The organism is Variovorax sp. Soil_C_19, from assembly GCF_057657255.1.
This window is the reverse complement of record NZ_JBDGIV010000002.1, coordinates 551,668-606,508: the sequence shown is the minus strand read 5'-3', so window position 1 is coordinate 606,508 and position 54,841 is coordinate 551,668. Positions and strand designations below refer to the sequence as shown.

Below are 54,841 nucleotides of genomic sequence, written 5' to 3'. Positions count from 1 at the left end.
CGGAGGGAAGGCATGCCAAAGCGGCCAACTCCGCGTTGCACGCCTTGTGTGTGCCGACGCACACACTGCGTCGTGCGCCTTGATTTGTCCGCTTTGGCATGCCTTCGCGACCCCGTAAATAGGGTGAACAGGCCCTAGCCGAGCGCCGAGAGAAAGCGCCGCACCACCGGCGCCACCTGTTCGAGATGCGTCTCGAGCAGCCAGTGGCCGCCGTCGGTCATCACGAGTTCGGCCTTCGGCAGGTCGCGCAGGTAGGCGCGCCCCGAGGCCTCGGGCATGTAGCCGTCGTTCGGCCCCCAGACGATCAGCGTCGGCGGCTGGTGCTCGCGCAGGTAGGTCTGGTAGCGCGGGAACCATTCGAGGTTTTCTTTCAGGCCTTCCATGAGCCGGCGCGCGAGCTCGCGGCGCTCGGGCGTGTCCATCAGCGGCCAGTGCAGCTTCCACAGGTCGGGCGGGATCTGCGCCGCCTGCGCCTCGGGCACCTCGCCGACGAACTCGGCGCGGAAACCTTCCTCGCTCACGGCCTCCTCGAGCACCGCGCGGTGCTCGGGCGAGGGGTCGCGCCAGAACGCCTGGATGGCCTTGTACTTGGGGCCGAGCGTGTCTTCGTAGATGTCGCCGTTCTGGATGAGCAGCCCCCTGATGCGCGCGGGGTCGCGGATCGCAAGGCGCAGGCCGATCTGGGAGCCGTAGTCGTGCAGCCAAATCGCATGGTGGTCGATGCCGAGCCGGTCACGGAAGGCGTCGAGAAAGGCCGCATACGCATCGAAGTCGTAGCCGAAGCTGCGGGCGTCGGGCGTGTCGCTGAGCCCGAAGCCGGGAAAGTCTGGCGCCACCAGCCGCCAGCGGTCGGCCAGCGCCGGCATGAGGCGGCGGAACTGGAACGACGAGCACGGGTAGCCGTGCGGCAGCAGCAGCACCGGCGCGTCGCGCGGGCCGGCCTCGCGGTAGAAGATCCGCATGCCGTTCACCTCGGTGAAGCGGTGTGCGACCGGATGCGTGTCGGCGTGTTCGGTCATGCAGCCATGCTGCATACCGGTGCGGGCGCGGTTGTAGGCGGTGTTTGACGCGCCGCGTCGGTCAGGCCAGAAGGTCGGCGAGCGTCCGCGCGATCACCTTGGTGGCGCGGCGCAGGTCCTCGAGCACCACGCGCTCGTCGCTGCGCTTGGCGTGCGATTCGAGCACCGTGCGCGGACCGGCGCCGTAGATCACGCCCGGGATGCCGGCCTCGCCGTAGAGGCGCACGTCGGTGTAGAGCGGCGTGCCCATGGCCCTGACCGGCTCGCCGAACAGTTCGCCGCCGTGCTTCTGGATCGCGTCGACCAGCGGCTTGTTGCCCGCGAGCGGCTTCATCGAATTGGCGAGCAGCAGGCGCTTGATCTCGACCGTGATGCCTTCGCTCTCGGCCGCGGCATCGGCGATGACCTTGCGGATCGCGGCCTCGACCTCGACCGGGTTCTCTTCGGGGATCATGCGGCGGTCGAGCTTGAAGACCACCTTGCCGGGCACGACGTTGGTGTTGGTGCCGCCTTCGATGCGCCCGACATTGAGGTACGGGTGCGTGATGCCCTCGACCTTCGACGTGACCTGGCGGTAGAGCGCGTTCTGCGCGTAGAGCGCGTTGAGGATCTTCACGGCGCCCTGCAGCGCGTCGACGCCGGTGGCCGGAATGGCCGCATGGGCCATCTTGCCGTGCACCGTCACTTCCATCTGCAGGCAGCCGTTGTGGGCCGTGACCACTTCGTAGCTGAAGCCGGCCGCGATCATCAGGTCGGGCTTGGTGAGGCCGTTCTTGAGCAGCCAGCCCGGGCCGAGGATGCCGCCGAATTCCTCGTCGTAGGTGAAGTGCAGCTCGACGCCGCCCTTCGATGGCTTTGCCACCGCCTCGAGCGCGCGCAGCGCGAAGGTGAAGCTTGCGAAGTCGCTCTTGCTGACCGCAGCGGCACGGCCGTAGAGCGCGCCGCCTTCGATTTCGCCGCCGTACGGGTCGTGCGTCCAGCCTTCGCCGGGCGGCACCACGTCGCCGTGCGCATTGAGCGCCACGGTGCGGCCACCGTCGCCGTAGCGCCGGCGCACGATCAGATTGGTGATCGATTCGAGGCCGTAGTCCTTCACTTCTTGCGCCGGCACGGCATGCTTCTCGGCCGCGAGGCCGAAGCCCTCGAGCAGCTCGGCGGTGCGCTCGGCATGCGGCGCGTTGTTGCCGGGTGGCGTGTCGGTCGGTACCTGCACCAGTTGCTGCAGGAACGTCACTTCCTCGTCGAAGTGGGCGTCGATCCAGGCGTCGAGCTTGGCGTAGTCGGTCATGTCGGTTCTTCTTCGGTGAATCAGTGAGGCTGTTCGGCGGCGAGGTTGTCCAGCAGGTTCTGGAACGCCCGCACCGCGAGTTCGATGTCGTCGTTGGTGCTCGATTCGAGCGGGTTGTGGCTGATGCCCGAATTGATGCCGCGCACGAACAGCATGGCCTGCGGCATCACCTCGTGCAGCTTCATCGCATCGTGTCCGGCGCCGCTGGGCATGCGGTAGAGCGGCACGCCGAGCGCAGCCACGGCCTCTTCCCAGCGCCGCTGCCATTCGGGCGCGCTCGGCGCGGCGGCGGCACGCATCGCCTCCTCGAGCGTGTAGCGCACGCCGCGGCGTTCGGCCACCTGCTGCAGCGCGTCGAGCACGTCGCGCACCACGGCGTCGCGCTGCGGGTCGTTGGGCGCGCGGATGTCGAGGCTGAACCTGCAGCGCCCGGGCACCACGTTGATCGAGCCACCGGGCACCTCGAGCATGCCGACGGTGGCGACCGAGTCGCCATCCTTCGCGGCGCGCTCCTCGGCGCGCAGGATCAGCTCGGCCACCGCGGCCGCGGCATCGTGGCGCCGGTCCATCGGCGTGGTGCCGGCGTGGCTGGCGGTGCCGATCACCTCGCCGACGTAGCGCACGCCACCGTTGATCGAGGTGACGATGCCCAGCGGGATGTCGAGCTCGTTGAGCACCGGTCCCTGCTCGATGTGCACCTCGACGAAGCCGAGGTACTTCGAGGCATCGCGCCGGATCTTCGGGATGTCTTCCTCGCGCAAGCCCGCATGCAGGCGCGCGTCGCGCATCGTGATGCCGTCGGCGTCCTTCTGGTCGAGCCAGGCCGCATCGAAGTGGCCGATGAGCGCGCCCGAGCCGAGGAAGGTGGCCTTGTAGCGCTGGCCTTCCTCTTCGGCGAAGCCCACCACTTCGAAAGCGAACGGCAGGCGGCGGTTCTGGCGCTTGAGCTCGCGCACGCAGGCCATCGGCACGAAGATGCCGAGCCGGCCGTCGTACTTGCCGCCGTTGCGCACCGTGTCGTAGTGCGAGCCGGTCAGGAGCGCCTTGGCGCCCGGGGTGGCGCCTTCGTAGCGGCCGACCACGTTGCCGACCGCGTCGATCTCGACCGAGTCGAAGCCGCAGTCGCGCATCTCGCGCGCGATCTGCGCGGCGCAGGCGCGGTGCGCGTCGGTCAGGTAGGTGACGGTGAGCTGGCCCTTCTCGGCATAGCCCGGATCGCTGTGCACCGCGAGCGCTTCGTGCCAGTCCCACACCATGTTGCCGAGCAGGGGCTCGGCGCCGAACTTGTCGTTGAGCCGGATCTCGGCGATGCGGTGAATGTTGCGCAGCGCCTCGGCGAGTTCGAAGCCCGGATGGTTGTGCAGCCGGCGTTCGAAGGTCTCGATGATCTCGCGCTTGCCGAGGCCGGTGCCACGCGGGCCACGCACCGCCAGGATGAACGGAAAGCCGAACTTGGTGTTGTAGTCGGCATTGAGTCGCTGGATGTTCGCGAACTCTTCGGGCGTGCAATCGGTGAGCCCGGCCTTGCCTTGTTCGTTCGTCGATTCAGCGGTGAGCGTCTTGCTCACCATCGCCTTTCCGGCCAGCTCGGGGTGGGCGCGCACGAGGCCCAGCTTCTCGTCGCGCGTGGCACCGTTCACTGCCTGCGCGAGCGCATGCTTCAGGTGCGCGAGCGAGCGGAACGGCCGCGCGGCCATGGCCTGGCGCGCGATCCACGGCGAATGCTCGTAGGTGCCGTCCAGCAGCGCGACGGCTTCGTCGGCCGTGGCCGCGTTGAGTTGGTCGATGGTGAGGCTCATCATGATGCGGCTCCGGATTCGAAGGGGTGCGCCTCTTTCCAGTGGCGCGCGATGTCGATGCGGCGGCAGACCCAGACGCGGTCGTGCTGCGCGATGTGGTCGAGAAAACGCTGCAGCGCCACGATGCGGCCCGGCCGGCCGAGAAGGCGGCAGTGCATGCCGATGCTCATCATCTTCGGCGCCTCGTCGCCTTCGGCATAGAGCGCGTCGAAGCTGTCCTTCAGGTATTGGAAGAACGGGTCGGCATGCGAATAGCCCTGCGGCAGCGCGAAGCGCATGTCGTTGCAGTCGAGCGTGTAGGGCACGATGAGTTGCGGCACCACGCTGCCGTCGGTCTTCTGCACCTTCATCCAGAACGGCAGGTCGTCGCCGTAGTAGTCGCTGTCGTACTCGAAGCCGCCGTAGTCGGCCACCAGGCGGCGCGTGCGCGGGCTGTCGCGGCCGGTGTACCAACCCAGGGCCCGCTCGCCCGTGAGCTTCTCGATCGCTTCCATGCCCAGGCGCATGTGTTCGCGCTCGGTGGCCTCGTCGATGTTCTGGTAATGGATCCAGCGCCAGCCATGGCAGGCGATCTCGTGGCCCAGTTCCTTGAAGGCCGCGGTCAGCTCGGGGAAACGCTCGAGCGCCATGCCCACGCCGAACACCGTGAGCGGCAGGCCGCGCTTCTCGAACTCGCGCAGGATGCGCCACACGCCCACGCGCGAGCCGTACTCGTAGATGCCTTCCATGCTGATGTGGCGGTCCGGGAAGCTCGCCGGATTGAACATCTCGGAGAGGAACTGCTCGGAGCCCGCATCGCCGTGCAGCGTGGCGTTCTCGCCGCCTTCCTCGTAGTTGAGGACGAACTGCACCGCGACGCGCGCCTGGCCCGGCCATTGGGCGTGCGGCGGGTTGCGGCCATAGCCGACGAGGTCGCGCGGATAGGGCAGGGTGGTGTCGTAGACGGTCATGTGAGGGCGAGGGAAATGTCGTTGGTGGGAACCTTGCGGTCGAAGGTGAGGTTGGCCTCGACGTGCTCCAGGTGCTCGGTCATGAGGCGCACCGCGCGCTCCTCGTCGCGCGCGGCCAGTGCCTTCACGATGTCGGCATGCTCGTCGTTCGAATGCGCGGCCGCGCTGGTGCTCTGGTACATCAGCGTGATGAGCGCGCAGCGCGAGATGAGTTCGCCGAGGATCTGCGCCAGCACCTGGTTGCCCATGAGCTCGGCCATGCGCACGTGGAAGTCGCCGAGCAGCTCGTTGCGGCCCGAGACGTCCTCGCCCGAGACGGCCGATTTCTCGAGCGCCACGTGTTCCTTGAGCGCCTTGATCTTGGCCGGCGTGACGGTGCGCACGAACTCGCGCGTCATCTCGGCCTCGAGCATGCGCCGCACCTTGAAGACCTGCCGCGCCTCGTCGACCGCGGGCGCGGCCACGAAGGCGCCGCGCGCGGGCTCGAGGCGGATCAGCTTGTTCTGCGACAGCTGGAACAGCGCCTGGCGCACCAGCGTGCGCGACACGCCGAAATGGTCGGCCAGCTTCTGCTCGGCCAGCTTGGTGCCGGGCTGCAGCCGGTGCTCGACGATCGCCTTGGTCAGCGCGTTGACGATCGAGCGGGTGGTGGAGGACTCCATGTTTTCATGATAGACCCAAAGACATTAACTGTATACACTTTTGTCCACCGGAATTTCCCGCAGCCTTTCTTTCCAAGGAGCCCCTCATGGGCCTGAGCACCCACGTACTGGACACGATGCACGGCGGCCCCGCGGCCGGCATGGCGGTGGCGCTGTACACCACCGACGGCGACACCGCCACGCTGGTGAAGCGCTTCACGCTGAATGCGGACGGCCGCAGCGACGGGCCGCTCTACGACAACCAGTCGCTCAAGGCCGGCACCTACCGGCTGGTGTTCGACGTGGCCGGGTATTTCAAGGCCCGCGGCGTGCAGCTGCCCGAGCCGAACTTCTTGAACAAGGTGTCGCTGGACTTCGGCGTGGCGCATGCCGACCAGCACTACCACGTGCCGCTGCTGGTGAGCCCGTGGAGCTATTCCACTTACCGCGGCTCGTGAGTGCTTGTCTTTCTCCTTCCCCCGCTGGGGGAAGGCCGGGATGGGGGCGACCCCCGCGCCCGATGGATGCGCCGCGTGCCCCCACCCCAACCCTCCCTCGGAAGGGTAGGGAGCAAGGCCCGCAGCTACTGCGCGAGCTGGCCTTCGGTCAAAGTGTCGAGTTGGAAGCGCCCGCTCTTGTCCCACAGCCAGGTGTCGGTCCAGGTCACCGCGCCCAGTCGCGTGGCGGCCGGGAAGGGCGCGGCCTGGAGCACGGCGCGCTCGATCTCGGTGATGACCTCGGGTGCATGCTTCGGCGCGCGCAGCCAGTGCATCGAAACCACCTTGCCGCCGGCATCGAGGTTCACCTGCAGCGTGCCGACCGCATACAGCAGCGGCGGCAACTGGCCGCCGTAGACGCGCGAACGGTTGATCTCGTAGATGTGGCGCGCGGCGTCGCGGCGGTAGTCGCGCGCGCTCGATGCGCCCGATGCGCGTGGCGCGGGGCCGCCAGCGCTGCGCTCGGCGGTGGCGCTGCTCAACTGGCCAGGCACCGATCCGGTGGTGCCGCATCCGGCCAGCCAAAGGGCGCAAAGGGACGAGGCGAGCAGGGCAAGGCGGCGCGGCGTAAGCTGAAGATTCATCGCCGGGGTTATACCGTGACTCCCGCGGTGCCTCGCAACCGAAGGTATTTGCCATGAGCGGTACGCTCGATCCCCTGCTGGCCCGTCTTGAGCGCGAGGACGCGGTGCTCGTGCGGGTCGAATCGACGCAAGGCTCGGCGCCGCGCGAGGCCGGCACCTGGATGGCGGTCTGGGCCGACGCGATCGCGGGCACCATCGGCGGCGGGCAGCTCGAGTTCCAGGCGATCCAGGCCGCGCGCGACATGCTGGCCGGCGGGCCTTCGATCGACGGCATCCGGCGCTATCCGCTCGGCCCGAGCCTGGGGCAGTGCTGCGGCGGCGTGATGTTCCTGTCGTACCGCCGCATCACGGCGGCCGACGCGCCGGCCCTGCAGCGCGAACTCGTGGCGCAGATGCATCCGGTGGCGCTGTTCGGCGGCGGCCACGTGGGCGCCGCGCTCGCGCGGCTGCTCGCAGGCCTGCCGTTCCGGGTGCGCTGGATCGACAGCCGCGACGGCGTGTTTCCCGAGGCGCTGCCCGCGCAGGTCGAGACCGAGCATTCCGACCCGGTGCAGGATGCGGTGGCCGGGCTCGCGCCGGACAGCCGCGTGCTGATCATGAGTTTCAGCCATGCCGAGGACCTCGACATCGTGATCGCCTGCCTCAAGCGCCTGCGCGAGCGCGGCGACCTGCCCTATGTCGGGCTGATCGGCAGCAAGACGAAATGGGCCACGTTTCGCCACCGGCTCGAGGCGCGCGGCTTCGGACCCGACGAACTCGCGCGCATCACCTGCCCGATCGGCGTGCCCGGCATCACCGGCAAGGAGCCCGAGGTGATCGCGGTGGCGGTGGCGGCACAGTTGTTGCAATCGCTCGGATGAACAGGGTTTTCCCGGCAGCGGGGCCCTCAAAAAATCGACCCGCCATCCGTCAAAACTGTATACACTTTCGGTCCACAAGTCCCCGCCGCAGCGGAGCGAGGCCCATCCGGAGCCTGCGTTCGCGGCACTTTCTCTGCTTACAGCGCCCGCAGTGGTGAGCAGGCTGAAGAAGAAACCCGTGCCCGGCGTGCCCCCGCGCCGAACGGGCTGAGAGAGCACCCATGGAAAGCTACTACCTCGACTGGGCCAACCTGCTGCTGCGCTGGGTCCACGTCATCACGGCCATCGCCTGGATCGGCGCGTCGTTCTACTTCGTGATGCTGGACAACAGCCTCGAGAAGCCGCAGGACGCCGAATCGCTCGACAAGGGCGTGGGCGGCGAGCAATGGGCCGTGCACGGCGGCGGCTTCTACAACATGCAGAAGTACGCGCTGGCGCCGAAGAAGCTGCCGGACCACCTGCACTGGTCGTACTGGGAGAGCTACAGCACGTGGATCACGGGCTTCGCGCTCTTCACCATGTCGTACCTCTGGAACGCCAGCACCTACCTGATCGACAAGTCGAAGATGGACTGGCAGCCCGGCGCGGCCATCGGCGTGGCGCTGGCCTTCTTCGTCGTGTTCTGGATGGTCTACGACGGCATCTGCCAGGTCTTCGGCCGCCGCAAGAACGGCGACACCATCGTGGGCGTGCTGATCGCGCTGTTCATCGTGTTCGCGACCTGGCTCGCCTGCCAGTGGTTCGCGGGCCGCGCGGCCTTCCTGCTGGTGGGCGCGATGATGGCCACCACGATGAGCGGCAACGTGTTCTTCTGGATCATCCCGGGCCAGCGCAAGAACGTGCAGGCGCTGCGCGAAGGCCGGCCGGTCGACCCGGTGCACGGCCAGCGCGGCAAGCAGCGCAGCGTGCACAACACCTACTTCACGCTGCCGGTGCTGTTCGCGATGCTGAGCAACCACTACAGCTTCACCTACACGCACGAGCACAACTGGATCGTGCTGCTGCTCATCATGCTGGGCGGCGCGGCGATCCGGCAGTTCTTCGTGGTGCGCCACCGCTTCAAGCTCGGCAATGCGCGCAACCCGCTGCCCTATGCGCTGATCGGCATCGTGGTGCTCGGCCTCACGATCGTGTGGATGAAGCCCAAGCCCGCGGCGGCTCCTGCCGCGGGCGCGGCCGCTGCGCCGGCCGTGGCGTTCCAGGACGTGCAGAAGGTGCTCGAGCAGCGCTGCTACATGTGCCACGGCGCCGGCGTGCAGATGAAGAACGTGCGCGTCGACACGCCCGACCAGGTGGCCGCGCATGCGCAGGCGATCTACCAGCAGGTGACGGTCACGAAGATCATGCCGATGAACAACGCCACCGGCATGACCGACGAGGAGCGCGCGCTGATCGGCCGCTGGTTCCAGGCCGGCGCCAAAACCAAGTAAGCAGAAAAACGGCGACCGCGGTCAAGAGCCCGGTTCGTGGTTCGCCGCACAATCGCAGGCAGGAGACACAAGCCAAGCATGACCGCATCGACCCTGCCTGCCGCCCCCGATCCGCGCCAAGAACCGCGCGCCTTTCTTGAACATCTTTATCGCGTGGCCGTCGACCGCGCGCTGCCGCTGTCCACGCTCGGCGCGCACCTGCCGAAGCCGCCCAAGGGCCGAACGCTGGTGCTCGGCGCGGGCAAGGCCGGCGCCTCGATGGTGCAGGCGCTCGAGGCGCTGTGGCCGGCCGATGCGCCGCTCGCGGGCCTGGTCGTCACGCGCTATGGCCACATTCCGCCGCGCCCCGAAGGCGTGCCCGAGCGCATCGAGATCGTCGAGGCCGCGCACCCCGTGCCCGATGCGGCCGGGCAGCAGGCCGCGGCGCGCATCCTCGCGCTCGCCGAAGGGCTCACGGCCGACGACCTGGTGTTGTGCCTGATCTCGGGTGGCGGTTCGTCGCTGCTGGTGCTGCCGGCCGAGGGCCTCACGCTCGAGGACAAGCAGCGCATCAACAAGCAGCTGCTCGACAGCGGCGCGCACATCGGCGAGATGAACTGCGTGCGCAAGCACCTGTCGCGCATCAAGGGCGGGCGGCTGGCCGCGGCCTGCGCGCCGGCGCGCGTCGTCACGCTCACGATCAGCGACGTGCCCGGCGACGATCCGGCCGTGATCGCGAGCGGCCCCACCGTGCCCGACGCCACCACCTGCGCCGAGGCGCTGGCGATCCTCGACCGCTACCGCATCGAGGTGCCGCCGCCCGTGCGCGCACAGCTCGAAAGCGGCGAACTCGAGACGCCGAAGCCGGGCGACACGGTGTTCGCGGGCCACGAGGTCCACATGATCGCCACGCCGCAACAGTCGCTCGAAGCGGCCGCCGCGGCCGCGCGCGCGGCCGGCATCGAGGCCCACATCCTCAGCGACGAAATCGAGGGCGAATCGCGCGAGGTCGGCAAGGTGCATGCGGCACTGGCGCGCGCCGTGGCGCACCGCGGCCAGCCGTTCGCCCGGCCCTGCGTGCTGCTCTCGGGCGGCGAGACCACGGTCACGGTGCGTGCGCGCCAGCCCGGCCAGGCCAAGGGCCGCGGTGGGCGCGCGGGCGAACTCTGCATGGGGCTGGCCGGCGCGCTCATGGGCCAGCAACAGGTCTGGGCGCTGGCGGCCGACACCGACGGCATCGACGGCGTGGAGGACAACGCCGGCGCCTTCGTCACGCCCGACACGCTGGCGCGCGCAGCGGCGGCCGGCCGCAAGCTGTCGGACCACCTCGACCGCAACGACGCCTACGGCTTCTTCGACGCCATCGGCGACCTGTTCGTCACCGGGCCGACGAACACCAACGTGAACGACTTCCGGGCGCTGCTCATTCTTTAAGCAGTGCGACCGCGCGGCCGGCGAGGTCGGCGAACTCGGGTTAATCTACGCCCTGGCGGTGCATTGCCACCGCCGCCGCTGGCGCACCACGATGGTGCCGCATCGCGTATCCAGATTCATCCCCCGTTTTCAATCATCCCGTCCCGAAGGAATAGCTCGTCATGACCTCCACCTACACCGACACCCGCCTGCTGATCGACAACGAATGGGTCGATGCCACCGGCGGCAAGACGCTGGACGTCGTGAACCCTGCCACCGGCAAGGCCATCGGCAAGGTGGCGCATGCCAGCATCGCCGACCTCGACCGCGCACTGGCTGCTGCACAGCGCGGCTTCGAAGCCTGGCGCAGCACGCCGGCCCACGAGCGCGCCGCCGTCATGCGCCGCGCCGCCGGCCTGATTCGCGAGCGCGCCGGCGACATCGCCAAGCTGTTGACGCAGGAGCAGGGCAAGCCGCTCGCCGAAGCCAAGGGCGAGACCCTGGCCGCGGCCGACATCATCGAATGGTTCGCCGACGAAGGCCGCCGCGTCTACGGCCGCATCGTGCCCTCGCGCAACCTGGCCGCGCAGCAGCTCGTGATCAAGGAGCCGCTGGGCCCGGTCGCCGCGTTCACGCCGTGGAACTTCCCGATCAACCAGGTGGTGCGCAAGCTCGGCGCCGCGCTGGCCACCGGCTGCTCGTTCCTCGTGAAGGCACCCGAGGAAACCCCGGCCTCGCCCGCCGAACTGCTGCGCGCCTTCGTCGACGCCGGCATTCCGCCCGGCACCGTGGGCCTGGTGTTCGGCAACCCGGCCGAGATCTCGAACTACCTGATCGCGCACCCGATCATCCGCAAGGTCACCTTCACCGGCTCCACCCCGGTCGGCAAGCAGCTCGCCGCGCTGGCGGGCTCGCACATGAAGCGCGTGACGATGGAGCTGGGCGGCCATGCCCCCGTGATCGTGGCCGAGGACGCCGACGTGGCCCTGGCCGTCAAGGCCGCCGGTGCCGCCAAGTTCCGCAACGCGGGCCAGGTCTGCATCTCGCCTACGCGCTTCCTGGTGCACAACAGCGTGCGCGAGGAATTCGCCAAGGCCATGGTCAAGCATGCCGAGGGCCTGAAGCTCGGCGACGGCCTCGCCGAGGGCACCACGCTCGGCCCGCTCGCCAACGCACGCCGCCTCACTGCCATGGCCCACGTGCTCGAAGATGCGCGCAAGAAGGGCGCCACCGTGGCGACCGGCGGCGAACGCGTCGGCGACTCGGGCAACTTCTTCGCCCCCACGGTGCTGACCGACGTGCCGCTCGATGCCGACGTGTTCAATAACGAACCCTTCGGCCCGATCGCGGCGATCCGCGGCTTCGACACGCTCGACGAAGCCATCGCCGAAGCCAACCGCCTGCCGTTCGGCCTGGCCGGCTACGCCTTCACCAAGTCGATCAAGAACGCGCACCTGCTGAGCCAGAAGCTCGAGCTCGGCATGCTCTGGATCAACCAGCCGGCCACCCCGTCGCCCGAAATGCCGTTCGGCGGCGTGAAGGATTCGGGCTATGGCTCGGAAGGCGGCCCCGAGGCACTCGAGGCCTATCTCAACACCAAGGCGGTGTCGATCCTCGGCGTCTGAGACGCCGGCGCGGCATCCGTGCCGCGCTGAAAAAAAAGCGGCACCGCTGTAACGCGGTGCCGCTTTTTTTATGGCATCTGGCACTCAGCGCTCGGAAGGCCCAGGCGAAGCATCGACCAGGCGCAGGTAGCTGCGGATGCGCCGCGTGGTCCACAGCGCGGCGGCCTGGTCCAGCGCGCCGCCCGCGGAGGGCGCCTCGCTGCCGGGAGGGGGCGCGGCACGACCTGGCGCACGCAGCTCTGCCGCCTGCACGTGCGGCCGCACCTGCTGCACGGCTTGTTGTTGCTGCTGCTCTTGTTGCTGCTGCAACGGACGACGGTAAAACTGACGCATGACAAGGCTCCTTCGCGAAGAGGGAAACCTCGTGGCATGACCACGCAAGCTGACTTGAAACGTCAGCGACGAGAACGGGCGAAATCGGGGGGGAGCCGCTTGCCATGAAAGGCAAGGGGCGCGCTGCGGGCACACAGGCTGCAGCGCGGGAGAAGCCTGCGCTAGAGAGCCGGGTGTGTCACGCCTGCCGAGGCACGCGTCTTGTCACTGATCCAACTGGCACTGTCCACGCACGAGGCTCCGAAGTGAAGATTTCACAATTGTTGCATTGCATCATGGGTGCGTCAACCCGAAGACCGGACATGAACGAAGGTCAGTCGCGCGTGCACTCGAACCGCACGCCCTGCTCGGCCTGCGCCCTGCCGAGCCATTTCGGCGTGGCGTTTCGCGCGCGGCAGTAGTCGTCGGCCTGCACATACGTCATGGCGCGCAAGACCCCGTCGCCAAGCGGCACCACTTCGTTGGGGGCCGCGCAACCGGCGGCGGCGAGCAATGCGAGCGGAAGGAGAAGAATGCGCCAGGTCATCCGGCCATTCTAAGCAGCCGGGGTGCCGGGCGCCTCGCACAGCGCCCGGATCTGCGGCGGGATCGGCACCGCGCGAATGCCGCCACCCTCGCGCTTCGCCGCAAAGATGCGCACTTCCTCGCACTCGAGGATCAGGTCGTCGCCGCGCGTCACGCGGTAGGCCTGCACGAAGCTCTTCTCGCGCCATTCGGTCACGCGCACCGCCACCTGCAGCGTGTCGCCGTAGCTCGCGGCCTTGACGAAGCGCGTGTGCGTGTCGACCAGCGGCGTGCCGATCACGCCGAGCGTCTTGGCGGTGTCTTCCCAGCGCGGCACGCCGCATTCGGCAAAGAAATGGCGCGACGCCGCATCGATCCAGCGGAAGAAGTTGGGAAACCAGACGATGCCGGCGGGGTCGCAGTCGCCGAATTCGACGCGCACGGTGTAGACGATGGAGGGTGCGTTGCTGCTTGTTGTCATGCGGTCATTTTCGTTGGGAGCAAACGGGGCGCTGGCTCGGGCCTGTCGACGTGCCGCAGGCCGAGTTCGGCCACGCAGGCGGTGCCCACGAGGGTCATGGTCCGCTCGGTTTCCGCCGCGAGCAGCTGCAGCACGGCGCGCGCACCGTCTTCGCCGCCGCTCGCAAGGCCGAACAGCGGCGCCCGGCCCACCAGCGCCGCGCGCGCACCGAGCGCGAGCGCCTTCACCACGTCGCTGCCGCGCCGGATGCCGCCGTCCACCAGCACCGGGATGCGTCCGCCCACGGCGTCGAGGATGGCGGGCAGCGCGCCGATGCTGGCCGGGGCCGCATCGAGCTGGCGCCCGCCGTGGTTCGACACCACGATGCCGTCCGCGCCGTGTTGCAGCGCCCGCCGCGCATCCGCGACACCCAGCAGGCCCTTGACCAGCAGCGGCCCGTCCCAGAGGCTGCGCAGCCAGCCGAGGCTTTCCCAGGTGAGGCCGCGGTCCATCGTGCGCGAGAGCAGCGCGGCCTGGGCCTGGGCGTCGACCGGCGTGTCGCCGTCGGGCAGCAGGTTGACGAACTGCGGCGTGCCGCCGCGCGCCTGCCGCAGCAGCCACGCGGGGTGCAGCGCCATGTCGGCGAGCGTGCGCGGCGTCAGGCGCATCGGCACGCGGAAGCCGTGGCGCAGGTCGCGCTCGCGCAGCCCGCCCACCGGCACGTCGACAGTGAGCACCAGTGCCTCGAAACCGGCCGCGCGGGCACGCCGAACCACGCGCTCGGCGATCGCGCGCTCGCCCATCACGTAGAGCTGCATCCAGAGCATGGCGTCGGGTGCGGCCGCGCGCACGTCCTCGATGCGGGTGTTCGACGCGGTCGAGAGGATGAAGGGCACGCCCGCGGCCTGCGCGGCGCGCGCCATCAGCGCATCCGCGCGCGGGCGCACCAGCCCCGCAAGGCCGATCGGCGCAACCGCGAAGGGCGCCTGCCATCGGCGCTCGAAGAGTTCGATGCCGATGTCCATCGCGCGGGTGTCGCGCAGGCATTCGGGCACCAGCGGCAGCGCCGCGAGCGCGTCGAGGTTGCGCTGCATGCAGCGTTCGTCTTCCGCGCCGCCGTCGACATAGTCGAACACCAGGCGCGGCAGCACCCGGCGCGCGCGGCGCCGGTGGTCGTCCACATTGAGCAGCGACATCAGTCGGAGACGATCTTCCGCTCGCGGATCACTGCGCCGAAGCGCTCGGAATCGGCCGCGGCGCGTTGCTGGAACGCGGCCGGCGAACCGGGCAGCGCCTCGCCGCCGAGCGCCGCGATGCGCTCCTGCACGGCCGGCATCGCCAGCGTGCGGTTGATCTGCGTGTTGAGCAGCGCCACCACCTCGGGCGGCGTGCCGGCCGGCGCGTAGAAACCGAACACGGTGTCCGCGTCGAAGCCGCGCAGGCCGGCCTCGTCGAGCGTGGGCACCTGCGGGAAGAGCGCCGAGCGCTTGGGGCTGCCCACGGCGAGCAGCCGGAGCTTGCCCGCGCGCACCTGCCCGAGCGCGATGCCGGGGTCGAAGACATAGTCGATCTGCCCGGCCAGCAGGTCCTGCAGCGCCGGTGCGGCGCCGCGGTAGGGCACGTGCAGCGCGAATACGCCCGCCTGGCTCTTGAACATCTCGCCCGCGAGGTGCGGCGAGCTGCCGTTGCCGGGCGACCCGTACGACAGCTTGCCGGGGTTGGCTTTCAGGTGCGCGATGAACTGCGCCACGTCCGTCGGCGGCAACGAGGGCCGCGCGACCAGGAACACCAGCACGCGCGCGGCCGCGGCCACCGGCGTCAGGTCCTTCGCCGGGTCGAAGCTCATGCGCTGGTAGATGTGCGGGTTCACCGACACCATGCCGCCCGAGCTCATGAGCAGCGTGTAGCCGTCGGCCGGCGCGCGCGCGACCACCTCGCCGCCGAGGTTGCCGTTGGCGCCCGCGCGGTTCTCGATCACCACGGGCTGCTTCAACAGCTCCTGCAGCGGCTGCGAGACGGCTCGCGCGATCTGGTCGGCCGCACCGCCGGCCGGGAAGTTGACGATCACCTTGATCGGCTTGGCCGGCCAGTCGGCGGCATGGGCCGGCGCCAACAGCGCGGCGGCGGCGAGCCACGGCAGGCCAAGGCGCCGCAGCAGGGGAGTGGGGTTGATGAACATCGTGTGTCTCCTTTTTTTTGGAATCAAACCTTGAGCGTCGGCGGGCGCTTCATCCAGCGGATGGGCTGCGCCTGCACCGGCCGCGGCGCCGCGCCATGGCGCACCAGCGCCGCGTCGAGCGCCTTGCCGCCCTCGTCCGCGAGCGCCGCTTCACGGGCCGCGGCAATGGCCTCGGCGCGGGCCGCAGCGGGCAGGCCCGGGCGGCCCGCGAGTTCGTCGATCACGTGCAGCAGGTTGTGCTTGCCGCGTTCGTTGGTGCTGCCGTAGCCCTTGATGAGCCGGCCGCACAGTGCCAGCTCGCGCCCGAGCGTCCAGCCCTCGCGCGTGCCGCGTTCCACGGCCGCGAGCCAGCGCTCGATCAGCGCCTGCTCCTCGGCGAAGCGGCTGCCGCGGCGGCGCAGCCACTTGAGCGAGGACAAGAGGCGCAGCGACGACATGCCGAGCACCGAGTGGCTGCCGACCTTGAGCGGCATCGACCACGGTTCGCGCCCTCGCGCCTGCCGCTTCCGGTCCCACGCCGCCACGCGGCGCGCGAGCGCGGGCGGCAGCAGCGCCGCGAACTCGGCCGAGCCGGGCTTGAAGTGGTCGTAGACCTTCAGGATGTCGTCGCTGCCCGCACGCACCTCGGCGCGCACGCGCTCGGCGCGGCTCGCGCGGCCCTTGAGCGCCGCGACCCGAACGATGTCGTCGAAGGCCATCCACAGCGCGAGCCAGCGCGCGACCTCGCGCGTGATCGCGAAGCCCTGCGCGCCCGACGGATCGGCCGCGCGTTCGGCATCGAGCAGCTTCGCGAGCCGGTCGGCGTAGAGCGCTGCGTAGGCGGCGTCCTGGTAGTCGCACACGCGCGCATGGCCGAGCGCGAGCATGTCGTGCACCGCGGGCGGAAAGCGCTGCGCGAGGTCGGCCGGCAGCGCGCGTGCCGGCGGTGGCGCCTCGCTGCCCTCGGCGGCGAGCACGCTGCTCACGAACGCAGCCTGCGCACGCGGCGCATGCACGGCGCCGAAGGCGGCAGCGAATCCGCGCAGGCTGGCGGCGGCCATCCTGCCGAGCTTCTCGGGTGCGCTGCCCCCGCGCACCACGTGCTCGTAGGCCTCGCGCGGAAACGGGAACAGTCCGCTGCCCGCGACGGCGCCGAGCATCACCGCGCTGACCACGGTGCCGGCTTCGCGCGCGATGGCGTTCATGTCGAACACATGGTGCTCGCGGCTGAAGGCCTTGACCACGTCGACCAGGCGCTCGGCGTCGGCGCGGCCGTCGCCGGGCACCATGCGCTCGGCCGTGGTGAGGATGCGCGCCGACGAGCTGATGACCAGCGTGCGCAGCGGCGCGCTCATGCCGTTGCCGATCTGGCGCGCGGTCTCGAGCAGTTCCGAGGAGACGATCGCATCGAGCGCGCCCGGCACCGGGCTCAGGCTGAACACCGGGCGCCGCCCGCCGAGCTGCGCGAGCGGCACGGGAAAGACCTCGATGTAGTAGGTGGTGGCACCGGTGCGCTGCGCGACGCCGGGAATCGAGGTGCTCTGCGCCGCGTAGCCCGCGTGGCGCGCGGTCTCGACCAGCCATTCGGTCAGCACGCCGCCGCCTTCGCCGCCGAGGGCGCAGACGAGCAGGGTGATGGGTTGTGCGTTGTTCATCGTCATGTCCTTCAGGCCGGTTGCAGCGCGCGCACCAAGGCACCGCGCACGCCGTGCAGCAGCCGCTCGTGCCACTTCGGGTTTTGCACCACCTCGGCGCGGTAGAAGCTCGGGCACAGCGTGGCTGCATGGGCGTTCTCGCCGCACAGGCCGCAGCCCACGCAGCCGTCGATCACCGTGGCCACCGGGTCGACCTTGAGCGGATCGGGGTTGTCCTTCAGCGTGAGCGTTGGGCAGCCCGACAGGCGGATGCAGGCGTGGTCGCCGTTGCACACGTCCTCGTCCACGCCGTACTTCACGCGCACCACCCGCTCGCCTTTCTTGAGCAAGCTCGCGATCCAGGGCTTGATGCGCCGCTGGCGCTCGAGCTGGCACTCGCCCTCGGCGATCACCACCTTCAGGCCGTTGAAGTCGCTCGTGAGCGCATCGGTCAGCGTCTTGCGCATGCGCTCCACGTCGTAGGTGGTGACGGTGCGCAGCCACTGCACGCCCAGGCCCTTGAGCGTGGACTCGATGGTCTGATTCTTGTCGACCAGGCTCTGCTGCTTGTCGACCGCGCGTTCCTTCATCTCGTCGTCGGGCGTGGAGATGATGTCCTGCGTGCCGGTGGCCGAGGTGTAGCCGTTCTTGAAGATGACGAGCACCGCGTCGTCGCCGTTGAACAGTGCGCTCTGCACGCCCGTGAGCAGGCCGTTGTGCCAGAAGCCGCCGTCGCCCATGATCGACAGCGTGCGCCGGTTCATCATCGGCGCCACGCCGGCGCGGCTCGCGAGGCTCATGCCGTAGCCGAGGATCGAATGCCCCATCGAGAACGGCTCGAAGGTGCCGAACGCATGGCAGCCGATGTCGGCCGCGATGTGCACCGGCCCCGTCTCCTGCTGCGCGAGCTTGAGGGCCGAGAACACCGGCCGCTCGGGGCAGCCCACGCAGAAGCTCGGCGGCCGCGCGGGCAGCGCCACCTCGAGCTGGCGCGCCACGGCCTCGCGGCGCTCGCGGTTGCCGGCCAGCCAGGCCTCGGCCGACGAAGCGACGTCGCTGGTGCCGAGGTACCGGGCCGCAAAGGTGCCAATGCCGCCCGACAGCACCTCGACGCCGTACTCGCCCGCCGCGGGCAGCATGTCCTTGCCGTGCAGCGGCGTCTGGATGTCCCGCCGGCGCAGCAGCGTCGCGATGTCCTGCTCGATGTACTCGGGCTGGCCTTCCTCGACCACCAGCACCGCGCGCTTGCCGACGCAGAAGTCGGCCACCTGCTCGGGCACCAGCGGATAGGTCACGTTGAGCACCAGGATCGGGATGTCCGTCTCGCCGAAGGCATCGGCCAGCCCCTGCTGCTGAAGGCTGCGCACCAGCGCGTTGTAGAGCCCGCCCTGCACCACGATGCCGAGGTCGGCATGGCGCCGGCCCGGCATCAGCTCGTTCAGGCCGCGCTCGACGATCTGCCGGCGCGCGGCCGGGATGCGTTCGTCGCCCTTGAGCTTCTCGTGGCGGAAGGTCACGGGCGGGTGCGCGAGGCGCATGTAGTCGAAGCCCGCGGGCTCGCTCATCAATGCGCGCGTCGAAATGGCGGGCGCAACGTTGTCCTTGCAGTCGAAGCTGCCGCGCACATGGCAGGTGCGGATGCGCAACTCCATGAGGCAGGGCATGTTCGAGGCCTCGGATAGAAGGAAGCCCTCTTCGACCATCCGCACCATCACGCCGAGGTCGGGCCGCGGGTCGAGCAGGCACATGCTCGACTTGAGCGCATAGGCGTGCGTGCGCTCCTGGATCACGCTGGCGCCTTCGCCGTAGTCCTCGCCCACCACGACCAGCACGCCGCCCGTGACGCCCGGCGACGAGAGGTTGGACAGCGCATCGGCCGCCACGTTGGTGCCGACGATCGACTTCCACGTCACCGCGCCGCGCAGCGGATAGTGGATCGACGCGCCGAGCATCGCGGCGGCCGAGGCCTCGTTTGAGCAGGCCTCGACGTGGACGCCGAGCTCTTCCATGTAGTCCTTGCCCTGCACCATCACGTCAAGCAGGTGCGACACGGGCGCGCCCTGGTAGCCGCCGACATAGGAAACGCCCGACTGCAGCAGGCCCTTGGTGATCGCGAGGATGCCCTCGCCGTGGAAGGTGTCGCCGGCGCCCAGGCGCAGCAGCTGCACTTCCTTGCTGAATGAAACTTCCAAGTGAATGACTCCGTGGGGTTGTCTGGCTTGTTCTGATCTCCGCCGGTGGCTTCGCGCGGCAGGCGCCAGTGTGCAAAGACACTGGCATCTCTTCAATAAAATGAGACAGCTAAGTAATATGCATGCCATGCATATTGAATCGATGGACCTGAACCTGCTGCGGCTGTTCGACGCGGTGTACCGCGCGCGCAGCGTGAGCCGCGCAGCCGAAGCGCTGGGCCTCACGCAGCCGGCCGCGAGCCACGGCCTCGGGCGCCTGCGCCTGCTGCTGAAGGACGCGCTCTTCACGCGGGCGCCGGGCGGCGTGGCGCCGACGCCGCGCGCCGACCGGCTGGCGGCGGCAGTGCAGGCCGCGCTCGGCACCCTCGAGGAAGCGCTCAGCGAACCCGACCGCTTCGAGCCGGCGGCCTCGCGAAAGTTGTTTCGCATCCACATGAGCGACATCGGCGAAGGCCGTTTCCTGCCCGCGCTGATGGCACGCCTGGGCGAACTGGCGCCCGGCGTGCGGCTGGAGACGCTGCCGCTTGCACTGGGCGAGATCGCGCCCGCGCTCGACAGCGGCCGCATCGACTTCGCCTTCGGTTTTCTGCCCAAGGTGCGCGACACCCAGCGCAGGCACCTGCTCAAGGACCGCTACATCGTGCTGCTTCGCAAGGGCCATCCGTTCGCGCGCGGGCGGCGCAGCAGCCAGGCGCTGATCGAGGCGCTGCAGACGCTCGAGTACGTGGCGGTGCGCACGCATGCCGAGACGCTGCGCATCCTGCAGCTGCTCAACCTCGAAGAGCGCGTGCGGCTCACCACCGAGCACTTCATGGTGCTGCCGGCGATCGTGCGCGCCACCGATCTGGCCGTGGTGATGCCGCGCAACATCGCGCGCGGCTTTGCGGAGGAGGGCGGCTACGCCATCGTCGAGCCGGCCTTTCCGCTGCGCGACTTCACGGTCTCGCTGCACTGGAGCCGGCGCTTCGAGGCCGATCCGGCGAACCGGTGGCTGCGCGAGGTCATCACGGGGCTGTTCACCGAAGGCAGCTGAGGCGCCGCGGTCAGCCGGGCGGTTTCGCGCCGCCGCGCTCGATGTTCGATTCGGTGATGCCGAGCAGCTCCTCCATCGCCCGCCGCGCCTGGGCAGGCTTGCGCGCCCAGATGGCCTCGAGCACTGCGCGGTGCAGCGGCAGGCTCTTGCGCGGCGCGCCGGGCTGGCGCGTCGAGAGCTCGAACGAGATGCGCAGCGCCGCTTCGATGGTGGCGCCGAACGCGACGAGGAACGGGTTGCCCGTGGCGTTCAAGATCGCGCGGTGGAATTCGAGGTCGGGGCCGGCGTAGGCGACGGCATCCATGCCGGCCGCGTCCATGCCGCGGTAGGCGCGCTCGATCGCGGCGATCGCGGCATCGGGCGCCGAGGCTGCCGCGAGCTCGCAGGCCGCGGGCTCGACGATGCGGCGCAGCTGCATCAGGTGCTGCGCCATCTGCACGCGGTCCTGGCCCGACCAGGTCCAGCGCAGCACGTCCTCGTCGAGCATGTTCCATTGGGTGCGGGGCAGCACGCGCGTGCCGGCCTTCTGGCGCGAAGCGACGAGCCCCTTGGCCTTGAGCCGCGTCAGCGCCTCGCGCACCGACGTGCGCGCCACGCCGAGCGCGTCGGCCAGTTCCAGCTCGGTCGGCAGCGGCGAGCCGTCGTCCCATTCGCCCGCGATCACGCGGCGCGCGAGCGCCTCGGTCACCGCCAACGGGCCGCGCTTGGTCGAGGCGGGCGGGGTTATTTCAGGGTTTTTCAAGTCGGACATATTTATTGTTGCATTGAGCCTATCTGAGTGAACAGCGCGAAAAAGCAAGGGTTTTCCAGAAGATATTTGGATTTATATGTCTGTCATATTCGCCAGAACACCCGAACCAGGAGACACCTCGATGAAATCCGTACTGCGACGCGCCGCACTCACCTTCGCAACGGCCGCATTGGCCGCCGTTCCCGCACTGGCGCAGGCCCAGCCCGCGGCAGCCACCTATCCGCAAAAGCCTGTCGTGCTCGTGGTGCCGCAGCCGCCGGGCGGCGCGGCCGACCAGTTCGCGCGCCCCTTCGCTCAGCTGCTGTCCCAGCGGCTGGGTCAGCCGGTGGTGGTCGACAACCGGCCCGGCGCCAACGGCAACATCGCGGCCGCGTACGTTGCGCGCAACCAGCCGGCCGACGGCTACACGGTCTTCTTCGGCTCGGTCAGCACGCTGGCCGTGAACCCGCACCTCTACAAGTCCACCGGCTTCGATCCGCTGAAGGACTTCCAGCCGATCACGCTGACCAACCAGACGCCCAACGTGCTGGTGGTGGGCGCGGGCACCCCGTACAAGACCGTGGCCGACGTGGTCGCTGCCGCGAAGAAGGAACCCGGCGCGCTGAGCTTCGGCTCGGCGGGCAACGGCAACACGATGCACCTCACGGGCCTGCAGTTCGAAGCCGCCACCGGCACCCAGCTGATCCACGTGCCGTACAAGGGCGGCCCGGCCGCGCTCAACGACGTGATGGGCGGGCAGATCCCGATGATGTTCCACAACCTCTCGGCCGTGCTGGCGCAGGAGAAGGGCGGCCGCGTGCGCGTGCTGGCCGTGGCCGACACGCAGCGCTCGAAGCTGCTGCCGAACGTGCCGACCATGGCCGAGGCCGGCGCGCCCGGCGTGGTGCAGCTCGCCTGGAGCGGCATGCTCGTGCGTGCGGGCACGCCCGCGCCGGTGGTCGAGCGACTGCACAAGGAGATGCTCGATATCCTCAAGGACCCGGCATTCCGCAAGCCGCTTGAGGCGCAGGGCTTCGATATGCTGTCGTCGACGCCGCAGGGCTTCACGGACCGGCTGAAGGCCGACTACGCCAGGATGGGCGAAGTCATCAAGGCCGGCAAGGTGCAGATCGATTGAATGTCTCCCTCCCCACCATCAACATGCCCGCACGCAACACCTTCAAGCACGCCCTCGCGGCGAAGATCCCGCAGATCGGCATCTGGTCGACGCTGCCTGACCCGTACATCTCCGAGCTGCTCGCGGGCGCCGGCTTCGACTGGATGCTGCTCGACGCCGAGCACACGCCCGGCGACCCGACCACGATGCTGCGCCAGCTGCAGGCGGTGCAGGCCGAGCGCGACCGGCCCACCAGCGCCGTGGTGCGCCCGCCGTGGAACGACCCGGTGCTGATCAAGCAATACCTCGACATCGGCGCGCAGACGCTGCTGCTGCCTTTCGTGCAGACGCGCGAGGAGGCCGAGGCGGCCGTGGCCGCCACGCGTTATCCGCCGCACGGCATCCGCGGCATGGGCGGCACGGTGCGCGCCTCGCGCTTCGGCCGCGACACCAAGTACGTGGCCGAGGCCTCGAACGAGATCTGCGTGCTGGTGCAGGTGGAAACCGCCGAGGCGCTCGAGCAGCTCGAAGCGATCGCCAACGTCGACGGCATCGACGGCGTCTTCATCGGCCCCGGCGACCTGTCGGCCAGCATGGGCGTGGCGGGCCAGGTCAACCATCCCACGGTGCGCGCCGCGATCGACAAGGCCGTCGCGCGCATCCTGGCTTGCGGCAAGGCGCCCGGCATCCTCATGAACGACGAGCCGCGCGCGCAGGAACTGCTCGACCTCGGCGCGCTGTTCGTGGCCGTGGCCAACGACCAGCTGCTGCTGCGCAAGACCACCGACGAGGTGGCCGCGCGCTTCCGCCAGCGTGGTGCGCCGCCTGCACCTTCCGCGCCGCCCGCCCCCGCGACCTACTGAAAAGAAACCCACCCGCATGTCCACCGAGAGCGCCCGCCCCCCGAAGAAGCACAACAAGACCATCGACGAACTGCGCAGCCAGCGTTGGTTCGCGAGCGACGACATCCGCGGCTTCGCGCACCGTCAGCGCATGCAGCAACAGGGCCTCGCGCGCGAGGCGTTCATGGGCCGCCCCGTGATCGGCATCATCAACACCTGGAGCGATCTCTCGCCCTGCCATGCGCATTTTCGCGAGCGCGCCGAGGCCGTGAAGCGCGGCGTGCTGCAGGCCGGGGGCTATCCGCTCGAACTGCCGGCGCTGAGCCTCGGCGAGGTGATGGTCAAGCCCACCACCATGATCTACCGCAACCTGCTGGCGATCGAATGCGAGGAGCTGCTGCGCAGCCTGCCGATCGACGGCGCCGTGCTCATGGGCGGCTGCGACAAGACCACGCCCGCGCTCATCATGGGCGCGCTGTCGATGGACATCCCGGCCATCTACATGCCCGCCGGCCCGATGCTCAACGACCGCTACAAGGGCCAGGCCGTGGGCGCGGGCACGCACACCAAGAAGTTCTGGGCCGAGCGCACCATCGGCAACGTGGGCGAGGCCGAGTGGATCCAGCTCGAATCGCACATGACGCGCACGCCCGGCACCTGCAACACCATGGGCACGGCCAGCACCATGACGGCCATCGCCGAGGCCATGGGCTTTTCGCTGCCGGGCGCGATGAGCATTCCGGCGGTCGATTCGGCGCACAGCCGCATGGCGTGGCGCACGGGCGAGCGCATCGTCTCCATGGTGTGGGAAGACTGGAAGCCCTCGCGCTTCGTCACCAAGGCATCGTTCCTGAACGCCGTGGCCGCCTACATGGCGCTCGGCGGCTCGACCAACGCCGCGGTGCACCTGCCGGCCATGGCGGGGCGCGCGGGGCTCGTGCTCACCATCGACGAGCTCGACGCGATCGCGCGGCGCGTGCCGGTCATCGCCAACCTGTATCCCTCGGGCGAGAAGCTGATGGAAGACTTCCATTACGCGGGCGGCCTGCCGGCGGTGCTGAACAAGATCGCAGCGCACCTCGACCTGTCGGCGCGCACCGTCACCGGCCGCACGCTCGGCGAGGACATCGCAGGCCGCGTGGGCGAGGACGACGGCACCATCCTCGACCCGGCCACGCCCCTCAAGCAGGGCACGCCCGAATGCCCGGAAGCGGGTATTGCACTGGCCGTGCTGCGCGGCAACCTGTGCCCCGACGGCGCGGTCATCAAGCCCTCGGCCGCCACACCTGAACTGCTGCGCCACACCGGGCGCGCGCTGGTGTTCGACTCGAATGCAGAGATGCTCGCGGCCATGGCCGACGAGAACCTCGACTGCGACGCCTCGACCGTGCTGGTGCTGCGCAACGGCGGCCCGGTGGGCGGCCCCGGCATGCCCGAGTGGGGCAACCTGCCGATCCCGAAGAAGCTGCTGCGCGAGGGCGTGCGCGACATGCTGCGCATTTCCGATTCGCGCATGAGCGGCACGCACTACGGCACCTGCGTGCTGCACGTGTCGCCCGAATCGGCCGTCGGCGGGCCGCTGGCGCTGCTGAAGACCGGCGACACGGTGCAGCTCGACATCGGTGCGCGCAGCCTCGACATGCTCGTGAGCGACGAAGAACTGGCCGCACGCCGCGCCGCCTGGCAGCCACCGGCGCCGGCCTATGCGCGCGGCTACACGAAGATCTTCCAGCACGAGGTGACGCAGGCGCACCTCGGTTGTGATTTCGCGAGCCTGGCAGGCAACGCTGCGACGCCAGAGCCGCAAATTTACTGACGCCCCCCGAAGCGCCTTCGGCGCCTCCCCCCACTGGGGGGCGCACCCAGCGGCCCGGCCAAGCCGGTTCCGCGGGTGCCCACGGCTGAGCCTGTGGTTACCTGAAGGGCTTCAGGCGTAGGAAGAGCAGAGTTCGCCTTCGGCCTTCATCGCGTCGAAGGCGCTGTAGTCGGCCTGCCAGGCATTGCCTTCGCGCAGCGTGAGCGCTTCGAGGTCGGCCAGCGTGGCCGCGCCGTCCTTCTTCAGTTGTTCGGCGCACTTGTCCAGATTCGGAAAGTTCTGCAGCGCCTGCCACCACACCGCACGCCCGGCCAGGAAGCCGTGCGCGCCAGCGGCGTAGGCGTATTCCATCACGCGCAAAAACTGCTGCGAGGTCACGCCGGCCGAGAGCATCACCCACGGAATGTTCGCTCCCTTGCAGATCGCGCCCATCTGGTCGAACCAGCCTTGCGCAGCGGTGTGCGCGGCGCCGCCGTCGCGTGCGGGCAGCGTGGCGCCGGGCAGCGGGCTTTCGAGCTTGAACAGATCGACGCCGTACTCGGGCTTGGCGAACTCGCGCACGCTCTCGATGACGAGCTCGGGCATCTTCTCGGGCGACTCGATGTAGTCCACCGTGTGGCGCTCGCTCTTGGGGAACGGATAGACCAGAAGCTCGAGCACGAGCGGGATGTCCCACTGGCGGCACTCTTCACCGATCTTGCGCACGTAGTCCTTCTGGTGCGCGAGCACGTCGGGCTCGGCATCGGGGCGGTACCAGGCCAGCACCTTCACGCCGTCGCCGCCGGCGCGCTTGATCTTCTCGACGCTCCAGTCGTCGATGGAGTGCGACAGGCGGCCGCCGGGCGTGTCGCGGAAGCGATGGTCCTCGAGCGTCACCACGAGGCCCGTGTGCGCGGGCAGCTTCTGCAGCGCGGCGGGAAAGGCGTAGTTGGGGTCGAACAGCATCGCGCTGGCATGCGTGCCGAGCGTGTCGACGAGCGTGCGCTTGACGGCGACCATGTCGGCAAAGCTGACGTCGGCGGGCGCAATGCCGCGCTTTGCGCCGATCAGCTGCGCGATGGGCGGGCGCTGGTCGAGCGCGACCATGGTGAAGTGGCCCTGGGGCGTGGCCATGCGGCGCAGGCCCCAGTTCTTGCCGAGGTGGAGGGGGGGCTTCGTTGTCATGAGAGGGTTCACTCCTGAATGGAATCGACGAGGGACATCGCGGTGGCGAAATCGGGCACCCCGGCGCGTCCGCCGGGTCGTGTGCACTTGAGGGCCGCCACCGCGGCGGAAAACTGGAAGGCGCGGCGCACGGGCCAGCCAGCGCCGATGGCGAACGCGAACGCGCCATGGAACACGTCGCCGGCACCGGTGGTGTCGACGGCCTGCACTTCGAAAGCCGGCAGGGCATGCAGGCCACCGGCATCGGCCCAGCGCAACCCGTGCTCGCCGAGCGTGACGGCCGCGAGGCGGCAGCCGCGCGAGAGCGCGAAGTTCAGCTGGTCGTCGATGGTGCGCGCACCCGCGGCATAGCCGGCGAGGCCGGGCTCGGAAAAAACGGCATGGTCGGTGTGCGGCAGCAGCATGTCGAACACGGCGGCTTCGGCCACGTCACCGTCGAGCACGGTGGGCAGCGCGTGCTGGCGCGCGGCGCCGAAGAGCGCCAGCGCGCCTTCGGGCCAGCGCGGGTCGGCGAGCACGGCGTCCGTGTCGGCCAGCGCGTCGAGCGGCAGCCAGGTCGGATCGGCCGGCAGGTCGGCGCCGCGAAAATTGACGATCATGCGTTCGCCGCGCGCATCGACGACGATGCCCGAGACCGACGAGCGGCCGCCCGCGAACAGACGGAAGCGCGAGACGTCGACGCCCAAAGCGGTGAGCTGCGCCTTCATTTCATGGCCTGCGCTGTCTTCGCCCGCGCGGCCCCAGAACTGCACGGACGCGCCGAGCTTGGCCGCGGCAGCGGCCGCATTGGCCGCCATGCCGCCGCCGCCTTCGCGCAGGTCGTTGGCGCGCGTCTTGCCGCCGCCGTGGGGCAGCGTGTCGACCTGCCAGGTGACGTCGAGTGCGGAGAGGCCCAGGCAGACGATGCGAGGGGTTGGGTGTTGGCTTGTGTTCATTGCGAAGTCGAGTTTTTGCCTGGGGCGCGTGCACAGGCCACCGGGTACTCCCCTCCGCGAATGTCCCCCGGCCTGCGGCCTCCTCCTTTATTTCGCTGCGGGGAGCACCCGATACCCTGCGCACGCCAAGCGCAGCGCTTGTGCGGGCGGTGCGAGCGCTCTGCGTCCCGAGCACGCCGATGGGGTGCCTTGCGCAGCGAAATAAAGGGGGAGGGCGAAGCCCGGAGGACATTCGCGGAGCAAGGTACCCCGTCGGCGTAATCGCACCCCGAAGAGTGCCCAAAACAAAGACGTCCCATCTCAACCACGCAGCACGGCCCCATCGTTCTTGTCGAACAGATGGCACTTGTCCATGTCGAAGTCCAGTGTGACCGTGTCCTTCGGCCGCACCTGCAGCTCGGGCGCCACGCGCGCCACATGCCGCGTGCCGGCGCGGTCGAAGTACACCAGCGTGTCCGAGCCCAGCGGCTCCACCACGCTCACCTGCACGCGCAGGCCCGGTGCGTCGGGCGGTAGCACCCGCATGTGCTCGGGGCGCACGCCCAGCACCGCCGCGCCGGCCACGCCGCCGCAGCGTGGCGGCATGGCGAACAGCGTGCCGTCGTCCATGCGCACGTTGGTGCCTTCCGCGGTCACGTCGAAGAAGTTCATCGTCGGCGAGCCGATGAAGCCCGCCACGAACTGGTTCGCGGGCGACTTGTAGACCTCTTCGGGCGTGCCGAACTGCTGCACCACGCCGGCCTTCAGCACCACGATCCGGTCGGCCATGGTCATGGCCTCGACCTGGTCGTGCGTGACGAAGATCATCGTCGTCTTGAGCTGCTGCGACAGCGCCTTGATCTCGGTGCGCACCTCGCCGCGCAGCTTGGCGTCGAGGTTCGACAACGGCTCGTCGAACAGGAACACCTTCGGGTTGCGCACCATCGCGCGGCCCATGGCCACGCGCTGGCGCTGGCCGCCCGACAGCGCCTTGGGCTTGCGGTCGAGGTAGGGCTCGATGCGCAGCATGCCGGCGGCGCGGTCGACGCGGCGCGCGATCTCGTCCTTGGGCGTGTTGCGCATCTCCAGGCCGAAGCCCATGTTGTCGCGCACCGTCATGTGCGGATAGAGCGCGTAGTCCTGAAACACCATCGCGATGTCGCGCTGCGCCGGCGGCATGTCGTTCACGCGCGTGTCGCCGATGAAGAGATCGCCGCCGTCGATGGGCTCCAGGCCCGCGATGATGCGCAGCAGCGTCGACTTGCCGCAGCCCGAGGGGCCGACGAAGACCACGAACTCCTCGTCGCGGATCTCGAGGTCGAGCGAGGGGATCACGGCCACGTCGCCGAAGCGCTTGACCAGGCCGTTGATTCGAATGGAAGCCATGCGTCTTGATCCTTCAGGCGAACGCCAGCAATGGCTTGACCAGCTCGCCGGCCACGAAGCGGCCGAACATCTCGGGCAGCTGGTCGATGCCGAACTGCGCATCGACCAGCTTGCGGTAGCGTGCCTTCTCGGCGCGCAGCAGCTCGACGTTGAGCGCGAAGTCGCTCTTCGGAAAGTAGAAGGTGCGCACCATGTAGAAGTCCTTGCGACGGATCGCCTTGTTCTCCTGCACCGGCCAGGGCTTGTCGCTCTCGCCGATGAGGATGAGCACGCCGCGCGGCAGCACGATCTCCATGCCCAGGCTGCGCGCGGCATGCGCCCCGCTGCATTCGACGATGAGCTTGAAGCGCTTGCTCGCATCGCCCACGGGGTGCCGCTTGGCGCCGAAGGATTCGGCCAGCTGCAGCCGCTCTTCCTTCAGGTCGGACACGTACACGTCGGTGTAGCCGATGTTCTGCAGCGCGATCAGCGCGCCGATGCCGACCGGGCCCGCGCCCGTCACCAGCACCGCGCCGGTGGTCTCGGGCGGCACCAGCGGCTTGACGAAGCGGATGCCGTGCGCGGCCGTGCCGATGGTGTCGAGCAGCAGCGGGGCGAGTTCGTCCTCGATGTCGTCTGGCACCGGCAGCAGGCACTGCTCGGGCACCGTGAGGTACTCGGCGTAGCCGCCGGGGCGGTTCCAGCCGACCAGCACCGATTCGTTCAGGCACATCTGCGTGTCGCCCGCGCGGCAGGCGTCGCAGTGGCCGCAGTGCACCGGGATGTAGACCAGGCAGCGCCGGCCGTCGAGCGCATGGCCCGGCTGCTGCACCACGCCGAAGATCTCGTGGCCGGGCGTGAAGCTCGCGCCGTTGAACCACAGCTTGGTGTCGGAGCCGCAGAGCGCGGTGCGGCGCACGCGCAGCAGCACCTCGCCGGGGCCCGCGACGGGCATCGGAGCCTCGCCGATGGTGATGTTCTTGTCGCCGTGAAAAGTGGCAGCTTGCATGGGATGTCTCCTAGCCTTTGACCGCACCCATCGCCAGCCCCGACACGAGCCGGCGCTGGACGATGAATGCAAGGATGAGCGGCGGCAGCGCGATCAACGTGGCGGCCGCCATCAGCGCGCCCCAGTTCGAGGCGCCTTCGCCGATGAAATTGAACGACGCCGCGATCAGCGTCTTGGTGTCGCCGTTCGACAGGACGAGCGCGAACAGGAAGTAGTTCCATGAGAAAACGAACGACAGGATCGACGCCACCACCACGCCCGGCATCACGAGCGGCAGCGCGATGCGCCACAGGATGCGCGGCACGCTGCAGCCGTCGACCTGCGCGCTTTCGAGCACGCTGCGCGGAATGTTGTCGAAGAAGGGCAGCAGCACCCAGATCACGATCGGCATGGTGATGGCCGCGTGCGTGAGGATCAGCGCCCAGTAGCTGCCGATCATTCCGGCCTCGCGGAACATCACGTACCACGGCAGCAGGAACAGCGTGCCCGGTGCCATGCGCGCGAGCAGCGTCACGGTGGCGGGCCAGGTGATGCGCGTCCACGAGACCGCGAATGCGGCCGGAATGCCCAGCAGCAGGCCGATGGCGGTCGAGCCCACGGTGATGACCGTGCTGTTCCAGGTGTACTGCAGGAACGGCGTGGTGCCGAAGAGCGTGCGGTAGTTCTCCAGCGTGGGCGAGAAGAACAGCTTGGGCGGGTAGGCCGTGACCTCGGCCGAGGGCTTGAAGGACGCGAGCGCCATCCAGGCAATGGGCAGCAAAATCAAGAGCGCCACGAAGGCGATCTGCAGCAGGTTCAGGCGTTGCACGAGCTTGTCGTTCATGGCTTGCATGCCTCCTTCACCACGCCACACGCTTGCGCGCCTGGGTGAGCACCATCACCGCGCCGAGCACGATGGCCGAGAGCGTGATCATCAGCGCGCTCGCATAGCCGATCTCGAACAGCTCGAAGCCCTTGCGGAAGCCGTAGATGTTGAGCGTGTTCGAGGCATTGCCCGGACCGCCCTGCGTGGTGATGTAGATGATGTCGAAGAAGCGCAGCAGGTCGACGCTGCGCAGGATGGCCGCCGTGACCAGCGTGGGCGCGAGCAGCGGCAGCGTGATGCGCCAGAAGGTCTTCCAGCGCGAGGCGCCGTCGATCTGCGCGGCCTCGTAGACGTTGGGCGGCAGCGACTGCAGGCCGCCCAGCACGATCAGCGCCACGTACGGCGTCCACTGCCAGGTGTCGATCATCGCCACCGTCGGGATCACCCACATCGGCGACGCAAGCCAATCTGAGCGCGGCAGCCCCGCGGAGGTCAGCAGGTAGTTGGCCGCACCGATGGACGGGTCGAGCACCACCAGCCACATCATGCCGACCACCACCGGCGGCAGCACGAAGGGCGAGATCATCAGCGTGCGCACGATGCCCGACAGCTTCTTGGAGCCGTGCAGCAGCAGCGCCACCCAGGTGCCCAGCACCAGCTGCAGCACCAGCGAGAGCACGTAGAGCACCAGCGTGATCTTCAGGCCGTTCCAGAACTCGCCGTCGCCGACCATCTCGACGTAATTCATGCCCCAGTTGAGCTTGGGTTTGCCGCCGAAGCTGAACTCGTGCAGGCTGAACCACACGGTGTAGGCGAACGGAAAGGCGATCATCGCGGTCGTGAAGATCACGGCCGGGAGCGAGAGAAACGCGAGCTGGCCGCGTGTGCCGATCGATTGGCTCATGGGTTCACCCTGCGAGAAAGCCGCCATCGACGGCCAGAACGGTGCCAGTGACGTAGTGCGCGGCGGGCGAGGCGAGGAACACCGCGCTGCCCGCGATGTCGCCGGGCTGCGCCCACTGGCCGAGCGGAATGCGCGAGCGGATGCGCTCGTAGTGCGCCGTGTCCTGCCGGCCGGCCGCGTTGATGGCGGTTTCCACATAGCCCGGCGCGATGGCGTTCACGCGCACCTTCTTCTCGGCCCAGGCCAGCGCGAGCGACTTGGTCAGCATGACCACGCCGCCCTTGCTGGCGCAGTAGGCCGGAATGAAGGGCAGCGCGACGAAGGCGTTCATCGAGGCCACGTTGACGATGCTGCCCCGGCTTTTTTCCAGCAGCGGCAGGCTCGCGTTGCACAGGCGGAAGGTGCCGGTGAGATTGACGTCGAGCACGCGCTGGAAGGTTTCTGTCTCGAACTCCTTGAAGCGCGAGAGGATGCCGGCGCAGTTGACCAGCGTGTCGAGCCCCTCGAGGCAGCCGACGAAGCCGGCGACCTGCGCATCGTCGGTCACGTCGAGCGTGCGCAGCGCGAGCCGGGGCGACGACGCGCGCAACGGCGCGAGCGAACTGGCCGCGAGCGCGGCCTCGTCGACGCCGGTTGCAATGACCTCGCAGCCCATCTCGAGGAACGACCGCGAGATCGCGGCGCCGATGTCGCCGGCGCCGCCGACCACCAGCACGCGGTGGCCAGCGGGAAAGTCGAACACCGCCATCAGTCTTTGGCGATGAGGGCGTCGAGCTTCTTGTCCGCGTCGGCGCAGGCCTCGGCGGGCGACTTCTGGCCCAGCAGCAGCTCGGTCACGGCCTGGCCGATGTGGTCGCGCGATGCGGGGTTGGCCACGATCGGATAGCCCACTTCGGAGGTGCCGGTGCGCGCCAGTTCGTTGACCGCCGCGACCCATTCGGCACGCACCGGCTGCTCGTCCATCCAGGCCTTGTAGCCGGGCGACTTGGCGACGGCCGAGCGCGGCGGCGCCACGCCGTCGAGCGCGAGCTTGGCTTGCACGGCCGGGCTGGTGGCCCACTGCACGAAGTACCAGGCGGCTTCCTTGTTCTTGCTGTGAGCCGAGACCGACATGGTCCAGCCGATCACCGTGGGGTGCGAGCCGCCGGGGCCGGCGGGCAGCACGGCCACGGCGGTGTCCTTCAGGCGCGCGCCGCCGTCCATCACGTTGCGCAGCTCGTTCGACGACTCGAACGCCATCGCCGCCTTGCCTTCGCGGTAGAGCGAGGAGATCTGATAGAAGCTGTAGTTCACCACGCCGGGCGGGCCGTAGTCCTTGAGCAGCTTGGCGTAGAGGCCCATCGAGGCCTGGCCTTCCTTGCTGCACAGCTGCGACTTGCCGTCCTTCATGTACTGCCCGCCCATGTTGTGCAGGAACACGCTGTAGGTGAAGGGCAGGGCGGGCTTCAGGCCGCGCGAGACGAAGGGCGTGACGCCCGGCTCGCAGGCCTTGAGCTTGGCGGCCACGGCCTCCAGCTCGGGCAGGTTCTTGGGCAGCGATACGCCGCACTTCTGGAACAGGTCCTTGCGGTAGTACAGCACCGGGCCCTCGACGTTCATCGGGATACCGGTGAGCTGCTTCTCGTAGGTGGCGTCCTTGAGCATGCCGGCGCTCAGGTCGGCGAAGTCGTAGTCGGTCGCGCTGGCGGTCTTCACCAGGCCCGACAGGTCGGCGTACCAGCCGGCCTTGGCGAACTGCATGCCCTCGCGCGAGGGCAGCGACATGAACACGTCGATCTCGTCGCTGCGCGAATTCATCACCGTGACCAGGCGCTGGCGCATCTGCTGTTCCTGGTAGGAGTCGACCTTGAGCTTCATGCCGGTCTGCTGCTCGAAGTCGTCCTTGTGCTTGAGCAGCGCATTCGCGACCGGGTTGTTGTTGGCCAGGAAGGTCACGGTCTTGCCCTGGTGCTTCTTCCAGTCGAAGGCCTGGGCAGCTGCCGTGCCGGCGCAGGCGGCGGCGACGACGAGCACCGCGATGGCGCGAACGTGCGGGCGAAGGGCGGGGCGGCGGAAGGGGGTGTGCATGTCTTGTGTCTCCTTTGACGTGTTGAAGGCGGGGTCACCGAGGTCGGCGATTCGCTTGTAACCGTTTACAGGATTTTCGGAATCGTGCGCCGCGGTGTCAACCCGAAAAGAACGCTTCAGCAGGGAAAAGGCTAGGGGATTTCCCCGAAAAATTGCTGTGATCGGCAACGTATCGTTTCCTGTAAACTGTTTCATCATGAAGCCGAAATCCGTGGGAATCCGTGACGTCGCCAAGCATGTGGGCGTGTCCACGGCCTCGATTTCGCGCACGATCAACAACCCCGAATCGGTGCGCCCCGACCTGCGCAAGCGCATCGATGCGGCGATCGCCGAGCTCGGCTACATCCCCGACGCCGCGGCGCGCGCGCTCTCCTCGCGCCGCACGCGCACGATCGGCGCGATCATCCCGACGGTGGACAACGCCATGTTCGCGCGCGGCATCGAGGCGCTGCAGAGCTACCTGTCGCTGCAGGGCTACCTGCTGCTGCTGTCCACCAGCGGCTACGACCCCGAGACCGAGGCGCGGCAGGCGCAGAACATGGCGAGCCGCGGCATCGACGGGCTGATCCTGCGCGGCGACACCCACACCGACGCACTGCGCCGGCTCTTGGCCTCGCAGCGCATCCCGTTCGTGAACGTGGGCGTGTACCACCCCGACAAGCCCTATGCCTCGGTGGGCGGCAACAACGAGGCCGCGGCCTACCGCGCCTGCCGCTACCTGATCGAGCTGGGCCACACGCGCATCGGCATGGTGGCGGCCATCTCGTCGAACAACGACCGCGCCACGGCGCGCGTCTCGGGTGTGCGGCGCGCGCTGGCCGAGAGCGGCCTCGCGCTCAGGCCCGAGTGGTACATCGAGGTGCCCTACCACCTCGACGATGCGCGGCAGGGCGCGCGGGTGCTGCTGTCGCCGCCGTGCGAACAGTGGCCCACGGCCGTGGTCTGCGGCAACGACGTGATCGCCTACGGCGTGCTGCTCGAGGCCGAACGCCGCGGCCTGCACGTGCCCGGCGACCTGTCGGTGATGGGCTTCGACGACCTCGAATGGAGCCGCCACCTGCGCCCCAGCCTCACCACCATGCATGTGCCGACCGACGAGGTCTGGACGCGGGCCGGCGAATACCTCGTGAAGTCGCTCGCGGGCAAGGCCGCCGCGCTGCACCACGAGGTCGACGTGTCGCTGGTGGTGCGCGAATCGACCGGGCGGCCGCGCGCATAGAAGCTCGTCGGGCACGCCGCCTCCCCGATGGCGCGAGAATTGCTCAGCCCGCCCAAGGGTTTCCCCGTACGCGCCATACCGGCGCCCGCATACGCGTTATGGGCGCCCCCGTATGCAACCTCGCGGACAAGCCGCTAACGTCCATGACTGGCCCGCCACGGGCCGCCCACGAGCCAAAAAGCATGAGCACCGACAGCAGCCACAGCAGCCAGATTCGTCCGATCCGCTTCTTCCACCGCGGCAAGATCGTGGAGGTGAGCGGCGTCCACCCGACCCGTTCGGTGCTCGACTGGCTGCGCGAGGACGCGCACTGCACCGGCACCAAGGAAGGCTGCAACGAAGGCGACTGCGGCGCCTGCACGGTGGTGGTCGGCGAACTGGCCGAGGGCGACGACGCCCAGGCGCCCGGCACCATCGACGGGCTCCGGCTGCAGACGGTCAATGCCTGCATCCAGTTCTTGCCGACGCTGCATGGCAAGGCGCTGTTCACCGTCGAGGACCTGAAGTCGCAGTGCGCGACCGCGGCGCCACCCAAGGGTGTCAAGCACCCCGTCCACACGCTGCACCCGGTGCAGCAGGCGCTGGTCGACTGCCACGGCTCGCAGTGCGGCTTCTGCACGCCGGGCTTCGTGATGTCGCTGTGGTCGAGCTACGAGCACCATCAGGCCCGCGGCACGCAGCCCACGCGCCAGCAACTGGCCGACGAACTGTCGGGCAACCTGTGCCGCTGCACCGGCTACCGGCCGATCCTCGACGCGGGCCAGCGCATGTTCGACCTGCCCGGCGTGCGGCTCGACACCAAGCCGGTGGTGGCCGCGCTCGCTTCGCTGCAGGACGGCGACGGGCTCGAATATGCCGCGCCGCTCGGTGCGCGCACCGACCGCTTCCATGCGCCGAAGACGCTGGCGCAACTGGCCACGCTGCGTGAGCGCAAGCCCGGTGCACAGCTGCTCGCGGGCTCGACCGATGTCGGCCTCTGGGTCAACAAGCAGTTCCGCGACCTGGGCGACATCATCTACGTGGGCGACGTGGCCGAACTCAAGACGATCGAAGTGCGCGAGGACGCGCTCTACATCGGCGCCGGCGCTTCGCTCGAAGCCGCCTTCGCGGCGCTGGTGCAGCGCGTGCCGAGCCTGGAGGACGTGTGGCTGCGCTTTGCCTCGCCGCCGATCCGCCATGCCGGCACCATGGGCGGCAACGTGGCCAACGGCTCGCCGATCGGCGATTCGCCGCCGGTGCTGATGGCGCTCGATGCCGAGATCGAACTGCGCCGCGGCGAGGCGGTGCGCCGCATGCCGCTCGCGGACTTCTACGTCGACTACATGAAGAACCAGCTGCAGCCCGGCGAGTTCGTGCAGGGGCTGGCCGTTCCGCTCGCGGCCATGCGCCGCCAGGTGCGCGCCTACAAGATCAGCAAGCGCTTCGACTGCGACATCTCGGCGCTGTGCGCGGGCTTCGCGCTCGAGCTCGAGGCCGATGGCGAGACCGTGAAGGCCGTGCGCCTCGCCTTCGGCGGCATGGCCGCGACCGTCAGGCGTGCCGCGAAAGCCGAGGCCGCGCTCGTCGGCCGGCCCTGGCGCCAGGCCAGCGTCGAGGCCGCCAAGCGCGCACTCGCCGAAGACTTCAATCCGCTCTCCGACATGCGCGCGTCGGCCGACTACCGCATGCAGGTGGCGCAGAACCTGATCCAGCGCCTGTGGCTCGAAACGCGTGCCGACGATCCGCTCGCGACCGAAGAAACCAGCGTCTGGAGCGTGATGCCGCATGCGGCTGCCGCCGCGGAAGGATCCTGACCATGAACAAACCGATCGACCCCCGGCTGCTGCAACCCGCAGAGGCCTTCGCGAACTACCTGAAGAACACGGCCGCGCGCATCGACCAGGGCGCCGAGAAGCAGGCGCACGCGCAGGGCGCGCGCGTCGGCATCAGCCGTCCGCACGAGTCGGCGCACCTGCATGTGGCCGGCGAAGCGACCTACATCGACGACATTCCCGAGCTCGTGGGCACGCTGCATTGCGCGCTGGGCCTGTCGCCGGCGGCCAGCGGCCGCATCACGGCGCTGTCGCTCGATGCGATCCGCGCGATGCCCGGCGTGGTGGCCGTGCTCTCGGCCGACGACATCCCGGGCAGCAACGACTGCGGCTCGATCGTGCATGACGACCCGATCCTGCTGCCGGTGAACGCGGGCGGCGAGATCCGCTACCTCGGCCAACCCGTGTTCGCGGTGATCGCCGAGACGCGCGATGCCGCGCGCCGCGCCGCGGCCAGGGCGAAGGATGCGATCACGCTCGAGGCCGAGCCGCCGGTCCTCACGCCGCAAGAAGCGCATGCGCGCGGCCAGTACGTGGTGCCGCCGATGCACATCGTGCGCAGCAGCGGCGCGGCCAACGAGGGCGACGAGGCCGCGGTGCGCGCGGCCATTGCCGGTGCACCGCACCGCCACAAGGCCAGCTTCGACGTCGGCGGCCAGGAGCAGTTCTACCTCGAAGGCCAGATCAGCTACGCCATTCCCAAGGAAGGCGGCGCGCTGCACATTCACTGCTCGACCCAGCACCCGAGCGAGATGCAGCACCTGGTGGCGCATGCGCTGCACCTGCAGTCGAACGAGGTGCATGTCGAATGCCGGCGCATGGGCGGCGGCTTCGGCGGCAAGGAATCGCAGTCGGCGCTCTTTGCCTGCGTGGCCGCCATCGCGGCGCGGCAGCTGCAGCGCCCCGTGAAGCTGCGGCTCGACCGCGACGACGATTTCATGATCACCGGCCGACGCCACTGCTTCTGGTACGAGTACGACGTAGGCTACGACGACGAGGGCCGCATTCTCGGCGCGGAGATCACAATGGTCTCGCGCGCCGGCCATTCGGCCGACCTCTCGGGCCCGGTGATGACGCGCGCGCTGTGCCACTTCGACAACGCCTACTGGCTGCCGAACGTGGCGATGCACGGCTACTCGGGCAAGACCAACACGCAGAGCAACACCGCGTTCCGCGGCTTCGGCGGGCCGCAGGGCGCGATCGCGGTCGAGAACATCCTCGACTCGGTGGCGCGTGCGCTGGGCCGCGATCCGCTCGACGTGCGGCGCGTCAACTTCTACGGCAAGACGGAGAACAACGTCACGCCCTACCGCCAGACCGTGACCGACAACATCGTGCACGAGCTCGTCGCCGAACTCGAAGCCACCAGCGACTACCGCGCGCGGCGCGAGGAGATCGCCGCCTTCAACGCGAAGAGCCCGGTGCTCAAGCGCGGCCTGGCGCTGGCGCCGCTGAAGTTCGGCATCTCCTTCAACGTGAAGCACTTCAACCAGGCCGGCGCGCTGGTGCATGTGTACACCGACGGCTCCATCCTCGTGAACCACGGCGGCACGGAGATGGGACAGGGCCTCAACACCAAGGTGGCGCAGGTGGTGGCGCACGAGCTGGGCGTGAGCTTCGAGCGCGTGCGCGTGACGGCCACCGACACCACCAAGGTGGCCAACACCTCGGCCACGGCCGCCTCGACGGGCGCCGACCTCAACGGCAAGGCCGCGCAGGACGCCGCGCGCCAGATCCGCGAGCGCCTGGCGGCGTGCGCGGCCGAGCGCCACGGCGGCGACGCGGCCGCGGTGCGCTTCGCGAACGACCAGGTCGAAGTCAACGGCCGCACGCTGGCCTTCAGCACCGTGGTGGGCGAGGCCTATCTCGACCGCAAGCAGCTCTGGTCGGACGGCTTCTACGCCACGCCGGGCCTGAGCTGGGACAAGGACAGGATGCAGGGCCGCCCGTTCTACTACTTCGCCTATGGCGCGGCGGTGAGCGAGGTGGTGGTGGACACGCTCACCGGCGAATGGAAGCTCCTGCGCGCCGACATCCTGCACGACGCGGGCAAGTCACTCAACCCGGCCGTGGACATCGGCCAGGTCGAAGGTGCTTTCATCCAGGGCATGGGCTGGCTCACCACCGAGGAACTCGTGTGGCATCCGCAGAGCGGCAAGCTCACGACGCATGCGCCGAGCACCTACAAGATCCCCACCGCCAACGACTGCCCGCCGGTGTTCAACGTGCGCCTGTTCGACGGCCAGAACGCGGAAGATTCCATCCACCGCAGCAAGGCCGTGGGCGAGCCGCCGCTGTTGCTGCCGTTCTCGGTGTTCTTCGCGATCCGCGACGCGGTGTCAGCCGCGGGCGGGCACCGCGTCGATCCGCCGCTCAAGGCGCCCGCGACGAGCGAGGCGATCCTGCGCGCGGTCACGGCAGTGACCGCCGCGACCGCCGCGCAGGCGGGATGACCGCCGGCGCCTCGATCCCCGGCGTATAACCGCTCGCACCGTCCACTACCGTTCGAGCGGCCCATGCGCGACCAGGCTCTTTTCGACAAGATCGATCTTCACCTCATCCGGGTGCTCCACACCGTGCTGACCGACCGCAGCGTCTCGCGCGCCGCCATCCGCCTGGGCATGTACCAGCCGGCCGTGTCGGCGGCGCTCAAGCGGCTGCGCGAGCTCTCGGGCGATCCGCTTCTGGTGCGCTCGGGCTCGGGCATGGTGCCCACCGACGCGGGGCTGCGCATGATCGAACCGGCCGCGAGCATCCTGCGCGCCGCCGAGATGCTGTTCTCCGATGCGCGCGGCTTCGAGCCGCAGTCGGCGGCCACCACCTTCCGGATCGCCGCGAGCGACTACATGGACCCGCTGTTCCTGCCGATGCTCGTGGCGCAGGTCAAGCGCGAGGCGCCGTTGTGCCACATCGAGATCCACGCGCTCTCGCCCGACTCCGACTACCACGGCCATCTGTCGCTCGGCCAGGTCGACCTGGTGATCGGCAACTGGCTGAAGCCGCCCGAAGACCTGCACATGGCGCGGCTCTTCGGCGACGAGGTGGTGTCGCTCGTCAACCAGGACCACCCGGCGGTGCGCCGCGGCTGGGACCTCGAAACCTGGCTCGCGGCCGAGCACATCGCGCCCACGCCGATGCATCCCGGCGGGCGCGGCATCATCGACCAGATGCTCGACGAGCTCGGGCGGCAGCGCAATATCACGGCGCGTTGCGCGCACTTCGGGCTCATCCCCGACATGGTCGCCTCCAGCCTGCTGGTGCTGACCACAGGCCGCCAGTACTGCGAGCGCTTCGCGGCGCGGCTGCCGGTGAAGATCCTCGACTGCCCGGTGGCCCTGCCGCGGCTCATGTACTACCAGCTCTGGCACGAGCGCACCCATTCGTCGAGTTCCGCGCGCTGGCTGCGCGACTGCATCAAGGGCGTGGCGGCATCGCTGCGGCCCCCGCACGCCCCCGACAGCCCCGATCCGCCCTGAGCGGTGAGCCCCCGGTCGCGCCGGCGTCGCGCCCGGAAAGGCACGATGAAACAACGACCGCCCAATACAACAGCTGGAGACAAGCGAAATGAACAGGTTTGAAGAGGTGCCCAAGCTCACCGATCCCGCCGCACCGGTGGCGGCCGCGCGCGGCGTGCCGCACGGCGGAGGCTGGCTCGAGCGCATGTTCGGCCTGGCCGAGCACAACACGACGGTGCGCACCGAGGTCATCGCCGGCCTCACCACCTTCCTGACGATGGCCTACATCATCTTCGTCAACCCGTCGATCCTCGGCGACGCGGGCATGCCGAAGGGCGCGGTGTTCGTGGCCACCTGCCTGATCGCGGCGCTGGGCACGCTGATCATGGGCCTGTATGCCAACTACCCGATCGCGATGGCGCCGGGCATGGGGCTGAACGCCTACTTCTCGTACGTGGTGGTGCTGGGCATGGGCTACACGTGGCAGGTGGCGCTCGGCGCGGTGTTCATCTCGGGCTGCCTGTTCCTCGTGGTGACGGTCACGGGGCTGCGGGAGCTGTTCATCCGGGGCATACCGCAGTCGCTCAGAACCGCGATCACGGTGGGCATCGGCATGTTCCTGGCGCTCATCGCGCTCAAGAGCGCCGGCGTGGTGGCCGCCTCGCCCGCCACCTTCGTGACGCTCGGCAACCTGCATTCGCCGCCGGTGATCCTGGCCACGCTGGGTTTCCTGATCATCGTGGTGCTCGACCGGCTCAAGGTGCGCGGCGCGATCCTGGTCGGCATCATGGTGGTGACGGTACTGTCGTTCTTCTTCGGCGGCAACAAGTTCAACGGCATCTTCGACGCGCCGCCGTCGGTCATGCCCACCTTCCTCGAACTCGACATCATGGGCGCGCTCCAGGGCGGCATCCTCAACGTGGTGCTGGTGTTCTTCCTGGTCGAGATGTTCGACGCCACCGGCACGCTGATGGGCGTGGCCAAGCGCGCCGGGCTGCTGGTGCCCGGCAAGATGGAGCGGATGAACAAGGCGCTCCTGGCCGACAGCGGCGCGATCTTCGCGGGCTCGCTGCTCGGCACCTCGAGCACCACGGCCTACGTCGAGAGCGCGGCCGGCGTGCAGGCGGGCGGGCGCACCGGCCTCACCGCGGTGGTGGTCGCCGTGCTGTTCCTGGCCTGCCTCATGATCTCGCCGCTCGCGGGCTCGGTGCCGGCCTATGCCACCGCGCCGGCGCTTCTGTTCGTGGGCTGCCTGATGCTGCGCGACCTGGTCGAGCTCGACTGGGAAGACACCACCGAGGTGATCCCCGCGGTGGTCACCGCGCTGGCGATGCCCTTCACCTATTCGATCGCCAACGGGCTGGCCTTCGGCTTCATCACCTATGCGGTGCTCAAGCTGTTCACCGGCCGGGCACGGGAAGTGCATGTGATGGTCTGGGTGATCGCGGCGATCTTCCTGTTCAAGTTCGCCTACATCGGCGGGCATTGAGGACGCCCCCCGAAGCGGCTCACTGCGTGTAGCCGCCTCCCCCCCACTGGGGGGCGCACCCAGTGGCCCGGCGTAGCCGGTTCCACGGGTGCCCTGGCCGGGGCTGCCGTTCGTGGGCCGATTTCGTCGGGGACGCTATTAAACTTGTAGCTATTCCGCACCAGGCTTTGGCATGACCCATCCCAGACTCCAGCTCGCCAACATCACGAAGCGCTATCCGGCGGTGGTGGCGAACAGCGACATCTCGCTGGCCGTCGCCCCCGGCGAGATCCATGCCGTGCTCGGCGAGAACGGCGCCGGCAAGTCGACGCTGATGAAGATCATCTACGGCTCGGTCAAGCCCGACGAGGGCACCGTGGTGTTCGACGGCGAGCCCGTGCAACTGCGCAACCCGCAGCAGGCGAGGGCGCTGGGCATCAGCATGGTGTTCCAGCACTTCAGTCTGTTCGACACGCTCACCGTGGCCGAGAACGTGTGGCTCGGCCTGGACAAGTCGCTGGCGCTCGCCGAAGTGGCGCGCAGCATCTCGGCCAAGGCGAGCGAGTACGGCCTGGACATCGACCCTTCGCGGCCGGTGCACACGCTGTCGGTCGGCGAGATGCAGCGCGTGGAGATCATCCGCGCGCTGCTCACCAACCCCCGGCTCCTGATCCTCGACGAGCCGACCTCGGTGCTCACGCCCCAGGCGGTGGGCAAGTTGTTCGCAGTGCTCAACAAGCTGGCGTCGGAAGGCTGCAGCATCCTCTATATCAGCCACAAGCTGCACGAGATCCGCGAACTCTGCACCGCCTGCACGGTGCTGCGCGGCGGCAAGGTCACGGGCGTGTGCGACCCGCGGCAGGAAAGCAACGAGTCGCTGTCGCGGCTGATGATCGGCTCCGAGCCGCCGCCGCTCACGCACCGGCCGGTGCATGCGGGCGCGGTGGCGCTCGCCGTCGAGGGCCTCACGCTGGCGCGCGAGGACCAGTTCGGCGTCGACCTCGACGCAATCTCGTTCGAGGTGCGCGCGGGCGAGGTGGTCGGCATCGCGGGCGTCTCGGGCAATGGCCAGAAGGAGCTGCTCTACGCGCTCTCGGGCGAGGACGTGCGCGCCGGCGCCGCCATGGTGCGGGTGTTCGACCGGCCCGCCGGACGGCTTGCGCCGCGCGCGCGGCGGGCGCTCGGCCTGCATTTCGTGCCCGAGGAGCGGCTGGGCCGCGGCGCGGTGCCCACGCTCGGGCTCGCGCACAACCTGCTGCTCACGCGCGGCAATGCCGTGGGCCGGGGCGGCTGGATCCGCACCGCGGCGCTCGAGAAGCATGCCAAGGCCATCATTGCGCGCTTCAACGTCAAGGCCGGCGGCCCGCATGCGGCGGCGCGCTCGCTGTCGGGCGGCAACCTGCAGAAATACATCGTCGGGCGCGAGATCGATGCCGACCCGAAGCTCTTCATCGTCTCGCAGCCGACCTGGGGCGTGGACGTGGGCGCCGCCGCGCTGATCCGCGGCGAGATCCTCGCGCTGCGCGACGCGGGCTGCGCGGTGCTGGTGGTCAGTGAAGAACTCGACGAGCTGTTCGACATCAGCGATCGCCTGCACGTGATCGCCAAGGGGCGGCTGTCGCCCTCGGTCGACCGCGCGGCAGCCACGCTGCCGCAGATCGGCGAATGGATGAGCGGGCTCTGGCAGGCGAACGGCGGCAAGGAGGCGGCGCATGCTCAAGCTTGAAGCGCGTCCGGAGCTTTCGCGCTTCTGGACTTTTGCCTCGCCGATCCTGGCGCTGCTGGTCACCGTGCTGATCGGCGTGGCGCTGTTCGCCGCGCTCGGCAAGGACCCCGTCAAGGGCCTGCTGGTGTTCTTCTACGAGCCCATCAAGAACGGCTACGCGATCGGCGAACTCACGATCAAGGCCACGCCGCTGCTGATCATCGCGCTCGGCCTGGCGGTGTGCTTCCGTTCGAACGTCTGGAACATCGGCGCCGAGGGCCAGTTCGTGTTCGGCGCCATCGCAGCGGGCGGCGTGGCGCTGATGGCCGACAAGACCACCGGTTCGTGGATCGTCGGGGCCATTCTCGTGGCGGGCACGCTCGGCGGCATGGTGTGGGCGGGCATCGTGGCTTTCCTGCGCGACCGCTTCAACGCCAATGAAATTCTCGTGAGCCTGATGCTGGTGTACGTGGCGACGCTGCTCTTGAGCTACATGGTGTTCGGCCCCTGGAAAGATCCGCAGGGCTACAACTTCCCGCAGTCGAAGACCTTCGAGGCCGTGACGCAGATTCCGCGGCTCTTCAAGGGCTCGCGCGTGAGCATCGGGCTGATCATCGCGCTGGTAGGCGTGGGCGTGCTCTGGGTCTTTCTTTTCCGCACGCGTGCCGGTTTCGCACAGCAGGTCGGCGGGCTGGCACCGGCGGCGGCGCGCTACGCGGGCTTCTCGGCGCGGCGCGCGGTGTGGACAGCGCTGCTGGTCTCGGGCGGCGCGGCGGGCCTGGCCGGTGCGCTCGAAGTCGCCGGCCCGCTGGGCCAACTGACGCCGTACGTGCCCGCAGGCTACGGCTTCGCGGCGATCATCGTGGCCTTCGTGGGGCGGCTGCATCCGGTCGGCATGGTGTTCTCGGCCATCCTCATGAGCATGTTCTACATCGGCGGCGAGCTCGCGCAGTCGCGCCTGGGCCTGCCCAAGTCGCTCACGGGCGTGTTCCAGGGACTGCTGCTGTTCACGCTGCTGGCCTGCGACACGTTGATCGCCTATCGCATCCGCCGAAAGGCCGCTGCGAAAGCGGCGGGGCCCACGTTGACGACAGGCTCGCTGCAAGCCAGCACGCCTTTGACCGCGCCGATCGTGCGTTCCACGGAGTCCACATGAAGCACACGATGAATTCACTTCCAGGAACACCGCGGAACCGGCTTTGCCGGGCCGCTGGTGTTGCCCCCGGTAGGGGGGTGGTGGAGCGGACACGCAGTGCCGCGCAGCTTGGGGGCGAGCAACATGTTTGACAGCTACGCACTCCTTTTGGGCTCCACACTTAGCGCCGGCACCGTGCTCGCGATCGCGGCGCTGGGCCTCTTGATCAACGAGAAGGCCGGCATCGTCAACCTCGGCGCCGAGGGCATGATGCTCTGCGCCGCCATCGCAGGCTTCGCGACGGTCGTCACCACCCACAACCCCTGGCTCGGCTTCCTGGCCGGCATGGCCGCCGGCGCACTGCTCGCGGCCTTCTTCGGTGTGCTGGTGATCTGGCTCAACACCAACCAGTACGCCACCGGGCTCGCGCTGAGCCTGTTCGGCGTCGGCTTTTCGGCCTTTGTCGGCATCAACTTCGTGCAGGCGCGGCTGCCGGAGAGCGTGTCGTACGCCATACCGTGGCTCAGCGAGATTCCCCTCGTCGGCCCCGCGCTGTTCCGCCACCACCCGATGGTGTACATCGCGGTGTTGTTGACGGTCGGGCTCATCTGGTTTCTCTACCGCACGCGCGCCGGCCTCGTGCTGCGCTCGGTCGGCGAATCGCCTGAATCGGCGCATGCGCTCGGCTACCCGGTGCGCCGCATCCGCTTCATGGCCGTGGTCGCTGGCGGCGCTCTCTGCGGGCTTTCGGGCGCGTACCTCTCGACCGTCTACACGCCGCTGTGGGTCGAGGGCATGGTCGCGGGCCGCGGCTGGATCGCGCTCGCGCTCACCACCTTCGCCACCTGGCGGCCCATGCGCGTGCTGCTGGGCGCCTACCTGTTCGGCGGCGTGTCGATGCTGGGCTTCCATTTGCAGAGCAGCGGCGTCGACGTGCCCGCCCAGTTCCTCAGCATGCTGCAGTACATCGCGCCCATCGTGGTGCTGGCGTTGATCTCGCGCAACCCGGCGTTCATCCGCATCAACATGCCCGCTTCGATCGGGAAACCGTTCTACCCCGGCTCATAATCTCGCTTTTCGTTTTTCCGCCAACCGTCCTTTTTTTAGGATTCCGACAATGAATGACCTGAACAAGCGCTCCCTGCTAAAGCTCGCCGCCCTGACCGCGGTGGCTTCGGCGGCCCTGATCGGCTGCGGCAAGACGGAGGAGCCGGCTGCACCCGCCGCGGCGCCGACGCCCGCACCGGCGCCCGCCGCCGCGGCACCGGCACCCGCAGCGCCGCTCAACATCGCGTTCGCCTACATCGGTCCGGTCGGCGATGGCGGCTGGACCTTTGCGCACGACAACGGCCGCAAGGCGCTCGAAAAGGAATTCGGCGACAAGATCAAGACCACCTTCGTGGAGAGCGTGCCCGAGGGCGCCGACGCCGAGCGCGTGTTCCGCGACCTGGTCGGCCAGGGCAACAAGCTGATCTTCGGCACCACCTTCGGCTACATGGAGCCGATGCTCAAGGTGGCCAACGACAGCAAGGACGTCAAGTTCGAGCATGCCACCGGCTACAAGACCGCCGAGAACATGCGCACCTACGACAGCCGCACCTACGAAGGCGCGTACATGGCCGGCATCATTGCCGGCGCCATGACCAAGAGCAACACGCTCGGCGTGGTGGGCTCGGTGCCGATCCCCGAGGTGCTGCGCAACATCAACAGCTTCACCATGGGCGCGCAGTCGGTTAACCCGAAGATCACCACCAAGGTCGTGTGGGTCAACGAATGGTTCAGCCCGCCCAAGGAGACCGAGGCCGCCACCGCCCTCATCAACGGCGGCGCCGACGTCCTGTTCCAGAACACCGACTCGCCGGCCGTGCTCAAGACCGCGCAGGAAAAAGGCAAGCGCGCCTTCGGCTGGGATTCGGACATGACCGCCTACGGCCCCAAGGCCCACCTCGCGTCGGCCACCATCAACTGGGCGCCGTACTACATCAAGGCCACGCAAGACGCGATCGACGGCAAGTGGACCACCGGCCAGAGCTGGTGGGGCGTGAAGGAAGGCGCGATCGACATCGTCTCGATCGCCGAAGACGTGCCGGCTGAAACCAAGGCCAAGGTCGAGGAAGTGAAGAAGGGCCTGAAGGACGGCAGCTTCTCGATCTGGAAAGGCCCCATCCTGGGCCAGGACGGCAAGGAACTGGTCGCCAAGGACGCGGTGGCCGACGACAAGTTCCTGTCGGGCGTGAACTTCTACGTCAAGGGCGTGGAAGGCAAGGTGCCGGGCGGGGACAAGAAGTAAGACACAGCGCCGGATCATCAACGGGCCATGCCTTCAGGGGCATGGCCCGTTGTCGTTTCATCCTTTTCAACTGGAGCCTTCGATGCGCAACCCACTCGACTTCACCTCCTGGCAAGGCCTTGTCTCCACGCTCCTCGGACTGGTGCTGGTCTCGATCGTGGCGGTCGGCATCCGCATCGTGGTGATGCTCAGCGTGCAGCAACGGCGGGAGCGGCAGAACCGGCAGATCAATGAGCGGCTGAAGACGCTGATCGCGGCCTACAAGGTGCTCGGCGGGTCGTTCACCGGTGAACTGGCGGTGGACCCGAGCCACTTGCGCGACCTGCGGGAGCGGCGGTCTCAGGCGCGGGCCGGCGGGCAAGCCGCGATTGCAGGTGAAGCCATCGAGGGCGCGGACGAGGACGGACTTCCGGCATCGGACCGGCGCCGCCGCATCCGCGACGCGGTCGAGGGCGCGCTGTCCGACGTGATCCTGCTGGGCACCGAGGCGCAGGTCCGGCTGGCGGCGCAGGCGGCCAGCGACATGGCGGCGGGACGCAGCGTGGAAACGGCCGAACTGGTGGTCTCGCTGCGCACCTTCATCCGCGAGGTGCTCGACCTGGCACCGGTGCCGCCGGAACTCGGCATTCCGAAGCAGGGACCGCTGCGCACCAAGGGCACGCCGACACGCAGCGACCGCGCGGGTGGCGGCGCGGGCGGAGGCGGCGGCGCGAGAGGTGGTGGCAGCGGTGCGGGCATGGGCATGGGCGCCGGACTCGGCGCCGGCGTCGGCGTCGGCCTGCACCATGGCGCGGCCGATGCAAGCCCGGCGCCCGCGGCGGGGCTGCCGCGCGACACGGAACCCTGACTCTTCGTGGCTCACGGCCCGCGCCACAATCGCCCGCGCGGCCGCGCTGCCCTGGACGTGCTATTGGTCGACGCTCGAAAACGCCTTGAGCACGGCCACGCCCCTGAAGGCCCGCCAGAGTCCGAAGGGCACCAGCAGCGCGCCGGCCAGCCGATGCAGCGGCGGCTCCAGGGACAGCGCGGCCCAGATACCGAGCGCGGCGATGAGCAGGCCACCGACGATGTTCACCACGCCGCCGCTGAGCCACTGCAACTGGAGGATCCGCGCCGTCAGCGACAGCATGCGATCGGCCACCTTGAGTCCGAGGCGGTCGGCCAGCACATAGAGCCCAAGCAGCAGCAGCGGCGCCACGGCGATGCCGATCAGGAGATACGCCGCGATGCTGATCAAGGTGTGCATGCTTGCCAGCTTATCAAGCGGGCCGCCGGCTCAGGCGAATCGATCGAGCAGTCTGTACGAGGCCACGCCCGCCGCGATGTAGAAGCGCTGCAATCCAGGCCATACGGTTTTGCGCATCGCGGTGGCGTCGCGAGCCTTTATGCTGTGCGCGAACACGCTGCCACTTTTCGCATTCCCACATCCCCGCGCAAGACCCCGCCATGACCGACTTCCGCCCCACCTTCGACCAGCGCTTCGATAGCATCCCGGCCGCGCGCCTGCCCGAACTGCTGTGCGCCATGCCCAAGGCCGAGCTGCACATGCACATCGAAGGCTCGCTCGAACCCGAGCTGATCTTCGCGCTCGCCGGGCGCAACGGCGTGGCCCTTCCCTACGCGAGCGTGGAGGAACTGCGCCGCGCCTACGCCTTCACCAACCTGCAGAGCTTCCTCGACATCTACTACGCCGGCGCGAGCGTGCTGCTGAAGGCGCAGGACTTCCACGACATGGCCTGGGCTTACCTAGAGCGCGCCGCGGCCGACAACGTGGTCCACACCGAGATGTTCTTCGACCCTCAGACGCACACCGCGCGCGGCGTGGCGATGGAGACCGTCATCGAGGGCCTGTACAGCGCCTGCACCGCGGCGGGGCCGAAGCTCGGCGTGAGTGCCTCGCTGATCCTGTGCTTCCTGCGCCACCTGAGCGAGGAAGAGGCTTTCGAGACGCTCGAACAGGCGCTGCCTTTTCGCGACAAGTTCATCGGCGTGGGGCTCGACTCGAGCGAGGTGGGCCATCCGCCCGAGAAGTTCGCGCGCGTGTTCGCGCGCTGCCGCGAGCTGGGATTGCATCTGGTCGCGCATGCCGGCGAGGAAGGCCCGCCCGAGTACGTCTGGAGTGCGCTCGACGTGCTGAAGGTCGAGCGCGTCGACCATGGCGTGCAGAGCGCGAAGGATCCGGCGCTGATGCAGCGGCTCGCGCAAGACCGCATTCCGCTCACCGTGTGCCCGCTGTCGAACCTCAAGCTCTGCGTGTTCCCCGACCTCGCGCAGCACAACCTCGGCGCGCTGCTCGATGCGGGGCTGGTCGCCACCGTCAACTCGGACGACCCGGCCTACTTCGGCGGCTACATGAACCAGAACTTCCTGCAGACCTTCGCGGCCACGGGGCTCGGCGTGCGGCATGCGTGGCAGCTCGCGGCCAACAGCTTCGAGGGCAGCTTCATCGACGAAGCGGCCAGGCGCGACTACCTGACGCGGCTCGACGCCGTCTTCGCGCGCTTCTCTGCCGACGCCTGAACTGGAGCCCCCATGAAACCCCAACCGATCCACTACGCGGACGCGCCCGACGAGGTGAAGGCCGTGTTCGACGACATCAGGGCCGTGCGCAACGTGCCCGACGTCAACAACTTCTGGAAGTACCTCGCGAACGATCCTGCGACGCTGCGGCGCACCTGGGCCAGCCTCAAGGAGGTGATGGCGCCGGGTGCGCTCGATCCGGTGGTCAAGGAGATGGTGTACCTCGCGGTGAGCGTGAGCAACGGCTGCGGCTATTGCACCGCAAGCCATCACGCGGGCGCCGAGAAGGCCGGCATGACGCCCGCGATGTTCGCCGAGCTGATGGCGGTCGTGGGCATGGCCAACGAGACGAACCGGCTCGTCAACGGCTACAGGGTGCCGATCGATCCCGCCTTCGACGCGTAAGGCAAGCCCGACAAGCCCGACAGCCTCCTAGGTAGAATCCCCAGCCCCGCAGCCGGCGTCCCGGCGGCTGCGGGGCTTTTGTTTTTCCGGGGCCATGTAGAGGAACACCATGTACAAAAACCTCGCGGGCCGCGCCGTTCTGGCGTGGGCAGCCGCTTGCTTTTTATCTCCCGCCTTCTCGCAACAGCCGCAGGCGCCGAAAGGGCCGCCGTTGAAGATCGGCTTCGTCTACGTCACGCCCATCACCGACGCCGGCTGGGTGCGCCAGCACGAAGAGGGCCGCAAGGCCGTCGAAGCGGCGCTGGGCGACAGGGTCAAGACCAGCTTCGTCGAGAACGTGCCCGAAGGCGCCGACGCCGAGCGCGTGATCCGGGACCTGGCGCAGCAGGGCCATGGGCTGATCTTCACGCCGAGCTTCGGCTACATGGAGCCCACGCTCAAGGTGGCGCGCGACTTTCCGGACGTGAAGTTCGAGTCGGTCACGGGCTACAAGACCGCGCCCAATGTCGCGACATCGAACGCGCGCTACTACGAAGGGCGCTACCTTGCGGGCATTGCCGCAGGCCGCATGACGAAGACGAACATCGCCGGCTACGTGGCGGGCTTTCCGATCCCGGAGGTGCTGCAGGGCATCAATGCCTTCACGCTCGGCATGCGCTCGGTGAACCCGCAGGCAAAAGTGGTGGTGGTGTGGCTCAACGAATGGTTCGATCCGCCGAAGGAGCGCGACGCTGCGATGGCGCTCTTCAACCAGAACGCCGACGTGCTGGCCTTCCACACCGGCTCGACCGCAGTGATGGCCGCGGCGCAGGAGCGCGGCAAGATGGCCGTGGCCTACCACTCCGACATGCGCAAGACGGCCCCCGACGCGCAGATCGTCGCCGTCACGCACCAGTGGGGCGGCTATTACACCGCCCGGGCCAAGGCCGTGCTCGACGGCACCTGGAAGAGCGGCAATCTCTGGGGCGGTGTGAAGGAAGGCCTGATCCGCGTCGGCGACTTCGGCGCGAAAGTGCCCAAGGCGGTGCAGGACGAAGTGCTGGCGCGGCAGAAGGACATCGCTGCGGGCAAGCTGCAGCCGTTTCGCGCGGTGGCCGCCGACGTGCGCGACAACGAAGGGCGCACCGTCATTGCCAAAGGTGCGCAGCTGAGCGACGAGCAGATCCTCAAGATGAACTGGCTCGCCGAGGGCGTGCAGGGGCGGGTGGGGCGCTGAGGCACTGGGCCGTGGGAGCGCCGACGCGCGGGCGCGCGAGTGGCCTGGGCATATAGCACTCATACACGCAGGGAAATTGCGCCGGCGCAGGGCTGGTTTACCCTCCGCAGCCACGATGAAAAAAGCCTACCGCGCCTCCCTCCTGCGTTTCGACGCTGCCGGCCAGCCCGTTTTCGACGAGGACGGCCTGCTGGTCGTCGCGCCCGATGGGGCCGGCCGACAGCGCGTGCTCGACGCGGGCAGCCATGCGGCCGTGTCGCCGCGCCATCCCGACGCCGAACTCACCACGCTGCCGGGCCGCATCCTCGCGCCGGGCTTCGTGGACATGCACATCCACTTTCCGCAAACCGACATCATCGGCTCGCCGTCGCCGGGCCTCTTGCCCTGGCTCGAGAACTACACCTTCCCCGCGGAAGCGAAGTTCGCCGACCCCGCGCATTCGAACGAAGTCGCCGAGGTGTTCTTCGACGAGCTGCTGCGCAACGGCGTGACGACGGCGCTGACCTTCGCGACCTCGCACGTGGCCTCGGTCGATGCTTTCTTCGAGGCCGCGCAGCAACGGGGCCTGCGCATGATCTCGGGCAAGGTGCTGCAGGACCGCCATTCGCCCGACGGCGTGCGCGATGAGACCGCGCAGAGCCTGGTCGATTCCGAGGCCCTGATCCGCAAGTGGCACGGCACCGATCGCCTGGGCTACGCGATCACGCCGCGCTTCGCGCCCGCGAGCACCGACGCCCAGATGCGCGGCGCCGGCGAGCTGGCCGCGAAGTACCCCGACACCTGGATCCAGTCGCACGTGGCCGAGAACCGCGACGAGGTGGCCTGGGTGCGCGAGCTCTATCCGCAATCGCGTTCCTACCTCGACGTGTACGCGGGTTTCGGCCTGATGCGCGAGCGGGCCGTGTACGCGCACTGCATCTACCTCGACGACACCGACCGCGCGCTGATGCGCGACACGAAGACCGCGGCCGCCGTGAGCCCGACCAGCAACCTGTTCCTCGGCAGCGGCTTCTTCGACTTCGGGGCGGCCGACCGCACCGGGTTTCCGTACGGCCTCGCGAGCGACGTGGGCGGCGGCACCAGCTTCAGCCCCTTCCACACGATGATGGCGGCCTACTACGTCGGCCGCGAGGGCCAGACCAAGCCCGGCCTGAGCATTGCGCCGTCCGAGCTCTGGTGGCGCCACACCGGCGGCGCGGCGCGCGCCCTGGGGCTCGACGGCGTGATCGGCAACCTGCAGCCCGGCTGCGAGGCCGACTTCCTGGTGCTCAACCCGCGCGAAGCCACGCCGCTGCTCGCGCGCAAGGCTGCGCGTGCCGAGAACCTCGAGGAACTGCTGTTCGCGATGATCGTGCTTGGCGACGACCGGCTGATCGAGCGCACGGTGATTTCGCAGGCGGGGTGAGCGGACGCGCAGTTCGCCCATGCCACAATCGCCGACCTAGCGGCGCAGCGGGTACCTTCGGGAAACGCCGCGGAACCGGCTTTGCCGGGCCGCTGGTGTTGCCCCCTTGAGGGGGGTTGGCGAAGCGACACGAAGTGCGCGAAGACTGGGGGTGTTTTATGTCTATCAAGAGCGACAAATGGATTCGGCGCATGGCCGAGCAGCACGGCATGATCGAGCCCTTCGAGCCCGGGCAGGTGCGCGAGGCCGCGGGCCACAGGATCATCAGCTACGGCACCTCGAGCTACGGCTACGACATCCGCTGCGCGCCTGAATTCAAGGTTTTCACCAACATCCACAGCACCGTGGTCGACCCGAAGAACTTCGACGAGAAGAGCTTCGTCGACATGCACGGCGACTACTGCATCATCCCGCCCAACAGCTTCGCGCTGGCGCGCACGGTCGAGTACTTCCGCATCCCGCGCAACGTGCTCACCATCTGCCTCGGCAAGAGCACCTACGCGCGCTGCGGGATCATCGTGAACGTGACGCCCTTCGAGCCCGAATGGGAAGGCTACGTGACGCTCGAGTTCAGCAACACCACGCCGCTGCCCGCCAAGATCTATGCGGGCGAGGGCTGTGCCCAGGTGCTGTTCTTCGAGAGCGACGAGGTCTGCGAGACCAGCTACAAGGACCGCGGCGGCAAGTACCAAGGCCAGCGCGGCGTCACACTGCCCAAGACCTGAGGCCTTCGGCGCGCTGACCCCCGGTTACGCAGCCAGCGGCCGGGCCCATTACCATCCGCTCACGATCCGGCCCACTTCGACAGCCGGCAAGGAGCGCGCGATGAGATGGGAAGGCAACGAACAATCCGACAACGTCGAAGACCGCCGCAGCGGCGGGGGCGGTGGCGGCGGCTTCATCGGTGGGCGGAGCATCGGCATCGGCACCATCGCGGTCGCGCTGATCGCGGGCTGGATCTTCGGCATCAACCCGCTCACGGTGCTGAGCCTCTTGAGCGGGGGCGGCCCGGAACAGGCGCAGGTGCAGCAACAGCAACAAGGCCCCGCGCCGAAGCCGCCGGCCGCCGACCGCGAGGCGGCCTTCGTCTCGACCGTGCTGCGCAACACCGAGGTGGTGTGGAGCGACATCTTCCGCCAGAACGGCGGCACCTACCAGGCGCCGCGGCTGGTGCTGTTCCGCGGCGCCACGCCCACCGCCTGCGGCACTGGCGAGTCGGCCATGGGCCCGTTCTACTGCCCCGGCGACAAGAAGGTCTACATCGACCTGTCTTTCTACGACACGCTCAAGAATCAGCTCGGCGCGCCGGGCGAATTTGCGCAGGCCTACGTGATCGCGCATGAGGTCGGCCACCACGTGCAGGACGAGCTCGGCATCACCGCCAAGGTCGACGGCATGCGGCGGCGAATGAGCCAGTCGCAGAACAACGCCCTGAGCGTGCGCGTCGAGCTGCAGGCCGACTGCTTCGCGGGCATCTGGGCCCACCATTCGCAAGAGTCGAAGAAGTGGCTCGATCCCGGCGACATCGAGGCCGCGATGAACGCTGCGCAGAAGATCGGCGACGACGCGCTGCAGCGCTCGGCGGGCCGCGCGGTGGTGCCCGACAGCTTCACGCACGGCTCCAGCGCGCAGCGCCAGAAGTGGTTCGGCACCGGTTTCCAGACCGGCGATGTGAAGTCGTGCGACACCTTCAATGCCCGGACGCTTTGATCGAAGCGGCGCGATGGCGCACTGACACTGGCTGCAGCGCTATGAAATAAATAGCAACGCGCGCTTTGCGGGCGTTGTCACCGAGTCTTCACTGCCATTTTTTGCGGCAATGCGACAATAGCGGGCTTAATGACAAGCTCCTTCTCCAACCTCATGCTGGCGGATTCGCTGGCGCGCGCCGTAGCCGAAATGGGCTACGAGACCATGACCCCGATCCAGGAACAGGCCATTCCGGTCGTGCTTTCAGGCCAGGACGTGATGGGTGCCGCGCAAACCGGCACCGGCAAGACCGCTGCGTTCACGCTGCCCTTGCTGCAGCGCATGCTCAAGCACGAGAACGCGTCCACCTCGCCCGCACGGCATCCGGTGCGTGCGCTGGTGCTGCTGCCCACGCGCGAACTCGCCGACCAGGTGGCCCAGCAGGTCAAGCTGTACGCCAAGTACACCAACCTGCGCAGCACGGTGGTGTTCGGCGGCATCGACATGAAGCCGCAGACGCTCGAGCTCAAGAAGGGCGTCGAGGTGCTGGTGGCCACGCCGGGCCGGTTGCTCGACCACATCGAGGCCAAGAACACGGTGCTCAACCAGGTCGAGTACGTGGTGCTCGACGAGGCCGACCGCATGCTCGACATCGGCTTTCTGCCCGACCTGCAGCGCATCCTGAGCTACCTGCCCAAGCAGCGCACCACGCTGCTGTTCTCGGCCACCTTCTCGCCCGAGATCAAGCGGCTCGCCGGCAGCTACCTGCAGAACCCCGTCACCATCGAGGTGGCGCGGCCGAACGAAACAGCGTCGACCGTCGAGCAGCGCTTCTTCAGCGTGACCGACGACGACAAGCGCCGCGCGCTCAAGCAGATCGTGAAGCAGCGCGGCATCACGCAGGCCTTCGTGTTCGTCAACAGCAAGCTCGGCTGTGCGCGCCTGGCCCGTTCGCTCGAACGCGATGGCCTTCGCACCACCGCGCTGCACGGCGACAAGAGCCAGGACGAGCGCCTGAAGGCGCTGGCTTCGTTCAAGGCCGGCGAGGTCGACCTGCTGGTGTGCACCGACGTCGCGGCGCGCGGCCTCGACATCAAGGACGTGCCGGCGGTGTTCAACTTCGACATCCCGTTCAACGCCGAAGACTACGTGCACCGCATCGGCCGCACCGGCCGTGCCGGCGCGTCGGGCCTGGCAGTCAGCTTTGCAAGCGGCGGCAACGATGCGCGCCTGGTGGCCGACATCGAGAAGCTGATCAAGAAGAAGATCGAGCTCGAGGCGATGGAGTTCGAGGAAGACCATCCACGCGGCCGCATCAACGACGGCCGCCGCCACTGGCGCGAAGAGGGCGAGGCCGGCGATGCACGCGACGTGCTCGACCAGCCGCGCGA

Annotated in this window: 49 protein-coding genes (1 of these 49 cut by a window edge); 26 read left to right on the top strand and 23 right to left on the bottom strand. The window is 68.7% G+C overall.

The genetic code is table 11. The features are described from left to right. Positions 1–134: 134 nt before the first annotated feature. From AC3A6R_RS07330 to AC3A6R_RS07310, 5 genes are all read right to left on the bottom strand, one after another. Entirely contained in the window at positions 135–1,019 is an 885-nt protein-coding gene (locus AC3A6R_RS07330) for an alpha/beta fold hydrolase (RefSeq protein WP_487864134.1), read from the bottom strand. A gap of 61 nt (positions 1,020–1,080) precedes the next feature. Beyond that, positions 1,081–2,307 (bottom strand): M20 family metallopeptidase, encoded by a 1,227-nt coding sequence (locus tag AC3A6R_RS07325; protein WP_487864133.1) that lies wholly within the window; start codon positions 2,305–2,307, stop codon positions 1,081–1,083. Positions 2,308–2,327: 20 nt separating this feature from the next. After that, positions 2,328–4,106 (bottom strand): 2-oxo-4-hydroxy-4-carboxy-5-ureidoimidazoline decarboxylase, encoded by a 1,779-nt coding sequence (gene uraD / locus AC3A6R_RS07320; protein WP_487864146.1) that lies wholly within the window; start codon positions 4,104–4,106, stop codon positions 2,328–2,330. Beyond that, entirely contained in the window at positions 4,106–5,056 is a 951-nt protein-coding gene (puuE, locus tag AC3A6R_RS07315) for an allantoinase PuuE (RefSeq protein ID WP_487864132.1), read from the bottom strand. The genes uraD and puuE overlap by 1 nt, the downstream gene beginning before the upstream one ends. Then, the gene (locus tag AC3A6R_RS07310) at positions 5,053–5,718 is read right to left on the bottom strand and encodes a GntR family transcriptional regulator (protein WP_487858378.1); all 666 of its coding nucleotides are present in this window, start codon (positions 5,716–5,718) and stop codon (positions 5,053–5,055) included. Before AC3A6R_RS07310 ends, puuE begins: the two co-directional genes overlap by 4 nt. An 86-nt stretch (positions 5,719–5,804) precedes the next feature. On the opposite strand from AC3A6R_RS07310, the gene uraH reads away from it, so the two are divergent. Next, positions 5,805–6,155: a hydroxyisourate hydrolase gene (gene uraH / locus AC3A6R_RS07305; protein WP_487864131.1), complete on the top strand. Its 351-nt coding sequence runs from the start codon at positions 5,805–5,807 to the stop codon at positions 6,153–6,155. A 125-nt stretch (positions 6,156–6,280) separates the two neighbouring features. On the opposite strand, the gene AC3A6R_RS07300 is transcribed toward uraH, so the two are convergent. Beyond that, on the bottom strand, positions 6,281–6,778 hold the full coding sequence (locus AC3A6R_RS07300) for a hypothetical protein (protein ID WP_487864130.1): 498 nt from the start codon (positions 6,776–6,778) through the stop codon (positions 6,281–6,283). Between the two features lie 53 nt (positions 6,779–6,831). Between AC3A6R_RS07300 and xdhC the strand changes: the two genes are divergently transcribed. From xdhC to AC3A6R_RS07280, 4 genes are all read left to right on the top strand, one after another. Beyond that, a complete protein-coding gene (gene xdhC / locus AC3A6R_RS07295) occupies positions 6,832–7,638 on the top strand; it encodes a xanthine dehydrogenase accessory protein XdhC (protein WP_487858375.1) in 807 nt (268 codons plus the stop codon). A 221-nt stretch (positions 7,639–7,859) separates the two neighbouring features. Further along, a complete protein-coding gene (locus tag AC3A6R_RS07290; RefSeq protein ID WP_487858374.1) occupies positions 7,860–9,068 on the top strand; it encodes a urate hydroxylase PuuD in 1,209 nt (402 codons plus the stop codon). A 78-nt stretch (positions 9,069–9,146) separates the two neighbouring features. Further along, positions 9,147–10,481: a glycerate kinase type-2 family protein gene (locus tag AC3A6R_RS07285; protein ID WP_487858373.1), complete on the top strand. Its 1,335-nt coding sequence runs from the start codon at positions 9,147–9,149 to the stop codon at positions 10,479–10,481. A 161-nt stretch (positions 10,482–10,642) separates the two neighbouring features. Continuing rightward, positions 10,643–12,085, top strand: coding sequence for an NAD-dependent succinate-semialdehyde dehydrogenase (locus AC3A6R_RS07280; protein WP_487858372.1), 1,443 nt, complete (start codon positions 10,643–10,645; stop codon positions 12,083–12,085). A gap of 84 nt (positions 12,086–12,169) precedes the next feature. Here AC3A6R_RS07280 and AC3A6R_RS07275 read toward each other — a convergent pair whose 3' ends face one another. The 7 genes from AC3A6R_RS07275 to AC3A6R_RS07245 all read right to left on the bottom strand — a co-directional run bounded on the left by AC3A6R_RS07275 (position 12,170) and on the right by AC3A6R_RS07245 (position 19,366). Continuing rightward, a complete protein-coding gene (locus AC3A6R_RS07275; protein ID WP_487864129.1) occupies positions 12,170–12,418 on the bottom strand; it encodes a hypothetical protein in 249 nt (82 codons plus the stop codon). A gap of 313 nt (positions 12,419–12,731) precedes the next feature. Then, positions 12,732–12,944 (bottom strand): hypothetical protein, encoded by a 213-nt coding sequence (locus AC3A6R_RS07270; RefSeq protein WP_487864128.1) that lies wholly within the window; start codon positions 12,942–12,944, stop codon positions 12,732–12,734. Positions 12,945–12,953: 9 nt separating this feature from the next. Further along, positions 12,954–13,403: an acyl-CoA thioesterase gene (locus tag AC3A6R_RS07265; protein WP_487858369.1), complete on the bottom strand. Its 450-nt coding sequence runs from the start codon at positions 13,401–13,403 to the stop codon at positions 12,954–12,956. After that, positions 13,400–14,578, bottom strand: a complete 1,179-nt coding sequence (locus AC3A6R_RS07260; RefSeq protein WP_487864127.1) for an alpha-hydroxy acid oxidase — start codon at positions 14,576–14,578, stop codon at positions 13,400–13,402. Before AC3A6R_RS07260 ends, AC3A6R_RS07265 begins: the two co-directional genes overlap by 4 nt. Further along, complete coding sequence (locus tag AC3A6R_RS07255) at positions 14,578–15,561, bottom strand: Bug family tripartite tricarboxylate transporter substrate binding protein (RefSeq protein WP_487858367.1); 984 nt, start codon at positions 15,559–15,561, stop codon at positions 14,578–14,580. The genes AC3A6R_RS07260 and AC3A6R_RS07255 overlap by 1 nt, the downstream gene beginning before the upstream one ends. Before the next feature lie 23 nt (positions 15,562–15,584). After that, on the bottom strand, positions 15,585–17,195 hold the full coding sequence (locus AC3A6R_RS07250) for an indolepyruvate oxidoreductase subunit beta family protein (RefSeq protein WP_487864126.1): 1,611 nt from the start codon (positions 17,193–17,195) through the stop codon (positions 15,585–15,587). Between the two features lie 11 nt (positions 17,196–17,206). After that, on the bottom strand, positions 17,207–19,366 hold the full coding sequence (locus AC3A6R_RS07245; RefSeq protein WP_487864125.1) for a thiamine pyrophosphate-dependent enzyme: 2,160 nt from the start codon (positions 19,364–19,366) through the stop codon (positions 17,207–17,209). Positions 19,367–19,493: 127 nt separating this feature from the next. Here AC3A6R_RS07245 and AC3A6R_RS07240 point away from each other — a divergent pair, with 127 nt between their 5' ends. Then, positions 19,494–20,399 carry a LysR family transcriptional regulator gene (locus tag AC3A6R_RS07240; protein ID WP_487858364.1) on the top strand — a complete coding sequence of 302 codons (906 nt, stop codon included), beginning with the start codon at positions 19,494–19,496 and terminating at the stop codon, positions 20,397–20,399. A gap of 10 nt (positions 20,400–20,409) precedes the next feature. On the opposite strand, the gene AC3A6R_RS07235 is transcribed toward AC3A6R_RS07240, so the two are convergent. Continuing rightward, positions 20,410–21,150 carry a FadR/GntR family transcriptional regulator gene (locus AC3A6R_RS07235; RefSeq protein ID WP_487864124.1) on the bottom strand — a complete coding sequence of 247 codons (741 nt, stop codon included), beginning with the start codon at positions 21,148–21,150 and terminating at the stop codon, positions 20,410–20,412. Between the two features lie 121 nt (positions 21,151–21,271). On the opposite strand from AC3A6R_RS07235, the gene AC3A6R_RS07230 reads away from it, so the two are divergent. Genes AC3A6R_RS07230 through AC3A6R_RS07220 form a run of 3 tightly spaced genes read left to right on the top strand, consistent with a single transcriptional unit; the run spans position 21,272 to position 24,904 of the window. Then, the gene (locus tag AC3A6R_RS07230) at positions 21,272–22,267 is read left to right on the top strand and encodes a Bug family tripartite tricarboxylate transporter substrate binding protein (RefSeq protein WP_487858362.1); all 996 of its coding nucleotides are present in this window, start codon (positions 21,272–21,274) and stop codon (positions 22,265–22,267) included. 23 nt (positions 22,268–22,290) lie between these two features. After that, complete coding sequence (locus tag AC3A6R_RS07225) at positions 22,291–23,109, top strand: HpcH/HpaI aldolase family protein (protein WP_487864145.1); 819 nt, start codon at positions 22,291–22,293, stop codon at positions 23,107–23,109. Between the two features lie 16 nt (positions 23,110–23,125). Next, entirely contained in the window at positions 23,126–24,904 is a 1,779-nt protein-coding gene (locus AC3A6R_RS07220; protein ID WP_487864123.1) for an IlvD/Edd family dehydratase, read from the top strand. A gap of 111 nt (positions 24,905–25,015) precedes the next feature. Here the strand turns inward: AC3A6R_RS07220 and AC3A6R_RS07215 are convergent, their stop codons facing one another. The 8 genes from AC3A6R_RS07215 to AC3A6R_RS07180 form a co-directional block, all read right to left on the bottom strand. Continuing rightward, the gene (locus AC3A6R_RS07215) at positions 25,016–26,068 is read right to left on the bottom strand and encodes a tagatose 1,6-diphosphate aldolase (RefSeq protein WP_487864122.1); all 1,053 of its coding nucleotides are present in this window, start codon (positions 26,066–26,068) and stop codon (positions 25,016–25,018) included. Between the two features lie 8 nt (positions 26,069–26,076). Further along, the gene (locus AC3A6R_RS07210; protein WP_487864121.1) at positions 26,077–27,003 is read right to left on the bottom strand and encodes a PfkB family carbohydrate kinase; all 927 of its coding nucleotides are present in this window, start codon (positions 27,001–27,003) and stop codon (positions 26,077–26,079) included. 300 nt (positions 27,004–27,303) lie between these two features. After that, positions 27,304–28,368 carry an ABC transporter ATP-binding protein gene (locus tag AC3A6R_RS07205; RefSeq protein ID WP_487858358.1) on the bottom strand — a complete coding sequence of 355 codons (1,065 nt, stop codon included), beginning with the start codon at positions 28,366–28,368 and terminating at the stop codon, positions 27,304–27,306. 13 nt (positions 28,369–28,381) lie between these two features. Beyond that, complete coding sequence (locus AC3A6R_RS07200; RefSeq protein ID WP_487864120.1) at positions 28,382–29,356, bottom strand: alcohol dehydrogenase catalytic domain-containing protein; 975 nt, start codon at positions 29,354–29,356, stop codon at positions 28,382–28,384. A gap of 10 nt (positions 29,357–29,366) precedes the next feature. Further along, positions 29,367–30,179 carry a carbohydrate ABC transporter permease gene (locus tag AC3A6R_RS07195; protein WP_487864119.1) on the bottom strand — a complete coding sequence of 271 codons (813 nt, stop codon included), beginning with the start codon at positions 30,177–30,179 and terminating at the stop codon, positions 29,367–29,369. A gap of 16 nt (positions 30,180–30,195) precedes the next feature. Then, positions 30,196–31,065, bottom strand: a complete 870-nt coding sequence (locus AC3A6R_RS07190; protein WP_487864118.1) for a carbohydrate ABC transporter permease — start codon at positions 31,063–31,065, stop codon at positions 30,196–30,198. Between the two features lie 4 nt (positions 31,066–31,069). Next, positions 31,070–31,813, bottom strand: coding sequence for an SDR family NAD(P)-dependent oxidoreductase (locus AC3A6R_RS07185; RefSeq protein WP_487864117.1), 744 nt, complete (start codon positions 31,811–31,813; stop codon positions 31,070–31,072). Beyond that, positions 31,813–33,132, bottom strand: a complete 1,320-nt coding sequence (locus AC3A6R_RS07180; RefSeq protein ID WP_487858353.1) for an ABC transporter substrate-binding protein — start codon at positions 33,130–33,132, stop codon at positions 31,813–31,815. Before AC3A6R_RS07180 ends, AC3A6R_RS07185 begins: the two co-directional genes overlap by 1 nt. Positions 33,133–33,328: 196 nt before the next feature. On the opposite strand from AC3A6R_RS07180, the gene AC3A6R_RS07175 reads away from it, so the two are divergent. From AC3A6R_RS07175 to AC3A6R_RS07130, 10 genes are all read left to right on the top strand, one after another. After that, positions 33,329–34,351 carry a LacI family DNA-binding transcriptional regulator gene (locus tag AC3A6R_RS07175; RefSeq protein ID WP_487864116.1) on the top strand — a complete coding sequence of 341 codons (1,023 nt, stop codon included), beginning with the start codon at positions 33,329–33,331 and terminating at the stop codon, positions 34,349–34,351. A gap of 182 nt (positions 34,352–34,533) precedes the next feature. Then, complete coding sequence (xdhA, locus tag AC3A6R_RS07170; RefSeq protein ID WP_487864115.1) at positions 34,534–36,144, top strand: xanthine dehydrogenase small subunit; 1,611 nt, start codon at positions 34,534–34,536, stop codon at positions 36,142–36,144. Positions 36,145–36,146: 2 nt separating this feature from the next. Beyond that, on the top strand, positions 36,147–38,615 hold the full coding sequence (gene xdhB / locus AC3A6R_RS07165; protein WP_487864114.1) for a xanthine dehydrogenase molybdopterin binding subunit: 2,469 nt from the start codon (positions 36,147–36,149) through the stop codon (positions 38,613–38,615). Positions 38,616–38,678: 63 nt separating this feature from the next. Further along, positions 38,679–39,638 carry a LysR family transcriptional regulator gene (locus tag AC3A6R_RS07160; protein ID WP_487858349.1) on the top strand — a complete coding sequence of 320 codons (960 nt, stop codon included), beginning with the start codon at positions 38,679–38,681 and terminating at the stop codon, positions 39,636–39,638. Positions 39,639–39,726: 88 nt separating this feature from the next. After that, positions 39,727–41,106, top strand: coding sequence for an NCS2 family permease (locus AC3A6R_RS07155; protein ID WP_487864113.1), 1,380 nt, complete (start codon positions 39,727–39,729; stop codon positions 41,104–41,106). A gap of 172 nt (positions 41,107–41,278) precedes the next feature. Further along, a complete protein-coding gene (locus AC3A6R_RS07150) occupies positions 41,279–42,811 on the top strand; it encodes an ABC transporter ATP-binding protein (RefSeq protein ID WP_487858347.1) in 1,533 nt (510 codons plus the stop codon). Continuing rightward, the gene (locus AC3A6R_RS07145) at positions 42,798–43,946 is read left to right on the top strand and encodes an ABC transporter permease (RefSeq protein WP_487858346.1); all 1,149 of its coding nucleotides are present in this window, start codon (positions 42,798–42,800) and stop codon (positions 43,944–43,946) included. The genes AC3A6R_RS07150 and AC3A6R_RS07145 overlap by 14 nt, the downstream gene beginning before the upstream one ends. 123 nt (positions 43,947–44,069) lie before the next feature. Further along, positions 44,070–44,993 (top strand): ABC transporter permease, encoded by a 924-nt coding sequence (locus tag AC3A6R_RS07140; RefSeq protein WP_487858345.1) that lies wholly within the window; start codon positions 44,070–44,072, stop codon positions 44,991–44,993. A 49-nt stretch (positions 44,994–45,042) separates the two neighbouring features. Further along, positions 45,043–46,215: a BMP family ABC transporter substrate-binding protein gene (locus AC3A6R_RS07135; protein ID WP_487858344.1), complete on the top strand. Its 1,173-nt coding sequence runs from the start codon at positions 45,043–45,045 to the stop codon at positions 46,213–46,215. Between the two features lie 82 nt (positions 46,216–46,297). Further along, positions 46,298–47,062 carry a hypothetical protein gene (locus AC3A6R_RS07130; protein WP_487864112.1) on the top strand — a complete coding sequence of 255 codons (765 nt, stop codon included), beginning with the start codon at positions 46,298–46,300 and terminating at the stop codon, positions 47,060–47,062. Positions 47,063–47,122: 60 nt separating this feature from the next. Here the strand turns inward: AC3A6R_RS07130 and AC3A6R_RS07125 are convergent, their stop codons facing one another. Beyond that, entirely contained in the window at positions 47,123–47,461 is a 339-nt protein-coding gene (locus AC3A6R_RS07125; protein WP_487858342.1) for a hypothetical protein, read from the bottom strand. A 200-nt stretch (positions 47,462–47,661) separates the two neighbouring features. On the opposite strand from AC3A6R_RS07125, the gene AC3A6R_RS07120 reads away from it, so the two are divergent. The 7 genes from AC3A6R_RS07120 to AC3A6R_RS07090 all read left to right on the top strand — a co-directional run. After that, positions 47,662–48,735, top strand: a complete 1,074-nt coding sequence (locus AC3A6R_RS07120) for an adenosine deaminase (protein WP_487858341.1) — start codon at positions 47,662–47,664, stop codon at positions 48,733–48,735. A gap of 12 nt (positions 48,736–48,747) precedes the next feature. Continuing rightward, complete coding sequence (locus tag AC3A6R_RS07115; protein ID WP_487864111.1) at positions 48,748–49,140, top strand: carboxymuconolactone decarboxylase family protein; 393 nt, start codon at positions 48,748–48,750, stop codon at positions 49,138–49,140. Between the two features lie 109 nt (positions 49,141–49,249). Continuing rightward, on the top strand, positions 49,250–50,356 hold the full coding sequence (locus AC3A6R_RS07110; protein ID WP_487864110.1) for a BMP family ABC transporter substrate-binding protein: 1,107 nt from the start codon (positions 49,250–49,252) through the stop codon (positions 50,354–50,356). Positions 50,357–50,471: 115 nt separating this feature from the next. After that, positions 50,472–51,761, top strand: a complete 1,290-nt coding sequence (gene guaD, locus AC3A6R_RS07105; protein WP_487864109.1) for a guanine deaminase — start codon at positions 50,472–50,474, stop codon at positions 51,759–51,761. 158 nt (positions 51,762–51,919) lie between these two features. Further along, positions 51,920–52,486, top strand: coding sequence for a dCTP deaminase (gene dcd / locus AC3A6R_RS07100; protein WP_487858337.1), 567 nt, complete (start codon positions 51,920–51,922; stop codon positions 52,484–52,486). 100 nt (positions 52,487–52,586) lie between these two features. Further along, the gene (gene ypfJ, locus AC3A6R_RS07095) at positions 52,587–53,471 is read left to right on the top strand and encodes a KPN_02809 family neutral zinc metallopeptidase (RefSeq protein ID WP_487864108.1); all 885 of its coding nucleotides are present in this window, start codon (positions 52,587–52,589) and stop codon (positions 53,469–53,471) included. A gap of 129 nt (positions 53,472–53,600) precedes the next feature. Further along, positions 53,601–54,841, top strand: partial view of a DEAD/DEAH box helicase gene (locus tag AC3A6R_RS07090; RefSeq protein ID WP_487864107.1) — the 5' portion only. Its footprint extends 232 nt past the window's final position; 1,241 of the gene's 1,473 nt are visible here — the first part of the coding sequence; the start codon lies at positions 53,601–53,603; its stop codon lies off the right edge, out of view.

Excerpts from the sequence above, each read along its gene's own strand:
- AC3A6R_RS07330 (WP_487864134.1), bottom strand. The coding sequence starts at position 1,019 with ATGACCGAACACGCCGACACGCATCCGGTCGCACACCGCTTCACCGAG.
- AC3A6R_RS07325 (WP_487864133.1), bottom strand. The coding sequence starts at position 2,307 with ATGACCGACTACGCCAAGCTCGACGCCTGGATCGACGCCCACTTCGAC.
- uraD (WP_487864146.1), bottom strand. The coding sequence starts at position 4,106 with ATGAGCCTCACCATCGACCAACTCAACGCGGCCACGGCCGACGAAGCC.
- puuE (WP_487864132.1), bottom strand. The coding sequence starts at position 5,056 with ATGACCGTCTACGACACCACCCTGCCCTATCCGCGCGACCTCGTCGGC.
- AC3A6R_RS07310 (WP_487858378.1), bottom strand. The coding sequence starts at position 5,718 with ATGGAGTCCTCCACCACCCGCTCGATCGTCAACGCGCTGACCAAGGCG.
- uraH (WP_487864131.1), top strand. The coding sequence starts at position 5,805 with ATGGGCCTGAGCACCCACGTACTGGACACGATGCACGGCGGCCCCGCG.
- AC3A6R_RS07300 (WP_487864130.1), bottom strand. The coding sequence starts at position 6,778 with ATGAATCTTCAGCTTACGCCGCGCCGCCTTGCCCTGCTCGCCTCGTCC.
- xdhC (WP_487858375.1), top strand. The coding sequence starts at position 6,832 with ATGAGCGGTACGCTCGATCCCCTGCTGGCCCGTCTTGAGCGCGAGGAC.
- AC3A6R_RS07290 (WP_487858374.1), top strand. The coding sequence starts at position 7,860 with ATGGAAAGCTACTACCTCGACTGGGCCAACCTGCTGCTGCGCTGGGTC.
- AC3A6R_RS07285 (WP_487858373.1), top strand. The coding sequence starts at position 9,147 with ATGACCGCATCGACCCTGCCTGCCGCCCCCGATCCGCGCCAAGAACCG.
- AC3A6R_RS07280 (WP_487858372.1), top strand. The coding sequence starts at position 10,643 with ATGACCTCCACCTACACCGACACCCGCCTGCTGATCGACAACGAATGG.
- AC3A6R_RS07275 (WP_487864129.1), bottom strand. The coding sequence starts at position 12,418 with ATGCGTCAGTTTTACCGTCGTCCGTTGCAGCAGCAACAAGAGCAGCAG.
- AC3A6R_RS07270 (WP_487864128.1), bottom strand. The coding sequence starts at position 12,944 with ATGACCTGGCGCATTCTTCTCCTTCCGCTCGCATTGCTCGCCGCCGCC.
- AC3A6R_RS07265 (WP_487858369.1), bottom strand. The coding sequence starts at position 13,403 with ATGACAACAAGCAGCAACGCACCCTCCATCGTCTACACCGTGCGCGTC.
- AC3A6R_RS07260 (WP_487864127.1), bottom strand. The coding sequence starts at position 14,578 with ATGTCGCTGCTCAATGTGGACGACCACCGGCGCCGCGCGCGCCGGGTG.
- AC3A6R_RS07255 (WP_487858367.1), bottom strand. The coding sequence starts at position 15,561 with ATGTTCATCAACCCCACTCCCCTGCTGCGGCGCCTTGGCCTGCCGTGG.
- AC3A6R_RS07250 (WP_487864126.1), bottom strand. The coding sequence starts at position 17,195 with ATGAACAACGCACAACCCATCACCCTGCTCGTCTGCGCCCTCGGCGGC.
- AC3A6R_RS07240 (WP_487858364.1), top strand. The coding sequence starts at position 19,494 with ATGCATATTGAATCGATGGACCTGAACCTGCTGCGGCTGTTCGACGCG.
- AC3A6R_RS07235 (WP_487864124.1), bottom strand. The coding sequence starts at position 21,150 with ATGTCCGACTTGAAAAACCCTGAAATAACCCCGCCCGCCTCGACCAAG.
- AC3A6R_RS07230 (WP_487858362.1), top strand. The coding sequence starts at position 21,272 with ATGAAATCCGTACTGCGACGCGCCGCACTCACCTTCGCAACGGCCGCA.
- AC3A6R_RS07225 (WP_487864145.1), top strand. The coding sequence starts at position 22,291 with ATGCCCGCACGCAACACCTTCAAGCACGCCCTCGCGGCGAAGATCCCG.
- AC3A6R_RS07220 (WP_487864123.1), top strand. The coding sequence starts at position 23,126 with ATGTCCACCGAGAGCGCCCGCCCCCCGAAGAAGCACAACAAGACCATC.
- AC3A6R_RS07215 (WP_487864122.1), bottom strand. The coding sequence starts at position 26,068 with ATGACAACGAAGCCCCCCCTCCACCTCGGCAAGAACTGGGGCCTGCGC.
- AC3A6R_RS07210 (WP_487864121.1), bottom strand. The coding sequence starts at position 27,003 with ATGAACACAAGCCAACACCCAACCCCTCGCATCGTCTGCCTGGGCCTC.
- AC3A6R_RS07205 (WP_487858358.1), bottom strand. The coding sequence starts at position 28,368 with ATGGCTTCCATTCGAATCAACGGCCTGGTCAAGCGCTTCGGCGACGTG.
- AC3A6R_RS07200 (WP_487864120.1), bottom strand. The coding sequence starts at position 29,356 with ATGCAAGCTGCCACTTTTCACGGCGACAAGAACATCACCATCGGCGAG.
- AC3A6R_RS07195 (WP_487864119.1), bottom strand. The coding sequence starts at position 30,179 with ATGAACGACAAGCTCGTGCAACGCCTGAACCTGCTGCAGATCGCCTTC.
- AC3A6R_RS07190 (WP_487864118.1), bottom strand. The coding sequence starts at position 31,065 with ATGAGCCAATCGATCGGCACACGCGGCCAGCTCGCGTTTCTCTCGCTC.
- AC3A6R_RS07185 (WP_487864117.1), bottom strand. The coding sequence starts at position 31,813 with ATGGCGGTGTTCGACTTTCCCGCTGGCCACCGCGTGCTGGTGGTCGGC.
- AC3A6R_RS07180 (WP_487858353.1), bottom strand. The coding sequence starts at position 33,132 with ATGCACACCCCCTTCCGCCGCCCCGCCCTTCGCCCGCACGTTCGCGCC.
- AC3A6R_RS07175 (WP_487864116.1), top strand. The coding sequence starts at position 33,329 with ATGAAGCCGAAATCCGTGGGAATCCGTGACGTCGCCAAGCATGTGGGC.
- xdhA (WP_487864115.1), top strand. The coding sequence starts at position 34,534 with ATGAGCACCGACAGCAGCCACAGCAGCCAGATTCGTCCGATCCGCTTC.
- xdhB (WP_487864114.1), top strand. The coding sequence starts at position 36,147 with ATGAACAAACCGATCGACCCCCGGCTGCTGCAACCCGCAGAGGCCTTC.
- AC3A6R_RS07160 (WP_487858349.1), top strand. The coding sequence starts at position 38,679 with ATGCGCGACCAGGCTCTTTTCGACAAGATCGATCTTCACCTCATCCGG.
- AC3A6R_RS07155 (WP_487864113.1), top strand. The coding sequence starts at position 39,727 with ATGAACAGGTTTGAAGAGGTGCCCAAGCTCACCGATCCCGCCGCACCG.
- AC3A6R_RS07150 (WP_487858347.1), top strand. The coding sequence starts at position 41,279 with ATGACCCATCCCAGACTCCAGCTCGCCAACATCACGAAGCGCTATCCG.
- AC3A6R_RS07145 (WP_487858346.1), top strand. The coding sequence starts at position 42,798 with ATGCTCAAGCTTGAAGCGCGTCCGGAGCTTTCGCGCTTCTGGACTTTT.
- AC3A6R_RS07140 (WP_487858345.1), top strand. The coding sequence starts at position 44,070 with ATGTTTGACAGCTACGCACTCCTTTTGGGCTCCACACTTAGCGCCGGC.
- AC3A6R_RS07135 (WP_487858344.1), top strand. The coding sequence starts at position 45,043 with ATGAATGACCTGAACAAGCGCTCCCTGCTAAAGCTCGCCGCCCTGACC.
- AC3A6R_RS07130 (WP_487864112.1), top strand. The coding sequence starts at position 46,298 with ATGCGCAACCCACTCGACTTCACCTCCTGGCAAGGCCTTGTCTCCACG.
- AC3A6R_RS07125 (WP_487858342.1), bottom strand. The coding sequence starts at position 47,461 with ATGCACACCTTGATCAGCATCGCGGCGTATCTCCTGATCGGCATCGCC.
- AC3A6R_RS07120 (WP_487858341.1), top strand. The coding sequence starts at position 47,662 with ATGACCGACTTCCGCCCCACCTTCGACCAGCGCTTCGATAGCATCCCG.
- AC3A6R_RS07115 (WP_487864111.1), top strand. The coding sequence starts at position 48,748 with ATGAAACCCCAACCGATCCACTACGCGGACGCGCCCGACGAGGTGAAG.
- AC3A6R_RS07110 (WP_487864110.1), top strand. The coding sequence starts at position 49,250 with ATGTACAAAAACCTCGCGGGCCGCGCCGTTCTGGCGTGGGCAGCCGCT.
- guaD (WP_487864109.1), top strand. The coding sequence starts at position 50,472 with ATGAAAAAAGCCTACCGCGCCTCCCTCCTGCGTTTCGACGCTGCCGGC.
- dcd (WP_487858337.1), top strand. The coding sequence starts at position 51,920 with ATGTCTATCAAGAGCGACAAATGGATTCGGCGCATGGCCGAGCAGCAC.
- ypfJ (WP_487864108.1), top strand. The coding sequence starts at position 52,587 with ATGAGATGGGAAGGCAACGAACAATCCGACAACGTCGAAGACCGCCGC.